The sequence below is a fragment of the Actinomadura madurae genome, from assembly GCF_047130825.1.
In the GTDB taxonomy this organism is placed as follows: Bacteria; Actinomycetota; Actinomycetes; order Streptosporangiales; family Streptosporangiaceae; genus Spirillospora; species Spirillospora madurae.
This window is the reverse complement of record NZ_CP083237.1, coordinates 4,081,523-4,136,068: the sequence shown is the minus strand read 5'-3', so window position 1 is coordinate 4,136,068 and position 54,546 is coordinate 4,081,523. Positions and strand designations below refer to the sequence as shown.

Here is a 54,546-nt window from a genome sequence, read left to right as displayed (position 1 = left end):
TCCTCCCCGCGGGTCGCGCTCCGGTCGTCGGGCACACGTCGGGCAGCGACACCTACCGGATCCAGATCAAGTCCGACATCGCCGATCATCGCAAGATCTCCGGCGTCGAGAACTGGGCCGCCGAGCTGAGCGCCGTGCTCGGCGACTACGGGATCACCCATGGCCGGATCGGGGTCGATCTGCTGCCGTTCCAGGTCCACGCGGGACTGCTGGAGCGCCACCCGTCGCTGGAGGTGGTCGATGCCACGTGGCTGTGGACGGAGCTGACCGCCATCAAACATCCCATCGAGATCGAGTACATCCGGGAGGCCCTGTCCCTGGTGGAGATCGGGCTCTACGCGAGCTTCGAGGCGATCCGTCCGGGGGTCGTGGAGCGTGATGTGGCCGTTGCCGCCGAGAGCGCCATGCGCGCGGCGGGGTCGGAGATGCAGCCGTTCATGACCGTCGTCGCCTCCGGCCCCAATGCCAGCATGTTCGAGCGCATCGCCACCGAGCGGCGTATCCGCACCGGCGAGATGGTGGTGGTCGACATGGGCGCCGTCTACCGGGGCTACACCGGCGATCTCGGCCGGACGGTGTGCGTCGGCCCGCCGGCCCCCCGGCAACGGGAGGTCTATCAGGTCGCCTACGAATCCATCCAGGCGGCGATATCAGCGGTCCGGCCCGGGGTCACCTGCGCCGACGTCGACAGGGCCGCACGGGAGGCCATCGCCGCGCGTGGCTATGCCGACTACGAGCACAAGTTCTCGACCGGGCACCAGCTCGGCTGGGGCCTGCACGGCGAGCCGCTGATCAACCGGGGCGTGGACCACGAGCTGCGGCCGGGCATGGTGATCTGCCTTGAGCCACGGGTCACGCTGTTCGACGAGCCCGAGATCGGCGGTGCCCATCTGGAGGAGGCCGTCCTCGTCACCGAGAACGGCCATGAGCTGCTCAGCCACTGCCGGTTCGAGGAGGCGCTGCTGAACTGACACCGCGTCGGCGGCGAAGGCGCCGGTCCCCCCCGGGGAGACCGGCGCCGACGCGACGAGGGCCCGGTCCGGGCGGCGCTCGGTCCAGGGCTCGGTCGAGGTGCGGTCTGCGGCCCCTAGCGCAGCGGCTCGCCGATCTCCCTCATGTGACCAAGGGCCTCCCGGTAGGACGCCACCAGCCCGGTCTCGGTGTAGGGGACGCCGACCGCGGCGCAGTGCTCGCGGACCATCGGCTGCATTTTGCGCAGGTTGCAGCGGGGGACGCCGGGGAACAGATGGTGCTCGATCTGGTAGTTCAGCCCGCCCATCACCCAGTCGGTCACCGGGCCACCGCGCACATTGCGGGAGGTCAGCACCTGCCGGCGCAGATGACCCCACCGCTGCCCCGGCTCGGGCATCGCCATCCCCTTGTGGTTGGGCGCGAACACCGCACCCAGATGCAGCCCGAACAGCGCATGCTGCACCACCATCAACGCCACCGCCTTCTCCACCGGCAGCAGCGACAACGCCAGCACCAGGTACCCGACGGCATGGGCGACCAGCAGACCACCCTCCACCACCCGGTCACGGCGTGAACGCCCCCGCAAGAACAGCACACTGCCGACCTTGAGGTTCACCCCCTCCAGCGTCAGCAACGGGAAGAACAACACCGCCTGGTGCCGCACCACCCACCGCAGCACACCCCGCTGCCGCCCCGCCTGCTCCGCCGTCCACGCCAGCACCCCCTCCCCCACATCAGGATCCTTCCCGACATGATTCGGGTTCGCGTGATGACGATTGTGCTTATCGCTCCACCACCCGTGCCCCATCCCCAGCAGCAGATTCCCCAGCACCAACCCCAGCCACCGATTCGCCCGCGCACTCCGCGCGATCTGCCGATGCCCCGCGTCATGACCCAGGAACCCCGTCCGCGCCGCCAACACCGCCAGCGGAACACCCAGCAGCACCGTCCACCAACTGTCCCCCGCCCACGCCACCGCCCCCCACACAGCGGCCGTCGCGGCCAGGTTCAGCCCAATCACCCGCACGTAATAACCGCGACGCCGATCGAGCAGCCCGCTGTCACGGACACGCCGCGCCAGCGGCGCGAAATCACTGGTGGACGGACGTGCGGCCCGGGCCGGCGAGGCGGGCGAGGGAGCGGACATGGGGTCTCCATTCATGAAGGGGACGGCTTGGACCGCGTGCGCAGGGTCTGGTGGCGGGGGACGTCCAGACCCTGCGCACGCGCACTCGCGTCGGGTCAGCCGGTCGCGAGGTCGGAGAAGATCTCCACCAGTTCGGGCCGGTCGAACGGCCCCACGTGGGGTGCGGCGACGCTGCGCACGTCGGTGGGGTTGTCCGGAGTGAGACGGTCGGCTTCGGCGATGAAGCGGTCCTGCAGCGCGAGCGGGATCAGCCGGTCGAGGGTGAAGCGCACGTAAGTGCGCGGAATCGTGCCCCAGGTCTCCGCCTCGCCCCGGGCCTCGGCGTGGGGGATCGCGGCGGTCTCGTCCGGTTCGAGCCAATGGAGCAGCCGGTGCACCCCCTCGTCGGTGAAATCGCCTGCCAGGCATTCCTTGATGCCGCGGATCACCGCCGGGTCGGCCGTGCGCCAGTTGATCCGCGTCACTCCGAGGACCGCTGGATCGGCGACCACCGCCTGGGTCACCTGGGGGAGCAGGCTGTCACCGTTCTCCGGCACGCCGAGATACGCGGTCAGGTTCGGCAGGTCCACGCAGCAGTACGCCGCGACGTAGACGACCCGGTCGAGCAGATCGGGGACGGCGTTGCCGACCTTGCTCACCGTCACGCCGCCCTGGCTGGCGCCGGCGAGGATCACGGGTCCGTGGCGGCGGGCGCGGCGCACCACGTCCACGACGCGCTCGACGTAGTCGTCGACGGTGACCTTGGCGAGCGGTGACGGCTCGGTCGCCAGCGCCTCCAGGTCCTGCGGAGCCTGGTAGGCGCGGGGAATGAAGGCTTCGTTGCCGTGTCCGGGAAGGTCCACGGTCACCCCCCGGTGTCCGCGCAGGGTGAGTTCGCTGATCAAACCGGACCACATGAACGACGGGGCGTTGGTCCCGTGGACGAACACGAGTGTCGGCGGTCGCCGGTCATCGTGGTCGCCGGCGGCTTCATGGTTCGTCGTCATCGGATGCTCTTTCCTTGTGCCTGTCGGATCGTCGGTTGGATCGGCGGCCGGCGGGGCGCCGGGAGCCGCGGAGGTCAAGCGCACGGTCGGCGCCACATCGGCCACAGGAACGGGCTGTCCGCCACGCGGACCGGTTCGCCCAGATCCTCGAACCCGTACCGCTGGTAGAGGGCACGGCTGCGGGGGGAACTCGCCTCCAGATAGGCGGCGATCCCGTCGGCGTCGGCTCGCTTCAGCCGGTGCCGCAGCAGCGCCGAGCCGAGTCCGCCGCCCCGCCTCCCACTGACCACCCCCATGCACGGGAGGTAGAGGTGCGGGACGCGATGGGGATGCCGTTCCGCCAGCGCCTGCCCCAGAGCCTGCAACCGCGCGGCGTTCGCACCGAAAATCGAGCCCTGTCCCGGCTCGGACGCGTCCGGATGCTCCTCGGGGGGCGCCTGGCCCGCGGTAAGCGCCAGCCACACCGCCGCGCCCTCCGCGCGGCCGGCCAGGTAGGCCTCCCCATCGGGATGGGCGATCAGGGGGCGGTAGAAGTGCGCTTGCATGCGGGCTCGTCCGCTCTCCTCGGGGAAGAGCCAGCAGACGAGAGGATCATGCGCGAAGGCGTCGGTGAGAACGTCCGACACCACCTGAAGATCCGCGGTCTCCGCCCGCCGCACGGTTGCGTACGACGTATCTGAAGTCATGCGTACACGGTATCGATGCCGTGGCATCTCAGACATTTATCAGCAATGTTGAAGGAAAAGTGTACTGGATATTGAATAAGTGGACTAGTACACTTCAGTTCAGTGACACCGCCGCCAACGGATCGGAGAGTTCTGTGTCGTCGTCATCGCAGCGGCCGGATCCGCCCTACCGGCGGATCGTCGCGGAGATCGCCGGTCAGATCCTGCGCGGGGAGTTGCGGCCCGGCGACCGCGTGCCGTCCGTCCGGCAGATCGCCCAGCGTTGGGGCGTCGCGATCGCGACCGCGACCCGGGTGATGGCGGCTCTTCGCGAGGAAGGACTGGTCGAGACGAAGGTCGGTTCCGGCTCGGTGGTCAGGGCACGACCGGAGCGGGAGCGGCCGGTCGACCCGACCGGAACGCGACCGGCCGGCGCCCCCAGACAGGCGCTCACCCGCGGACACGTTCTCCGCACCGCCATCACGATCGCCGACATCGAAGGGCTCGACGCCCTGACGATGCGACGGCTCGCGTCCGAACTCGGCGTCGGCCCGATGTCGCTGTACCGGCACGTGGCGAACAAGGACGATCTGGTGGCGCAGATGGCCGACGAGACCTTCCGCGAAGCGGAGTTGCCCGACCCCGGGCCGGAGGGATGGCGAGCCAAGCTCGAACTGATCTCACGCCGGGAATGGGAGCTGTTCCGGCGGCACCACTGGCTGCGCAGGGCCGTCTCGCTGACCCGCCCGCTGCTCGTGCCCAACATGATGACGCACACCGAGTGGATCCTGCGCGCGCTCGACGGCCTCGGGCTCCCCATGAAGGCGCGCTTTCATGAGGCGCTCACGCTCCACGCGCTGGTCGTCGCCCTTGCGCTGTCCGTGGCGGACGAGGCCGAAGCCGAGCAGGAGACAGGTGTACCGCTCGCTCTGTGGCGGGTGGAACAGCGGAAGAAGACCGACGAGATTCTCCACAGCGGGCGGTTTCCCCTGCTGGCGACCATCGACGAGGAGACGACCTCGGACCTGGACGCCCTCTTCGAGTACGGTCTCGCCCGCCACCTCGACGGCTTCGCCACCTACCTGGAGAGCCGAGCCCGAACGTGACCATGAGCCCTGGACGGCTCTCGACGTGCTGGTAGCGGGGAACCTGTCAGACCGTGGCGATCTCGAAGCGTTCCGCGTGCTCGGCCGCCCATTGTGCGAACGTGCGCGCGGGACGGCCCGTCACCCGCTCGACGGTGCCGTCGACGGTCTTCGAAGCGGCGTCGGAGGCGGCGTACCAGCCGATGACGTACTCGGCGTCCTCCCGGGAGACACCGGTGGCCATCAGCCTGTCGACTGCCTGTTCGTGGGTAAGCCGGGCGAAACCGATGTCGCGCCCAATCGCTCGGGACAGGATCGCGACCCGCTCGCGTGGGGTCAGTGCTTCGGGACCGGTGAGGTTGTAGGCACGCCCCGCATGGCCCTCGTCGAGCAGCGCGACCGCCGCCACCGCCCCGATATCGGCCTCATGGACGAGCGCACTGGGAAAGTCGTATGGCTCCCGGACGATGCCCTCTGCCCGGATCGACTCGACCCAGGTCAGCGTGTTGGACATGAACTCCTGCGGTTCGAGGCGCGTCCACTCCACACCCGAGTCCGCCACGGCCTGCTCCACCGGTCCCATGCCGCCGCCCCACACCACGGTGATCCGCCGCACTCCCGCATCGACCGCCCGCCGCACCAGTTCCGGCCCGGCCTCGGCTAGTCCCGCCGTCACGGTGATGTGCAACCGGCTGACACCGTCGAAAGCCGTGCCCAGTTCCGCGGGTGCCGTGTGCGTTCCGGCCACCAGTTCGGCCTCGGCCGGAATAGCCCCCGCGGCCTTGGCCGGATCCCGCGTCAGTGCCCGAACCCTCTCTCCTCGGCGGATCAGCTCCGCCACCACATGCCGACCGGTGTTCCCGGTGGCCCCTGTAACCAGCGTCGTCATGGTTGAGTCCTTTCGACGTCGACGACGCTAGGAACTCAACCGCGCTTGAGGTCAAGCAAGGCCCGACGGTTTCGTCCGTGGTCCCTGGGAGGCTGTCGTGTAAGACGCAGAAGACTGCGGTGTCGGCGCGGGGCTCGATGAGGAGGAAGGTCATGTCCTATCCAGACGCTCTCTACCTGGGTGACAAGGGCGAGATCAGCGGCATGCTCCGGACCGTGGACACCCCGCCGGAACTGTCGATCGGCGGGCGCACGAACGTCCACTACCTCGCGACCGGCGCGAGTACCGGTGGCCACTACGGCCTGTACCGGTGGGAGATGGGCGCTGAGCCGACAGGCGGCGGAGCGCACTTCCACAAGACGTTCTCAGAATCGTTCTTCGTCCTGAGCGGGACGGTCAGACTCTTCAACGGCGAGGACTGGCACATCGGCTCCCCGGGCGACTTCCTCCACGTCCCTCCGGGCGGTATCCACGCGTTCCGCAACGCGGACGGGCCGGCCACGATGCTGGTGCTGTTCGCTCCCGGTGCTCCACGTGAGGCCTACTTCGAAGAGCTCGCCGACATCGTGGGAAGCGGACGCCGGCTCACCGAGGAGGAATGGACCGACCTCTACCGCCGCCACGACCAGTACATGGTCTGACCCCCTGACGTGTCAGGACGCCCGGCCGCGTCCAGTACGCGTGGATGCCACCGCGGCTCTCCCCGCCGACGCCGGGCACGGCGTCCAGGACGGCGGCGAGGTACTTGATCGCCACCTGGCCGCCGCCGGACCCCGGTTCCGCCGGCTCGGCGAAGCCCGGTGACCGGTGCTCGGCCGAGGTCATTGGCCGGTGTTGGTCTGGATCTCGCTGACGACGAGCGGGGTGGGTTGGGAGGTCATGGTCTGGTCGCCGAGGTCGCCGCCGGGGGCGTCGCAGTCGGCGCCCTCGCACGTCCAGGTGACGTGCCAGGTGATCGTGGCGGTGATCTCGTATCTTCCGCCCGGCTGGCCGGCGGAGGCCCGCTTGTACGTGTAGTTGCAGGACTTGCCGTCCTTGCTGCCGGCGTTGTTGCAGACCAGCTTGTCTTCGCCCAGGTTCCAGGTGACCGATTTGGGCTGCGCGGTGGCCTGGACCGTCTGGTCGCCCGCGCTCACCGGCGCCGTCTGCACGACTTCGAAGTTGTCCACCCACAGGGCCGTCCGCATGCGCACGTACGTCTTCGCCCTCGGCGCCGTGTGGACCTTGGGGACGGGGAACGCCTTCTCGCTCAGAGCCTGCTGGACGAGCTCAAGGGTGTTCGGCGGAGCGGCCGCGAGCGGAGCGGCCCCGGGACCGTCCACCGCGTCGACCGCCTGGTTGTCGATCAGGCCTTCGGGGTCGGGCGGCGCGACGGGGCCGCCTCCGCCTCCGCCCCCACCGTTGCCGCCTCCGCCGCCCGGCACGGTCGTGCTGGTCTTCGGGTTGCAGGAGAGCTTGCCGGGGACGATGCAGGGGGCGGCCACCGCGGGAACGGCCGTGAGGACGGGTGCCGTGACGATCGTCGCGACGATCGCGGTGGAGGCCGCCCGGCGACGACGGGGGTGTGTGGGAGACATCGCGTGTCCTTCCCTGCGGGCCGTCAGCATGCCTTGTCCCGGGCTGTGGCGGCCGCCTTCCAGGTGCCGGAGTCGTACTGGAGTGTCGTCCGATACACGTATGCCCCGCCCCGCCCGCCGTCGAGGCGCTTGCCGGTCTTGGCGGAGTAGCGGTAGCCGGCGAGGGTGCGGACGCAGTCGATGACGTAGACCTTCGTGCTGTCCTTGGAGCGGGCGTAGACGCGGGGGTTGAACGTGTTGGTGAAGCGCCAGATCTCGCCCTTGGCCTTGGTGGCCTCGACGTCGTTCGTGACCTCGGTGAGGAGGGGGTCGGTGGCGACGTCGGTGAGGGCCGCCGGGTCGTTGGTCTCGTAGGCCTTCTTGTAGGCGGCCTGGTAGGCGCGGTAGCGGTCGAGGACCGTCTTGTAAAGCTGCGCCGTGGGGATGGCGGACGGCGCGACGGCGGTCTGCGCGGGGGCGGTGCCGCCGGTGTCGAACCGGCCGTTGGGGGCGAGTTCGCCGCTGGAGGACGAGCCGGACGAGCCGCAGCCCGCGGCGGCGCACGCGGCGAGGAGGACGGGCAGGCAGGCGGCGCGGCGGGACCCCAGCGGGGTGGAACGGACCAACCGGGTGCGCATCGCCATCCCTGAGCGGCTGCCGACAACGGGGCGGAATACGCGCGAAAGCTTACAGAGATGCGTGTGGGGAGAAAAGGGATTCGTTGCGGCCCGCTTGACCTCGACCAAGCTTGAGGTAGGAGGCTGTGGCGACTACCGCTGATGGAGGGGGTTCGGATGCGTGCCGTGTGGTTGCGGGAGTTCGGCGGGCCGGAGGTCCTGGTCCCGGGAGACGCCGAGGATCCGGTGCCGGGCGAGGGGCAGGCGCTCGTCGAGGTCGCGTTCGTCAACATCACGTTCGTGGAGACGCAGATGCGGGCGGGCACCGGGCCGGCGCCGGTGCGGCTGGAGCCGCCCGTCATCCCCGGTAACGGAGTGGGCGGCGTGGTGACGGCGGTCGGCCCGGGTGTTGACGAGGGGCTTGTAAGGCAGAGGGTTGTCACCAGCACGGGAGGCACCGGCGCCTACGCGGAGAAGGTCGCCGTGGACGCCGGGGGCCTGTTCGAGGTGCCGGACGGTCTCGCGCTCGACGACGCGGTCGCGCTGCTGGCCGACGGGCGGACGGCCACGATGATGGTCACCGCTGCGCGGCCGCGCAAAGGCGAGCGGGTGCTGGTGGAGGCGGCGGCGGGCGGTGTCGGGTCGCTCCTCGTCCAGCTCGCGAAGGCCACCGGGGCGACGGTCGTCGCGGCGGTCGGAGGTGCGCGCAAGACCGGGGTGGCGATGCGGCTCGGCGCGGACGAGGCGGTCGACTACGCCGAGCCCGGGTGGGCGCGCAAGGCCGGGAAGGTGGACGTCGTCTTCGACGGTGTGGGGGGCGAGGTGGCCCGCGAGGCGTTCGGCCTGCTTCGGGACGGCGGGCGGATGGTCAGCTTCGGCCTCGCCAGCGGCGAGTGGGCGAACATCCCCGAGGAGGAGGCGGGGGAGCGCGGCGTGACGAACGTCCGACCACAGGCGACGCCGGAGCAGCTGCGCGAGTTCACGGAGAGCGCGCTGGCGGAGGCCGCCGAGGGGCGGCTCAAGCCGCTGATCGGGCAGCGTTTCCCGCTCGACGCCGCCGCCGGGGCGCATGCCGCGATCCAGGAGCGCCGGACCGTCGGCAAGACCCTTCTGGAGGTCAGGCGACCTTCTTGAGGAAGGCGCCCAGCGCGCCTTCGTAGGCGGCCGGGTCGACGTTCCAGGCCTCGGTGTGGTCGCCCGGCGTGGTGATGTGCGTGACCATGCCGGGCGGCGCCTTCTCGGCGAACGTGAAGGCGGGGCGGTTGGCGACCATCTCGTCATCCTCGGTGGTGAAGAGGAGTATCGGCGTCCTGAGCCGGGACGCGTACCGGTGCTGGACGAAGTCGGCCAGGTCGATGCCGATCCGCCACTGCAGGATGCGCTTGGCCAGGTCGGTGACGAAGACGGGCAGGTGCCGGGCGTCGCCCTGCTTGTCGAGGGTGGCGCCCCAGTCCATGACGGGGGAGTCGAGGACGACGCCGCGGACGAACGACGGGTCCTTGCGCAGCGTCATCATCGACATCGCCCCGCCCATCGACCATCCGTACAGGACGACGCCCGTCGCGCCGTGCGCGCGCGCGTAGCCGATGGCGGAGACGATGTCGTGCCATTCGGTGTTGCCGAGATGGTTCTTGCCGTCCTTGGACGGTGGCGCGCCCACGTCGTTCCTGTACGCGATCGACATCATCGGCAGGCCGAGCGCGTGGACCGCTCGCATGACGCGGAACGTCTCGGCCTTGTCGGCGTTCCGCCCATGCACACCGATCACCCAGGTGCGCTTGTAGGACGTCCCAGGCAGCAGCCACGCCGGCATGGGCCCGACCTCGGACGGATACGTGACGTCCTGGAAAGGCAGTCCGAGGGCCGTTTTCGGGTCGCCGTCGTAGAGCCAGTGGTCGATGGCCGCCGGTGCGCCCTTCTCCAGGGTGCCTTCCACGACGGACGACACCTTCCGGACGACGTGGTCGTCGTCGCCGCCGACGATCGGCCCCAGCATCGCGCGCCCGCCCTCCCAGACCAGCGCCCATGTGCCGGAGCGCTCCGTCATCGGTTCGCGGGGCAGGGTGACCGTGCCGTTCTCCGCGTCCTCGATGGTGAGCGGGTATTCGGGGGCATGGTCGACCTCGATGGCGACCCCGGCGAAGTAGTAGCCGATCCCGCCGACGACCGCGCACAGCAGCACGGTGACCGCGACCGTCGCCGCCATCAGCCGGCGGGCACGGCGGCGCGGCCGGATCGGGTGGCCTGGGGCCTCCGGCGTGGATGACTCTGGAGCTGCGGTCGACACGACATCGAAGTTAGCCTCCCGCGAGCGTCGCCAACGGCCGGGCCACTCCGCAATAGATTGATCCGTGCGGTTAACCTGCCGGGCAGGTGCCATCGGGGGAGCCATCAGGACGGGGAGGACGGGGCCGTGACGGGGCGGAGCGACCGCATCGCGGAACTCGAGGGCCGGGCCGTGGCGTACGCGCGGCGGCTCGCCCCGCCGGGCTGGCGGCGGATCGACCTGCACTGCGTCGCGACGGTCGCCGTGAACGACGTTGCGCTGACGGTGCTCACCGGCGACGGCAAGATCGTGATGGCCGAGAGCGTCCCGGAGGAGCTGAGCGGGCTGCTGATGGACCTGCGGCGGGCGCACTACCTGTCCGAGCAGGGCACCTGGTTCTCGATGTCGGCGATCATCGAGCCGGGCTCGGCGCGCCACCTCTACAACCACGACTTCGACCCGCTGTGGGACCCGCCGATCCCGGTGGACTGCTGGCGGCGCGACCAGATCGTCATGCCGCGGGACGGCGCCAACATGCCGGACTGGCTGCGCGACCGGATGGAGGGCCGCGAGCCGGTCGGCCGGCCGGCGCCCGACCCGGGGCCGCTGGACCCGGTCGAGCAGATGGAGCTGCTGTCGAACCAGCTCCCGACCCTGATCGTCGACCACGCGCCGCCGCTGTGGGAGAGGATCTCCGGGCACTACCAGGCGGTCGGCGGGCATGTGGAGTTCCCGGCGATGACGTGCCTGCGCGCCGGCGGGTCCCGCATGGACTGGACGGCGCCCGCCGCGACCGCCGGGCTCCTCGACCGGCTCCGCGCCGGGACGCACGCCTTCCAGCGCTCCACGTGGAACCGGATCGACGTCGAGGTCGTGTACGAGGACGGGGCGGTGCGCTGCCGGGCGAACTTCGCCTACGACGACGAGCCGCCCTGGGAAGCGGAGCCGTCCGCCGACGACGTGCGGCGCGAGTTGGAACGGTTCCCGCGCGAGGACGTGCCCGGGTGGATGGCGCGGCGGCTCGGGCCGCGTCCGGTGCCGGTCACGATGGCCGACACCCCGCCGCCGATGCCGCGATCAGGCCTCCGCAGGGCGAGGATCTTCGACCATGCCGACCCGGACGGGGCCCGTCCCGCCGTGTCGCGCCCGCCCGTCCCGCCGGAGGAGGCCGGCCGCGTGACGGAGTATCTGCGGCAGGCCCCGACCGTCATGGCCGCCCGCTCGAACGCGCCCGACCGGCTCGACCCGTCGCGCGGCGCTTCGGTGCCGCTGACCTTCCACACGGACGGGACGTGGGTCTGGTCGGGCGCGGTGGCCTATTACCTCAGCGAGCACGGCCTCCCGCCAGAGCCCGATCTGGTCGCGCACATCAGGGCGAACGGGTTCCGCGTCCCCGTGGTCGACGACGACACGATGAACGCGGCCAACGCGGCCGTGACCGGACGCGCCGTACCCGAGCGCGTCCGCACCGACGCGGAACCCGACTGGGCGAGCAAGCTCCAGCACCGCCTGGACCAGCTCCGCGTCGATCGTGCCGCGTACCGCGTCAACGACACGGCGGAAGGCGTCTGGTGCCTCCTGTCTCAGGCAGACCGCTGGGCCGTCTTCCAGATGCGGGACGGCGAACGCGCTGACGAGGTCACGTTCGACGACGCCGAGCAGGCATCGGTGCATCTGCTCGGACGGCTTCTGATGGACCCGCGCCACACCGTCCAGGACGGGCCGTTCGAGCCGCTCAAGGGCGAACCCCCGCTCTCCCTATTGCGGGACCGCCACGTGATGGAACTGGCCGCAGGAGCGGAAGTGGACCGTTACGGCGGGTCGGACGGCAACGTGACCTACACGGCCCGCACGCCGTATCCGCAGCGGTCGCTGCCGCCCGAATGGCAGGACCGCCCCTACCACGTCTACCGGTTGCAGCGGCCTCTGGAGACGCTGACCGGAACGGCCATCCCGTGGTTCGGCCAGCCGGGCGGCGGGACGGCGCACGTGTTCCGGCGGTCCATCGCCGACCTGCTCGCCGACGGCAGCCTCATCGAGATCTGATCACGCCGCTCCTACGCGGTGCCGATCGCGGCGACGAGCCCGAGTCCCAGCAGCAGGTCGAGGTGGATGGCGGTCTCCAGCTTCGCGCCCGGCGGCACGTCCGGGTCGGCGGCGAGCCGGTCGAGGACGGCGAGCGCGGCGGGGCCGCCGAGGTCGTCGGCCAGCGCCGCCTCGGCCTCGGCGGCGTACTCCCGGTTCATGGGACGCCCCGGGGAGGTCGCCCAGCCGGCGACGCCGCGGCGCCACCCGTCCAGCCGCTCGCGGGCGGACGACACCCGCGCGGGCGACAGGTCCAGCGGCTCCCGGTAGGGCGTCTCCAGCATCGCCAGGCGCACGGCCGGCGCGTCCGGTGCCGCCCAGTCTCCGGTCTCGTCCGGGACGACGAGGCACAGCGCGTCCGTGTCGGCCGCACCGGAGACGTACACGTCGGGGTCCGGTAGCGAGGCGTCCTCGAACGGCTGGACGTTGTAGTCCGCCAGGTCGTCCGCGGCGGCAGGGGCGCAGCAGACCCGGACCCGGCGCCCGCCGCGCTCGGCGACCCGCCGGAGCAGATCCGCGACGATCGCCCGCCGATAACCGGTGGTGCCCGTCAGGACCTGGACGCGCAGGCCCCGCCCGCCGGGCAGCGCCTCCGCCCGTCCCGTCCGGTGGTCATGCAGACGCAGCATGACTCCACCCTAGGGCGGGGCCTACAGCGGGCGGTCGGAGGCCAGGGGCCCGAAGGTCGCGGGCGAGGGGCCGTCCGACCGGCGGACGGCGGCGAACCGCAGCCGCACGTAGTCGGCGACCCAGCCCGACTCGCGGCGCAGCGCGGGCGCGGCCAGGTCGTTCACCCGGTCCAGCAGCGGGTCGACCAGCTCCGGCGGGACGTCGGCGAGCGCGCGGGCGGCGTAGGCGCGGACCCAGTCGGCGGCGCCGTTCGGCCCCTCGGTCATCCGGGTCGGCCGCTCGGCGTGCTCCAGCAGCCGCAGCGTGAACCCGGCGTCCTCCAGCTTGGTCGCGTACTCGGCCGGGGACGGGAAGTACCAGGGCAGCTCCGGCTCGCCGAGACCGAACACCCGCCACGCCGTCTGCATGGCGACGATCAGCTCGGCGCAGTTCCCGGCGCCGCCCATCTCGCCCACGAACCGGCCGCCCGGCCGGAGCGCGGCGTGCACGCGCCCGATCACGGCGTCGGGGTCGCGGGTCATCCAGTGCAGGGCCGCGTTCGAGGCCACCGCGTCGAAGGAGTCGCCCACGGTGAAGTCGTGGGCGTCGCCGACGATGAACGACAGCCCCGGGTGCGTGGCGGTCGCCTGCGCGACCATGTCGGGGCTGCCGTCGATGCCCAGCACCTCGGCGCCCCGCTCGGCGATCTCCGCGCTGAACGAGCCGGTGCCGCACCCGAGGTCGATGACCTTCTCGCCGGGCTGCGGATCGAGCAGGTCCACGAGGGGCGCACCGTGCGCGGACACGTACCCGAAGGCGGAGTCGTACGTCGTCACGGCCCAGTTCACTGTCATAATTTATCGGACAATGCCCGCGTAGGAGGTGGCGTTGCAATGGCGGACGTCACGTCCGAGGTTCGCGTCATGGGGGCCGAGGGGCCGTCCGGGCTCACATTGCGGACGTCCGGCCTGTCCGCCAGGGGGCTGCCCGAATTGCGCGCAGCCGGGCTTCCGCCGTATCTGGGGCAGGGCTGGGCCCGCGTCCTGGCGGCCCTCGCGCAGCGCCTCGCCGCGACCGGTGAGGTCCCCGGTGGAGTCGGGGATGTTGAGATCCGTCTCACACTCGCGGCGGACGGGACGCTGGAGCCCGTCCCGCCGCCGGGGTGCGAGCCGGCGGAGTGGTTCCGGGACGTGGTGCTCCGGCTGTTCCCCGAGGCGAGCGCCTGACCTCCCGGAGCCTCGGGCCCGGACATCCCCGCATTTGGTAGACCGTTCTAGAATAAGATTCTGGCCAGTCTCGGGCGCGAGGAGGATCGCAGGGTGCCGTACAAGGAGATCGAGTACGAGGTCCGGGACGGGATCGCCACCGTCACGCTGAACCGTCCGGAGCGGCTCAACGCCTTCACGTTCGTGATGCGCGGCGAGATGATCGACGTCTTCGACCGGATCGACGCCGACGACGACGTCCGCGCCGTCGTGGTGACCGGCGCGGGACGCGCGTTCTGCGCGGGCGCCGACCTGAGCGGCGGCGGCGGCACCTTCGGCAGGGAGCGGTCGAGGGACATGTACGCCGGCGAGGACCACGTCCTGGAGGACGGCACCCCGCGCGACGGCGGCGGCACGGTCGCGCTCCGCATCGCCCGCTGCCTCAAGCCCGTCATCGGCGCGTTCAACGGGGCCGCGGTCGGCGTCGGCGTCACCATGACCCTGCCGATGGACGTCCGGCTCGCCAGCGAGAAGGCCAAATTCGGCTTCGTCTTCGCGCGCCGCGGCATCGTGACCGAGGCGGCGTCCGGCTGGTTCCTGCCCCGCATCGTCGGCATCGCCCAGGCCATGGAGTGGGTGGCGACCGGCCGCGTCTTCGATGCCCGGGAGGCCCTCGACGGCCGCCTCGTCTCCCGCGTCTACGCGCCGGACGACCTCCTCCCCGCCGCCTACGGTCTCGCGCGCGAGATCGCCGCGAACACCTCGGCGGTCTCGGTCGCCACGATCCGCCGGCTGATGTGGTCGGGGCTGTCCGCCTCGTCCCCGTGGGACGCGCACATCGCCGACTCCCGCCTGATGGCCGCCCTCGGCGGGGGCGCCGACGCCATCGAGGGCGTGTCGTCCTTCCTGGAGAAGCGCGACGCGGCCTTCCCGCTGCGCGTCGGCAAGGACCTTCCGCCCGAAGTGCCCGACTGGCCCGTCCGGTAGGTCGACCCCGCTGTCCGGCCGCGCACGGGGCGTCTGCATGATGGACGGACATCCCTCGCCGCGGTCAAGGACGATCTTGCGTTTCCGGACCTTCACGGCGTGTGTCGCTTGTGTAACGGAGGGTACACACCTCCTCGAGATAACACGCTCGGGGGTACGTGGTGCGGATCCGGATTTTCGCCGTCATCGGGGTCGGAGTCCTGCTCGCGGCGGGGTGCGGTCATCCGGAGCGGCATGTACGGCCGTCCGGGCAGCACGCCGCACCGGGATCCGGGGGACGGCCGGAGCGGTCACCGTCCGCGGCCGCGGCACCGCCCCGCACCCCGCCTCCGCCCCGGCGGATCGACTGCGACCGGGTCAAGTGCGCGGCGCTGACGTTCGACGACGGGCCCGGCCCCTACACGGCCCGCCTGCTCGACACGCTCGAGAGGACCCGGACGCGGGCGACGTTCTTCCTGCTCGGCCAGAACGTCCGCGACCATCGCCACCTGGTGCGGCGGATGGCCCTCGAAGGCCATGAGCTGGGCAACCACACCTGGTCCCACCCGGACCTGACCGACCGTTCGGCCGCCGAGGTGCGGTCGCAGATCCGGCGGACGCAGCGGGCCATCGAGGACGCCTCCGGCGTGCGGCCGACGTTGGTGCGGCCGCCGTACGGGTCGACGAACCACCGGGTCGGAGAGGCGGTCGGGATGCCGCTGATCCTGTGGAGCGTGGACACGCTCGACTGGCGCCACCGCGACCGCGCCCGCGACGTCAGGATCGGGGTCGCGAAGCCGAAGCGCGGCGGGATCGTCCTGTACCACGACACCCACCGGCCGAGCGTCGAGTCCATCCCCGCGGTGATCGCCGGGCTGCGCGAGCGCGGGTTCACCCTCGTCACCGTCACGGAGCTCTTCGGCGGCCGAGACCTCGAACCGGGCGAGTCCTACACCGAACGGACCGAACGCACCGAGCCGCCGGCCGAGGTCGTGGCGACCCACTCGCCCGCCGCCAAGCGCTAGCCCCGGGGCGCCGGCCGGCGGGGCGCTAGCCGTCGGCGCGCGGACGCCGGCGGGGCGGCGGCTGCGGCGGGACGACCTTCGCCGCGACCATGGTCTTCTCGGGCACCTCGACGAGCTCGCCGTCGCGGCGGCGCACCGCCAGCGTCCCGCCGGACCAGGATTCGAGCACGCCCACGACGTCGCTGTACTCTCCCGTTGGCAGGCGGCGGCGCAGCGAGATCCGCTGGCCCACGTCCGCACCACTGATGGACACCACCAGCCGCGCGGCAAAACGGCCGGGCATGTGAGGGACCCCCATGTCGAATCGATTGCGCCGTGGCGGCCATACTATTCACAGCGAGCTTGCGGCGACCCGTGACGTGCGGCGGGGCCGGATATCCGAGAGGAGTCACTGACGTGACCTACGTCATTGCGCAGCCCTGCGTGGACCTGCTCGACAAGGCATGCATCGAGGAGTGCCCGGTCGACTGCATCTACGAGGGCAAGCGCATGCTGTACATCCACCCGGACGAGTGCGTGGACTGCGGTGCGTGCGAGCCGGTGTGCCCGGTCGAGGCGATCTACTACGAGGACGACACGCCCGACCAGTGGAAGGACTTCTACAAGGCGAACGTGGAGTTCTTCGACGACCTCGGCTCGCCGGGCGGCGCCTCCAAGGTCGGCAAGATCGACAAGGACCACCCGCTCGTCGCCGCGCTGCCCCCGCAGAGCCACGACGACTGACCGGGGAGCGCGGCCGGGAGCGCTCCGTCAGGGGCGCGGCCCTGGGGGCGGCCTGCGTCGAAAAGGGCCGTGGTCGGGACACGACCACGGCCCGACGGGTTCGCTGAGGAGGATGGGGCCGTGTTCACGCTGCCGGACTTTCCGTGGGATCGGCTCGCGCCGTACAAGGAGCGGGCGCTGGCCCACCCGGACGGCATCGTCGACCTGTCGGTCGGCACGCCCGTGGACCCCACGCCCGAACCGGTCCGGGCGGCCCTCGCCGGCGCGTCCGACGCGCCCGGCTACCCCCAGACCCACGGGACGCCGCAGCTGCGCGAGGCGGTCGCGGGGTGGCTGCGCCGCCGCGCCGGCGTGTCCGGCGCCGACCCGGACGCGGTGCTGCCGGTCCTCGGCACCAAGGAGCTGGTGGCCTGGCTGCCGACGCTGCTCGGCGCCGGCCCCGGCGACCGGGTCGTCTTCCCCGAGCTGGCCTACCCGACGTACGACGTGGGCGCCCGGCTGGCCGGGGCGACGCCCGTCGCGGCGGACGGGCTGCTGTCGCTCGGCCCCGTCAATCCGGCCATCGTCTGGGTGAACTCGCCGTCCAACCCGACCGGCAAGGTGCTGCCCGCCGAGCACCTGCGCAAGGTCGTCGCGTGGGCGCGCGGGCGCGGCGCCCTCGTGGTCAGCGACGAGTGCTACCTGGAGTTCGGCTGGGACGAGGACCGGCCGCCGGTCTCGATCCTGCACCCGGAGGTGTGCGAGGGCTCGCACGAGGGGCTGCTCGCGGTCAACTCGCTGTCCAAGCGCTCGAACATGGCGGGCTACCGCGCCGGGTTCGTCACCGGCGACCTCGCGATCGTCAAGCGGCTGCTGGAGGTCCGCAAGCACGCCGGGATGATCGTCCCGGCGCCGGTGCAGGCCGCGATGACGGTCGCCTTCGGCGACGACGCGCACGTGGACGAGCAGCGGGCCCGGTACGCGCGCCGCCGCGCCGTCCTGCGCGCCGCGTTCGAGCGGCACGGGTTCCGCGTCGACCACTCCGAGGCGTCCATCTACCTGTGGGCCACCCGGGACGAGCCGTGCTGGGACACCGTCGCCCACCTGGCGTCCCTCGGCGTCCTCGTCGGCCCCGGCGAGTTCTACGGCCCGGCCGGGGCCCGGCACGTCCGGATCGCCTTCACCGCGACCGACGAGCGCGTCGCCGCCGCCGACGACCGGCTCTGAGGCGCGGAGAGCTCTGCGGAGCGGACGCCCCGCGCGCGCCGCGAAATCCGGCGTTTCCCCCTGAAACCGCTAGGCCGTTTGATACGTCTGAACGCGGTATGGGCATGTGAGGCCACAGTCGGTAGGATCCGCAGGTCTGTTGCCCGTGTGGTGGATGAAACGACGGAGGTGCCCGTGGACAAAGCGGCGATAGTGATCCTGCTCGCGCTGATCCTGGTCGCCCTGGTCGTGCTCATCGCCGTCCTGCTGCGGCGCCGCTCGGGCCCCGCGGCGCAGGCCCCCGCCCCCGCCGCCCCGCGCGACCCGTTCGCCGCGGAGGAGCAGGTCGCCGGCGACCCGCGCGCCCTCAAGGCCGGCGACATGGTCGAGTACCTCGGCACCCGCTACTTCGTCCGCGGCTCGCTGCGGCTGAAGGAGGGCGGCTTCACCTGGAGCGAGCACCTGCTGGACGCCGACACGATCGAGGGCACCAAGGTGTGGATCTCCGTCGAGGAGGACCCCGACCTGGAGGTCGTCTGGTGGACCGAGCACGACATCGGCGACCTGCGGCCCGGTGAGAAGACCCTCGTCGTGGACGGCGTCGAGTACCGCCGCGACGAGCACGGCACCGCCGACTACACCAGCGAGGGCACGACCGGCGTCGGCGTCCAGGGCCGGGTCGAGTACGTCGACTACGAGGGCCCGCGCGGAAAGTACCTGTCGTTCGAGCAGTACGGCGGCGGCCAGTGGGAGGCGGGACTCGGGGAGCGCGTCCCGACCGGGTCGATGACGATCTACCCGGGTGGCGGTAGCTGACCTTGCGCGCCACCCTCCAGACCCCCTACGCCGACGCGCGCGCCGACGGCCTCTCGTTCGCGCTCGGGCTGCCGCCGCTGGACGCCCTCGCCGTCCTGCCGGTGGAGCGCGCCGGGCTGACGGTGCAGTTCCGCCTGCTCGGCGCGTCCCACCAGGTGATCGCCGGGCCGCTGAGCGAGACGGTGGCGTGCCTGCCGGACGCCACCGAGCCGCTCCCCGGCCGCGCGAGCACGACCGTGCCCGGCTGGACCTACGACTTCGCCGCGACGACCGCGGCGCACAGCGACGCGACGGCGTTCGCCCGCGCCGTCGAGGCGGTGTGCGCGCGGCTCGCGGACCGCGGTGACGCGCTGACCGGGGCCTTCCCCGGCTCCCCGCACGCCGTCACCGCCCTGACCTTGGAAGAGACAGCGCGGGAAGAGGCCGGGCTCGGCTGGCGGACCTGGCACGCCTACCCCCAGACCCGGGAGATCGTCATGACGCGGAGCCGGTTGGTGAGACCATCGTGAGCAGCAGATACCAGGTGGCGGGCGCTATGGTCGCCGCCGCCGTGACCGTCGCGACGCTCGGGGGCTGCGGCACCTCGGAGAAGTCGTGGATCGCCGACAAGTACACCAAGACCGGGTCGGACACCTACCGGTCCGGGAAACCCCCGCAGACGGTCGCCTCGGAGATCGGCCGCAAGTTCAAGCCCATCGACCGGGTGGACGACATGGCCACCATGGGCGCGAACGGCGGCATCTTCATGCGCTACCCGAAGCTGGTCGTCGGCGTCCTGCCGAACGGGGCCGGGAGCCGGATCACGGTCGACAGCGCGCGCCGCGGTTACAGCCGCCACTACTCCCACGTGAGCGGACGCTGGAGCAGCCCCGGCAGCAACGGATGGACGAGCAGCGGCGCCGCATCCTTCCGCGGCGGCGGCCCAGGGTCGGGTAAATGAGGAGCGACAGATGAACGACATCCTGCAGGAGATCGGCGCGACGTTCGCCTACGGCGCGGTGGGCATCGCGCTGATGGCGCTCGGCTACCTGGTGGTGGAGGTGACGACGCCCGGCAAGCTCGGCAAGCAGATCTGGACCGAGGGCAACCGGGGCGCGGCGCTGCTGCTGGCGGTCAAGCTCTTCAGCGTCGGCATGATCGTCACCACCGCGATCATCACCAGCGACAACGACCTGAGCGACGGGCTGATCGACACGGCGGTGTTCGGCGGCATCGGCATCGTGCTGATGGTCGTGGCGTTCCTGCTGCTGGACGTGCTGACGCCCGGCAAGCTCGGCGCGACGCTCGTCGGCACCGACGGCGCGGGCACCGCGATCCACCCGGCGGGCTGGGTCGTCGCCGCCGCCGACCTGGGCGTCGCCGCGATCGTGGCCGGGGCGGTCTCCTGACGCCCCGCGACCTGGACCAGGCCGTCCGCCCGACCGCCCCGGACACGTCCCCGCCCGAGGGGGACGGCCCGGGGCGGCCGCGCGTCCCGGCGCGGGCGGCGCGGGCGCTGGTCCTCGCCGCCGTGTTCGCGTGCGCGGCGTGCGGGCTGGTGTACGAGCTGGCCCTGGTCGCGCTCGGCAGCTACCTCGTCGGCAACTCCGTCACCCAGGCGTCGATCGTCCTGTCGGTCATGGTGTTCGCCATGGGCATCGGCTCGCTGCTCGCCAAGCCGCTGCAGGGCCGCCCGGTGGTGGCGTTCGCGGTGGTGGAGGGCGCGCTCGCGCTGATCGGCGGGGTGTCGGTCCTGGTGTTGTACGCGGCGTTCGCGTGGCTCGACCTGTACGTCCCGGCGCTGGTGGTGGTGGCGTTCGCGGTCGGCGCGCTGATCGGCGCGGAGATCCCGCTGCTGATGACGCTGCTGCAGCGGATCCGCAAGCAGGACGCGGGGTCCGCGGTCGCCGACCTGTTCGCGGCCGACTACGTGGGCGCGCTGATCGGCGGCCTGGCGTTCCCGTTCCTGCTGCTGCCCGCGTTCGGGCACATCAAGGGCGCGCTGCTCGTCGGCGCCGTCAACGCGGTCGCCGGGATGGCGGTCGTGCTGTGGCTGTTCCGCGGGCAGGTCGGGCGCGTCGCGCGGATCGCGCTCGCGCTCGGCATGGTCGCGGTCCTCGCCGTCCTCGGCGGGACGTACGCGCTCGCGGACGGGTTCGAGGTGTCGGCGCGGCAGGCGCTGTACGCCGACCCGATCGCGCTGTCGAAGCGGACCCGGTACCAGGAGATCGTCATCACGCGGCAGGCCGGCCCGGGGCCGTCGGACCTGCGGCTGTTCCTGAACGGGGATCTCCAGTTCTCGTCGGTGGACGAGTACCGGTACCACGAGTCGCTCGTCCACCCGCTGATGTCGGGGCCGCACGGGCGGGTGCTGATCCTCGGCGGCGGGGACGGGCTCGCGCTGCGCGAGGTGCTGCGGTACGAGAACGTCCAGAGCGCGACGCTCGTCGAGCTGGACCCGGAGATGATCCACCTGGCCAGGACGTACGAGCCCCTGGTGTCGCTCAACCGGCACTCGTTCGAGGACCCGCGCGCCAAGGTCGTCACCGCCGACGCGTTCTCCTGGCTGCGCGATCTGGACCAGCAGTACGACGCGGTCATCGTGGACATGCCGGACCCCGACGACGTGTCCACCGCCAAGCTGTACTCCGTCGAGTTCTACGGCATGGTCAAGCGCGCCCTCGCCCCCGGCGGGCGCATGGTCGTCCAGTCCGGCTCGCCCTATTTCGCGCCCAAGTCGTTCTGGAGCATCCAGAAGTCGATAGCCGCGGCCGGTCTCGTGACCGTCCCGTACCACGTGGACGTGCCGAGCTTCGGTGATTGGGGCTACGTGCTGGCGTCCCCTGCCGAGAAGCCGGCGCTCGGTCTCGCGCCCGACGCCCCCGGCCTCCGCTTCCTCGACGCGGCGGTCCTCCAGGCGTCGGCGGTCTTCCCCAAGGACCGCCGCGGCCGGGACGTCGACGTCAACACCCTCGTCCACCCGCGCCTGGTGGAGTACGAGGGCGAGGAGTGGAAGAACTCCTAGTCGGGCACCGACTGCCGGATCGCCTTGTCGACCGCCCGCTGGAACGACGTGACGAGCGACTGGATCATCAGCGGCTTGAGCTTCCCGGCCATCTCCATGAGCCGTTCCCGCTCCTCGGGCGCGCGGCCGCCCTCCCGGTAGGGGCGGACGACGGTGTCCTGGAAGACCTGCTGGAGCTCGGCGGCCAGCGCGGTCGTGTACCGGTCGACGGTCTCGTGCGAGGCGACCAGCGTCTCCAGCGGCATCGGGAGCCGCGCCAGCTCGGCGCTGCTGCTGAGGAGGGCGGGGCTGAGGACCCGCACAGCGCCGTCCGGTAGCGGCTCGACGACCCCGAGGGCCTCCAGCCGCTTCAGCGTCTCGTCGTCGAGCGGGTGTCCGACCCGCCGGTCCAGCTCGTCCCGGTCGAGTTCCTCCGGCCGTTCGGGCGCCCACGGCGACAGCAGCGCCCGCTGCAGCGCCAGGTCCTCCGCGGGCGCGTCCAGCGGAATTTTTTTCAGATGCTTCTCGATCGAGGCGAGCGTCAGCCCGAGCGATTGCAGTTCCCGGACGAGTTCGAGCCGCGCGAGATGGGCGGGGCCGTAGAGGCCCGTCCGGCCGCGCAGCCTCGGAGGCGGGAGCAGGCCGCGCCCGGCGTAGAACCGGACGGTGCGGACGGTGACCCCGGCACGCGCCGCCAGTTCGTCGACGGTGAGCTCCATCCCGCCTCCCTCTATGTGACAGCATCAGTGTTACATTAATCGTGTATCAGCAGCCACTTACGCCGAGGGAGACCGCCGGATGGGACGGGACATCTACACCGAGGAGCACGAGGCCTTCCGCGACATGGTGCGCTCCTTCATCGCCAAGGAGGCCGCGCCCTTCCACGAGCAGTGGGAGAAGGACGGCATCGTCTCCCGCGAGGTGTGGCTGGCGGCGGGACGCGCGGGCCTGCTCGGCATCGACATGCCGGAGGAGTTCGGAGGCGGCGGCGACCCCGACTACCGCTACTACGTGATCCTCAACGAGGAACTGGCGAAGGCCGGCATCCACGGCCCCGGCTTCGCCGTCCACAACGACATCAACGGCGGGTACCTGCGGCAGTTGTGCAGCGCCGAGCAGAAGCAGCGCTGGTTCCCCGGCTACTGCTCCGGCGAGATCATCACCGCGATCGCGATGACCGAGCCCGCCGCCGGCTCCGACCTCCAGGGCATCAAGACCACCGCGGTCAAGGACGGCGACCACTACGTCCTCAACGGCTCGAAGACCTTCATCTCCAACGGCATCCTCGCCGACCTGGTCATCGTGGTCGCCAAGACCGACCCGTCCGCCGGTGCGAAGGGCGTCAGCCTCCTCGTCGTCGAGCGCGGCATGGACGGCTTCGAGCGCGGCCGCAACCTCGACAAGGTCGGCATGCACGCCCAGGACACCGCCGAGCTGTTCTTCGACAACGTCCGCGTCCCCGAGGAGAACCTCCTCGGCGAGGAGGGCATGGGCTTCATCTACCTGATGACGAACCTCGCCCGCGAGCGCCTGTCCATCGGCGCCACCGCGATGGCCGCCGCCGAGGACGCCTTCGAGCGGACCCTCGACTACTGCAAGACCCGCGAGGCGTTCGGCCGTCCCATCGGCAAGTTCCAGCACAACCGCTTCACGCTCGCCGAGATGAAGACGGAGCTGACCATCGCCCGCTCCTTCACCGACGAGTGCATCCTCAAGGAGAGCGAGGGCGAGCTGACCGCGGACGAGGCCGCGATGCTCAAGTGGTGGAACACCGAGCTGCTCAAGCGCGTCGTCGACCGCTGCGTCCAACTCCACGGCGGCTACGGCTACATGACCGAATACCCCATCGCCAAGGCCTACCAGGACGTCCGCATCCAAACCATCTTCGGCGGCACCACGGAAATCATGAAGGAGATCATCGGCCGCTCCCTCGGCGTCTGACGTATAAGGCGGGGGTTAGCGTTCGTGCTCACCGCCGTGAAACCTCGTGGGCGCCACGTTGGGGGGCGTGGATGCGCATGAGGAAGTGGTCGTGCGGCTTGGTGCCGTGCGGAAGGATTACGGGAGCGTCGCCGCGCTGGACGGGGTGACGCTGGAGGTCCGGCGCGGCGAGGCCGTCGCGGTGATGGGCCCCTCGGGCAGCGGGAAGTCGACGCTGCTGAACATGGTCGCGGGGCTGGACCGGCCGACGTCCGGGCTGGTGGCGGTGGACGGCCGGGAGCTCACCGGCATGGGCGAGGCGGCGCTGGCCCGGTTCCGCCGGCGGCGGGTCGGGATGGTGTTCCAGTTCTTCCACCTGCTCGATGACCTGCCCGCGCTGGAGAACGTCGCGCTGGCCGGGCGCCTGGCCGGCCTTCCGGCGCGCAAGGCGCGGGCGAGGGCGCTGGAGCTGCTGGACGAGCTCGGCATCGCGGCGCGGCGGGACGCCTACCCGGCGGTGCTGAGCGGCGGCGAGCGGCAGCGGGTCGGGGTGGCGCGGGCGCTGATGAACCGTCCGGCGCTGCTGCTCGCGGACGAGCCGACCGGGGCCCTCGACAGCGCCACCGGCGAGCAGGTGATCGACCTGCTGCTCGACCTCAACGGGAGGGGCCAGACGGTCCTGCTGGTCACCCATGACCAGGCGCTGGCCGCCCGGTGCGCCACCCGGATCGTCGATTTCGTGGACGGGCGGATCGTCCGGGAGACGGCGCAGGAGCGCGTCCGATGAGCGCGGTGTGGGCGGCGTCGCGGGCCGGGGTGCGGCGGCGCGGGGTGCAGACGGTCAGCGTCGCCGTGGTCGTGGCGCTGTCCACGGCGACGCTGGTCTTCGGGCTGGGCCTGCTGTCCGCGTCGACCTCGCTGTTCGACGACGCCTTCGAGAAGGCCCGTGGGGCGCACGCGTCGGTGAGCTTCGACGCGTCCAAGGTGTCGGCGGCGCAGGCGGCGGCGACCGCGAAGGCGTCCGGCGTCACCGCCGCGGCGGGGCCCTTCCAGACGGCCACCCTGGCGCGGACGCGCGGGCCGATCGAGGGGGACGGCGGCCTGCTCGTCGCCGGGCGGGCCAGCCCCGGCGGGCCGGTCGACCGGCTGACGATCACGTCCGGGCGGTGGGCCGAGAAGGCCGGGGAGATCGTGCTCCGGGGCAAACCCATGGGCCCGCTGAGGCTGGGAAGCAGCGTCTCGGCGGACCTCACCGTCGTCGGGTTCGCCACTTCGGCGACCGACTCCGGGCCCGGCGGCTGGGTGACGCCGGAGCAGATCGGCTCCCTGCGGCCGGACGGGCTGATGATGGAGTACCGGTTCGCGCGTGCCGGCGACGCGTCCCAGGTTCGTGAGAGCGTGTCCGCGGCGACCGGCGGGCTGCCGACGCGGGGGTTCGAGTCCTACCTCACCTTCCGGCAGGAGTTCGAGAAGGAGTTCAGGCAGCTGATCCCGTTCGTCACGGTGTTCGGCGCCCTCGCGATGGCCGTGTCGGTGTTCCTGATCGCGAACGTGGTCGGCGGCGCGGTGATCTCCGGCTACCGGCGCATCGGTGTGATGAAGGCGATCGGCTTCACCCCGGCCCAGGTGACCGCCGTCTTCGTCATGGCGGTCCTGGCTCCGGCGGTGCTCGGCTGCGCGGTGGGCCTGGTGGCGGGGCACCTGCTCGCCGGGAAGATGGCGGCGGACCTGGCGTCCGGGTTCGACCTGCCGTCCACCGGAGGCGCCGACTCTGTGCTGGCCGTGGCGGCGGGTGCGGGCGTCCTCGCGCTGGTGGTGCTGGTGTCGGTCCTTCCGGCGCTGCGGGCCGGACGGCTCCCGGCCGTCCAGGCGATCAGCGCCGGGACCGTGTCGCGGCGGGGACGCGGCCGGCGCGCGCAGCGGTGGCTGGCGCGGACCCGGCTGCCCGCCTCGCTCGGGCTGGGGCTGAGCCTGCCGGTCGCGCGTCCCGCCAGGGCGGCGCTCACGCTCGCGGGGCTCTGCCTCGGCGTGGCCGCGGTGACGATGGGGACGGGGCTCCAGCAGACCGTCCTCGGCATCCTGACGGCGGACACCGAGGGGCACACGTCCGTCCAGGTGGGGCCGGACCCGCGCAGCGGGCCGTCCGGCGTGTCCGAGCAGGAGATCTTCGCCGCGGTGCGCGCGCAGCCCGGGACCGCGCACATGATGTCGTCCGGCAACACGGTGGTGACGGTGCCGGGATCGCCCTCCAAGCTCCACGCCGAGACCTACCGCGGTGACTACCGGGCGTTCCTCGGTGACAACCTCGTCCGCGGGCGCTGGTTCAGCCGGCCCGGCGAGATCGTTCCGAGCGAGGCGTTCATGCGGCTCAATCATCTGGACGTCGGCGACGACCTGACCCTGCGGGTGGACGAGAAGCAGGTCACGGTGCGCATCGTGGGCGCGTTCTCCCACGATGACGCCAAGAGGCTGATGCTGGACGCGGCGAGCCTTCCCGCCACCGGGGACGAGGTCCGGCCGGTCTCGGTGATCGTGAAGCCGGGGACGGACCCGGCGGCCTACGCCGCGCGGATCAACGCGGGCGGCGGGCTGTACGCCGAGGTCAGCGAGTCCGACCTCGGCGGTAGTGCGATCTTCAGCGGCCTCTTCCTGCTGTTCTCACTGATCATCTGCACGACCGCGGCGCTCGGGGTGCTGAACAGCGTGGTGCTCAGCGCCCGGGAGCGCGCCCGCGACCTCGGCGTGCTCAAGGCGATCGGGATGTCGCCGCGGCAGGTGGTGCTGATGATGGTGACGTCCATGGCCGCGCTCGGGGCCGCCGCCGGCGCCGCCGGGGTTCCGCTCGGCGTGCTCGCCCACCACGGCGTCGTGGAGCTGACCGGCGAGCTGCTCGGCAGCGGGATGGCCGCGTCGTGGATCCACGTCTACTCGTGGTCACTGCTGGCTTCGCTCGCCTGCGCCGGGCCGGTCGTCGCCGTCCTCGGCGCCTGGCCGCCCGCCGGACGGGCCGCCGCGACCCGCACCGCCGCGGTGCTGCGCAGCGAATGAGGGCGCCGTGAAGGCCACGGCCACCGTCAGCCCGCCGCGGGGGTTGGCCGTGGCCTCCACGGCGAAGCCGTGCGCGGCGGCGATGGCGGCGACGATCGACAGGCCGAGACCCGCCCCCTCGGCCGATCCCGTCCGGTCGGCGTGCAGCCTCCGGAACGGCTCGAACAGCCCGTCCACCTGGTCGGCGGTGATCTCCGGGCCGGTGTTGCGGACGACCAGCCCGCCGCTCGACAGCTCGACCCGGACGTCCCCGCCGGGATGGTTGTGCAGGACCGCGTTCCGCACCAGGTTGGCGGCCATCCGGGTGAGAAGGACCTCGTCGCCGGAGACCGTGACCTGCTGGAGGGCGGTGCTGACGGTGACACCGCCGGTCTTCGCGAGCGCCGCGCCGTCCTCGACGACCTGCCCGACGACGGCTTCGAGGTCCACCGGGACGCGGGTGTCGAGCCCGCGCTCGCCCTGGGCGAGGACGAGCAGCCCCTCGATGAGCCGCTCGGACCGCCGGGTGTTGCGCAGCATCTCGGCCCGGATCTCGTCGAGCCTCTCCGGGGAGGGGCCGGCCAGCCCGACCTCGATGGCGGTCCGCTGGATGGCGAGGGGGGTGCGCAGCTCGTGGGACGCGTTGGCGATGAAGCGGCGCTGGCTGTCGACCGCCTCCTCCAGCCGGTCGAGCATGGCGTCGAAGGTGTCGGCCAGCTCCTTCACCTCGTCCTGCGGACCGTCCAGCGCGATGCGCTCGTGCAGGGTGGACAGCGACAGGCGGCGGGCGGTGGCGGTGACGCGGTGCAGCGGCCGCAGCAGCCGCCCGGTCAGCCACCAGCACACCGCGAACGCCAGCACGGCGATCACCACGATGGCGCCGAGGACGACGACCTTCTGCGAGTCGACGAGGCCGTCCTGGAACTCCTCCCGCCCGACGACCCGCCTCGCCTCCGGCGGGGGAGAGGGGCAGGAACCCTCGGCGGCGCCGGGACGGCACTCGACGGCCTGTGCCACGAAGGGGACGTCCTGCACCCTGTCGTCCACGATCCTCTGCTGGATCCACAGCACGGTGCCGAGCACGCCCAGCGTGATCACGGTGAAGAGCCCGCCGTAGAGCAGCGTCATCCGCGCCCGGATCGTCATCGGCCTCACAGCCGGTACCCGCTTCCGGGCACGGTGACGATGACGGGCGGGTCCCCGAGCTTGGCCCGCAGCTTGCTCATGGTCACCTTCACGACGGTGGTGAACGGGTCGGTGTTCTCGTCCCACGCCCGTTCCAGCAGGTTCTCGGTGCTGACGACCGTGCCGCGCGCCTGCATGAGAACCTCCAGCACCGCGTACTCCTTGCGGGAGAGCGGCAGGTAGCGCCCATCGCGGAACGCCTGCCGCCGCGCCGTGTCGAGGGTGAGGCCGCCGTGCTCCAGGACGGGCGGCAGCGGCGGCGCGTTCCGGCGGGCCAGCGCGTTGACCCGCGCCACCAGCTCGTCGAACGCGAACGGCTTGGCCAGGTAGTCGTCCGCCCCCAGGTTCAGGCCGTCGACCCGCTCGTGCACGGCCCCGGACGCGGTGAGCATCAGGATGCGCACCGGCTCCCCGCTCCGCGCCAGCTCGCGGCAGATGTCGTCCCCGTGCACCCCGGGCAGGTCCCGGTCCAGCACGAGGACGTCGTAGTCGTTGACCGCGAGCCGCACCAGCGCGCCGTCCCCGTCGTAGGCGACGTCGACCGCCATCGCCCGCTCGCGCAGCCCTTCCGCCACCAGATCGGCGAGGAACCGCTCGTCCTCGACCACCAGAACCCGCATCCCCTCATTGCCGCAGAACGCCCATAAGCCGGCGGTTAACGCCGCTCCCGCACACGATCGGCGAATAAGATCATCCCGGCGGAGGGAGCCGCGTGAACGGAGCCAACGAGTGGGCGCGCCCATTAATGATCAAGCATGTGGAGCGCATGACCGCCGACCTCACGGAGGAGCTGACCGGGCGCGACACCTGGCGGGAGCTCGGGGGGCCGGCCGTCCTCGACTACGTCGTGAACGCCGACCTGACCCCGCCGCCCGGCCGGCAGATCGCGCACCGGAACCAGGCGTTCGGCAGCCTGTTCCTCGTGGTGAGCTTCTTCCCGACCGTCAAGTTCCGGAAGATCCGCAAGGAGCTGCTTCCGAACGGCTACCTGGCCCTGCTCGACCCGATCATGCACTCCTCGGGCTACTCGTCCGGCGCGGTCGACCTGGCCCACTGGATGCTGCTCAGGGACCCGGGGAACATGTCGGTCACCCTGACCTACCTGCCCGCGGGACAGGCGACGATCCCGCTGCTGCCCTGGGACCTGCTGTCCTCAGAGGAACGCCGCAAGGTCGACCAGCACATCTTCTGACCGCCTCCGCGGCCCCTCCGGCGGCCAAAGGGCTCCCCTGACTTGTCCACGACGACGCCATCCCGGGCGCCGGCCCGGCCTCGCGGTGGGACGATTGGTCCCGCCGGACACCCTTGCCGAAAGGACCGCCGTGGACTTCAAGCTGGAACTCGTCAACGTCCCCGTCTCGGACGTCGACCGCGCCAAGGCCTTCTACGTCGACAAGGCCGGGTTCGACCTCGACCACGACCACAAGGTGAACGAGGAGATCCGGTTCGTCCAGCTGACGCCGCCCGGGTCGGCCTGCTCGATCTCCATCGGCACCGGCCTCGGCACCGAGACGGCCCCCGGTTCCGTCCAGGGCCTGCAACTGGTCGTCGAGGACGCCGACGCCGCCCGCGCCGAGCTGGCCGCCCGGGGCGTCGACGTCAGCGAGGTCCAGGAGTTCCCCTGGGGCCGCTTCGTCTTCTTCCAGGACCCGGACGGGAACGGCTGGAACGTCCAGCAGCCGACCCGCCCGAGCTGACGGCGGGGGTCAGGTGAGGGCGGCGACGCCCTCGGTGAGGGCGATCTTCATCGGGCACCCTCCGCGAACGCGGCGAGTTGGGCGGCGACCGTGCCCCAGCCGTCGGCGAAGCCGAGCTTGTCGTGGTGGTCGCGGGATTCCGGGTCGCCGTGCCGGACGACGATCCGGTAGTCGGTGCCGTCCGGGTGGTCGTCCAGCGTGATCGTGGCGGTCATCGGCACCGGGGCCGGGTGCGCCGGGCGCCACGTGCTGTCGATCGCGTTGGTGAACACGAGCCGTTCGAGCTCGTCGACGGCGAGGAAGCACGCGTTCATGTGCGGGACGAACTCGGCGCCGTCGTCGCTCATCCGGGTCACGAACGCACCGCCGGGCCGCAGCTCCAGGCGGTCCACCCGGCAGCGGGCCGGGGCCGGGACCCACCACCGCTCCAGCCGGGACGGGTCGGTCCAGGCCCGCCACACGGTGGCGCGCGGTGCGCGGATGATCCGCTCCAGGCCGAGGTCGAGGTCGGGATTCATCGTGGGTTCTCCTCATCGGGGTCGGTGACGAACCGTTCGAGACGGTCGGTGCGCTCCTCCCAGATCCGGCGCTGCTCGGCGAGCCAGTCGTCGACGAGGGCGAGCCGCTCGCGGTCGAGCACGCAGGTGCGCACCCGGCCGGACTTGACCGTGCGGATCAGCCCGTTCGCTTCGAGCGTCCGCACGTGCTTCATGAACGAGGGGAGGGTGATCGGGAACTCGCGGGCGAGGTCCCCGACGCTCGCCGGTCCGCGGCCGAGCCGCCGGACGACGGCGCGCCGGGTCGGGTCGGCCAGGGCGACGAAGACGCCGTCCAGTTGCGCCGAATACTGTGCCATGTGGCTAAGTATTGCGCGCGCCCAATACTTAGTGCAAGGGCTAAGTGTTCGCGAGTCTAGGCGCTGGTGAGGATCCGCATCAGGGCGGCGGCGAACTCGGCCGGCTTCTCGATGTGGGGGCTGTGGCCGGTCTCGGGGATGACGATCTCCTCGTATCCGCCGCCCGCCGCGGCGTAGGCGTCCAGGACGGCCCGGGTCTGGGCCAGCATGGGCTGCGCCGGACAAGACTCCGCGCCCGGCCAGCCGGGAACGGCGCCGAGCGACCCCAGATGGGCGAGGTCGAACATCGACGTGTCGGACACGATCTGGTCGGAGTCGCCGCGGATCCACCCGATCGGCGGCTTCGGGGAGATCGTGTGCAGGTCGTCCAGGCGGAAGTTGCCGGGCGCGATCGTGTTCAGGACGCCGCGCCGCCCCGCCGCGACCCCCGGCCAGCCGTCGGCCTTCACCGTGTCGCCGGGGTAGTGGTCGTCGCCGATCCGGGTGCTGAGCATCGACTCGACGAGCATGTCCTCGTCGGCCGGGGCGAACGGCGGCTTCACGTAGAACGAACGCAGGACCCGGCGCGGTGACAGCGGGGAGCCGTCGGTGCGGTCGCCCTCCCGCAGCAGCCGCACGAAGTCGGGGTTCGCGGTGCCGCCGCCCGATCCGGTGCCGAGGTCGTCGTACGGCGTGCCGGACGCCCCTCGCGTGCCGCCGAAGCCGTACGGGGACACGGGGTTCACCAGCGTCACAGTCCGGACCGAGCCGGGACGGTCGCGCAGGAGTTGCAGGACCACCCCGCCGCCCAGGCTCCAGCCGGCCAGGTGCACCGGGCCGAGGCCGAGCGCGTCGATCGTCGCGGCGACATCGTCGGAGTAGTCGCGCACGCCTCGCGTGGCATCGACCGGGAGGGGGTCGGTGTCACCGAAACCGCGCAGGTCGACCGCCACCGGGCGGTACCCGGCGGGCAGGTCGAGCATCGTCCGCTGCCAGAACAGGCTGGACGAGACGTTCCCGTGGACGAGGACCACCGGCTCGCCCGCCTCCCGTCCGGCGACCTCCAGGACGTTCACCCGTAGCCGGCCGGTGGGGACGGTGCGCGCGGTGATCCCGCCGAGCAGCGATGTCATGGCGCTCTCCTTGTCACGACAGGGCCGCGGCGACGGCCTTCGCGCCGGCGTCGGCGAACAGGATCGAGTAGTGGTTCGTCCCGGCGACCGTGGTGACGTCGAGCTTCGCCAGGGCGGACGGGTCGGGGTAGAGCGGCGGCGTCTCGTCCAGCAGGCCGCGCTCGGCGCGCAGGAACGGCGTGCCGGGCGGCAGCGCCTCGTACGCCTCCCGCGGCGCCGCGCCCGAGTGCAGGTCGACGAAGTCGGCGGCCATGGCCTCCTCGGACGCCCTGCTGCGGAATCCGCCGTCCGCGCCGGTCAGGTCGTAGTCGACGTAGGCCTCGGCGGCGGGCGTCCAGCCGGCGAACGCCGGATGCGCCCGCCAGTGGTCGCGGTACGCCTCCCGGCTCGGGAACCGCATCCGCAGCCGCCGCGCGGCCGGGCCGAGCACCGTCTCCGGGCCGCCGGGCGGTGCGGGCAGCGGTGCGCCGCCGTCCACGAGCACCAGCCGCGCCACGCGCTCGGGACGTCGGTGGGCGAGGACGGCCGCGACGAACCCGCCCATCGAATGCCCGGCGACGCGGGCCCGATCGATCCCGAGCGCGTCCAGCACGGTGATGCAGTCCCGGGCGTGCGAGGCCATCCCGTACGGGCCGCTCAGGGTGCCGCTGCCGCCACGTCCGCGCAGGTCCGGGGCCACCACCGGGCCAGGAAGCCGCGTGGCGGTCTCGATCCACGCCATGCTCGACGCCGTGATGCCGTGGACGGCGAGCACGGGTGCGCCGTCCGAAAGGTCGCCCCACACGGCGACGGTCAGCTCACCTCCGTCCACCGGGACGGAGGTGTAGGAGGGGACGCGCAGGCCGGACACCCTCACACCGTCGCCCAATGGCCCCGGCACGGCAAGGTGACCAGCGCCTATGCGGCCGCCCCGCCCCATGTGGACGGGCCACACGCGCAGGTCACGCGTTTCGCTGTCTCATGTCCTGGACGGCGCGGTAGGCGAAGGCCATCGCCGATCCGATCGGGATGCCCGGCCCCGGATAGACGGGCCCGGTGAACGAGGCGCTGGTGTTGCCTGCGGCGTAGAGCCCGGGGATGGGACGGTCCGCGCCGTCCAGGACGCGGCCGTCGGGGTCGGTGCGCAGCCCGCCCTTGGTCCCGAGGTCGCTCAGGACGAGCTCCGCCGCGACGTACGGCGGCTCGTCGACGGCGACGAGGCAGGGCTTGCCGCCGGTGAAGAACAGGTCGTAGGGGTCCTCGCCGCGATGGAAGTCCTCGTCCACGCCCTTCTGGGCGAACCCGTTGAACCGCTCGACCGTCCTGGTGAGCGCGTCCGCCGGGAGCCCGGTCTTCGCGGCCAGCTCGTCCAGCGTGCCCGCCTCGACCCAGGCGCCGGACGCCCGTTGCTCGTCCGCCGCCAGCGGCGGGACGGAGAGCGCCGGGAGCCCTCGCGTCCGCGAGTCGAAGATCAGGTGGAAGGGGCCCTCGGACGCGGCCATCCGCCGTCCCATCCGGTCGTACGGGAGGGACTCGTTGGCGAACCGGTGTCCCGACCCGTCCACGATCAGCCCGCCCCGGAAGCCGAGCGTGAACGCGGGCCGCCCGTCCGGGGTCAGGAGGCCGGGGCAGAACCACGCCTGGTCCAGCAGGCCGGTGGACGCGCCGACCCGGACGGCGGCCTCGATCGCGTCGCCCGTGTTCGCGCCGTCCGGGGCCATCGTCCACCGCGCGTCGCCCGGGACGCCGCGCCCGGCCCGCAGCGCGGCCGAGGACTCGAAGCCGCCGGCCGCCAGGAGCACGCCGCGCGCCGCGCGCAGCCTGAGCCCGCCGGCCTCCACGCCGGCGACCCGCCCGCCCTCCATGATCAGCCCGGTCAGCGGGGTCCGGGTGCGGACGACGCCGTTCCCGGTCGCGGTGAGCGCCAGCAGCAGCCGCCCGATCAGCGCGCGCCCCTGCGCCATCGGCCTGGACGAGTGCCCGCGTCCCGTCCTGTCGCGGTCGACCGGCGGGCGGACCAGCCCCGCCCGCTCCCCGAGCCGCTCCACGGGCAGGTCCAGCGGGACGAACGAGCGCCCCATGTCCAGCCGCCCCGGCGCGTCGAAGTAGTCGGGGAAGGGCCGGAACTCGAACTCGATCGCCGGGTCCGCCTCCAGGAAGTCCACCAGCTCGGGCGCCGTCTCCAGGAACGCCTCCCGGTGCGCGGCGGCGCCGTCGCCGAGGAGGGCCCGCAGGTAGGCGCGCGCCGCCTCGGCCGAGTCGCCGATCCCCGCCCGCTCCTGCACCCGCGTCCCGGGCAGCCAGATCGCCGAGCCCGAGTACGCGGACGTCCCGCCGAGCAGCCCCGTCTTCTCCAGGACGGCGGTCCGGAGCCCGGCCGAGGCCGCGGTCAGCGCCCCCGCCATCGCGCCGGCGCCCGACCCGGCGACCACCACGTCGTACTCGTCGTCCCACCCGGGTGCTCCCACGTGACGTCCCCTCCGGCCTCGGGATCTCGGCGCGGCCACACCGTAAGCGCGCCCGCCGGGACCCGGGCCGAACCGTCCCACTGACCGGTATCGAGCATCGCGGGTACGGCCGCGACTCTGGATATTGTTCCTGGTGGCGGGGCCGCCACCAGGACCGGAGGGAGGACCGTGGCGAGGATCGCAGCGGCCAGGCTGTCCGCCGAGCCCAGCTCACCCGAGCAGCACGACCGGCGGCAGCGCATCCTCCGCGCCGCGACCCGCATCGGCGCCGAGAAGTCCCTCGAACGCGTGCAGATGCACGAGGTGGCGAAGGCGGCCGGGGTCGCGATCGGCACCCTGTACCGGTACTTCCCGTCCAAGATCCACCTGTTCACCGGGGTGATGGCCGCGCAGGTCGACCGGCTCCGCGCGCAGGTCACCGAGCCCGCGCCCGGCACCGCCCCCGAGGACGCCGTCGCCGACCTGCTCGTCGAGGCCAGTCGGCACCTGCTGGCCCAGCCCGTCCTGTCGGCGTCGATGCTGCACGCGTCGAACACCGCCCACGCCGCGACCGTCGCCGAGACCGTCCACATCGACGCCACGTTCCGCGAGATCCTGCTGCGGGCCGTGGGCATCGAGGTGCCGACCGCGCAGGACGTCACCCTCGTCCGGCTGGTGATGCAGTGCTGGTACGGGGTGCTCCAGTCGAGCCTGAACGGCCGCGCGTCCATGGCGGACATCGAGGGCGACATCCGGCTGGCCTGCCGCCTCCTCCTCGCGCCCCGCTCGAACGCCTGACCGGGAGGCGTCAGCGCTTGCCGGTGCCCGTGTCGTCGAGCGCGGCGACGCCGTAGGCGGCGTAGGTCCGGCGCGCGTCCCGCCGCTCGAAGTACGGCGTGATCTGCTCGCCGAACTCCTCGACGGAGAAGACGCCGTCCGCCGCGGTGAACTTCCGCTCCACCTCCGGCGCGGCCATCAGCGCGACCATGTCGCCGTAGACGACGAACACCTGCCCGCTGATCTTCTCGGACGCGGGGGACGCGAGGTAGCCGACGAACGTCCCGACCCGCTCGGGCGCGAGGACGTCCAGGCCGCCGGGGGAGGTGCCCTCGGCGAACGTCGCCTCGGTCATCGCGGTCCGGGCGCGGGGGCAGATCGCGTTGGCGCGCACCCCGTACCGGCCGAGGCCCGCCGCGGTCGACAGCGTGAGCGCGACGATGCCCGCCTTCGCCGCCGCGTAGTTCGGCTGCCCCGCGGGCCCGAACAGGAACGCCTCCGACGCGGTGTTGACCACCCGTCCGTAGACCGGCCCGCCCGCGGCCTTGCTCGCCGCGCGCCAGTGCACCGCCGCCGCGCGGGACACCGCGGCATGCCCCTTCAGATGGACGTGGACGACGTCGTCCCAGTCCGGTTCGGACAGGTTGAACAGCATCTTGTCGCGCAGCACGCCCGCGTTGTTCACGAGGACGTCCAGGGAGCCGAAGGTGTCGACGGCGGCGGACACCAGCGCGTCGCCCATCGACCAGTCGCCGACGTCCCCGGTGACCGCGACCGCCTCGCCGCCCGCCTTCTTGATCTCGGCGGCGACCTCGTCGGCGGCCGGCCCCATGTCGTTGACGACGACGTTGGCGCCGAGCGCCGCCAGGGCGAGGGCCTCCGCGCGGCCCAGCCCGGCGCCCGCGCCGGTGACGACGGCGGTGCGGCCCGCCAGGGAGAGGTCAGCGCTCATCGAGGCCTCCGTGTCGATGTCAGATGGCACGCCGGACGCTAGTACCGGCCTCCAGGCCGCTTCCGCTCACGTCCCGCTGAGCGGGCACGGCCCAGCAATGTAGGCTGGATCTATGTAGATGTGATCTACGTAGAGTGGAGTCACGGTGTTCATCGGCAGGAAGACGGAGCTGGCGCTCCTGGCCAAGCGCCTTCAGCGCGTCACCACCACGGGCACGGGAACGGCGGTCGCGCTGCGGGGCCGCCGCCAGGTGGGCAAGTCCCGGCTCGTCCAGGAGTTCTGCGACCGCGCGGCCGTGCCCTACGTCTTCTCCACGGCCACCAAGGGCGCCTCGCCCATCGAGGCGGTGGCCGCCTTCCTGCGCGACCTGAAGGAGTCGGCGCTGCCGGACGACCCGGAGCTCGTCCCGCTCCTGGAGAACGGCAGCTGGCCGGACGCCTTCCGCGTCCTGGCCACGGCGCTCCCGGACACGCCGTCCATCGTCGTCCTGGACGAGCTGCCCTGGCTGGCCGAGCAGGACCCCGTCTTCGACGGCGCGCTCCAGACCGGATGGGACCGGCTCCTGTCGTCCAAGCCCGTCCTCCTCCTGCTCCTGGGCAGCGACCTCCACATGATGGAGCGGCTGACCGCCTACGACCGGCCCTTCTACGGGCGCGCCGACACCCTCGTCCTCGGCCCGCTGAACCCGGCCGACACGGGCGAGGCCCTCGGGCTGGACGCCGCCGACGCCGTCGACGCGCACCTGGTGTCCGGCGGCCTGCCCGGCATCGTCCGGACGTGGCCCCACGGCACGCCCGCGCTCGACTTCCTGAGAGCCGAGTGCGCCGACCCGGCCGCCGCGCTGTTCAGCGTCCCGGAGGCGTCCCTGCTGGCCGAGTTCCCGAACCCCGACATCTCCCGCCGGGTCCTGGAGGCGATCGGGTCCGGCGACCGCACCCACGCCAACATCGCGGCGACCGCCGGCAACCGCGACGCCGCCCTCCCCTCGGGCACCCTCTCGCCCCTCCTCCGCCGCCTCACCACCGAGAAGAACGTCCTCGCGGTGGACGAGCCGCTGTCCACCAGACCGGGCAAACCCGCCCTCTACCGGATCACCGACAGCAACCTGCGCCTCTACCTGGCGGCCCTCCGCGCGGCCCACGAGCAGGCCCGCCGGGGCCGCCCCGAAGCCGGTTTCCGCCTCATCGAGCGCCGCTGGACGTCCTGGCGCGGCCGGGCCGTCGAGCCCCTCGTCCGCCAGGCCATGGAGCGGGCGGACCTGCCCTGGCCGGACGCCGAGGCGGTGGGCGGCTGGTGGAACCGCCGGTTCGACCCGGAGATCGACCTGATCGGCGCGGACCGCGCCCCCGTGGCGAACCGCATCCTGTTCGCCGGCTCGATCAAATGGCTCGGCACGCCGTTCGACTCCCACGACCTGGCCGCCCTCCGCCGCGCCGCCGTCCACGTCCCCGGCCTGGACCCGGCGACGACCGCCCTCGCCGCCGTCTCCCTCTCCGGCGGGAACACCGACGGCCTCGACCTCCTCTGGACCCCAGAGGACGTCATCGCCGCCTGGAAGGGATGATCATGCACACCCCCCTCACGCCCGCGCCCGCGATCAGCGTCACCGACGCCGAACTGGACGACCTTCGCTCACGACTGCTCCGCACACGGTGGCCGGCGGCATGGCCCACACCAGGATGGGACGCAGGCACCGACGCAGGCGAACTGCGACGCCTGACGGACTACTGGGCCAACGGCTACGACTGGCGCGTCCATGAAGCCGCCATCAACGCGCTCCCGTCCCGGTACGCGGACATCGACGGCACACCGGTCCACTATCTCCGCTTCGACGGAGAGAGGGCCGGCGCCCTGCCGATCGTCCTGACACACGGATGGCCCAGCTCCATCCTCGAACTGGTCGGCCTGGCCCGCCGACTGGCCGCACCCTCGCGGTACGGAGGCGACGCGGCCGACGCGTTCACCGTCATAGTCCCGTCGCTGCCCGGTTTCGCGTTCTCGCCGCAGCGGCCCTCCTTCGGTGAGGCGCAGCAGACGCACCACCTGTGGCACCGGCTGATGCACGACGAACTCGGCTTCGAACGCTACGCCGCTCATGGCGGCGACCTGGGCGCCGGAATCAGCTCCCGCCTCGGCGAGGCCCACCCCGAAGCCCTGGTCGGCATCCACGTGCTGGCGGTGGCCGACCCACCGGCGTACGACGCCGGCGGCCTCACGCCGGAGGAGCAGGCGTACCTCGCCTCCCGCGCGGCGTGGAGCGCCGAAGAGGGCGGCTACCAGCACGAACAGAGCACGCGGCCCGTCACCCTGAGCTACGGGCTGGACGACTCACCGACCGGTCTGCTCGCCTGGATCGTGGAGAAGTACCGCGCGTGGAGCGACTGCGGAGGCGACCTGTCGTCCCGGTTCAGCGACGACTTCGTCCTCACACAGGCGTCCCTCTACTGGTTCACCCGCACCATCGGGACGTCCTTCCGCCCCTACTACGAGTACAACCGGGGCTTGACGCGCCGCGTGGAGAAGGTGACCGCGCCCACGGCTCTTGCCCTGTTCCCGGCCGACCTCGCCCAGCCGCCCCGCAGTTGGGCCGAACGCACCTACAACATCACCTGGTACACGGTCATGCCCCGTGGCGGCCACTTCGCCGCCCACGAGGAACCCGACCTCCTCGCCCACGACCTAGCAGCCTTCTTCCGCCCGCTCCGCTGACCACCGCACTGTCAGAACGCCACTTTCGCCCAGACCCACTTTCCGCAGGGGTCGGTCCTGGTGACTCCGCAATCCGCGGAGAGCGCCTGGACGATCGGTAGGCCACGTCCGCGCATCCCGGCGTCGTGACCGGGTTCGAGCGCCCGCGCGTCCGGGACGAGGTCGTCCAGGACCAGTTCGACGATCGGCTGCGCCACCGGCATGGCGTCGGACGCGTCCCACACCGCGATCGTCACGGCTCGTGCCTCCCGGGTGAACCTGACCCGGATCTCCCTGCCCGGCGTGCTCTCCGCCGCGTTGGCGACCAATTCGCCGGCCACCTGCCGAACGTCCCCGGCGATATGAGTGAGCCCCCATTCGCAAAGCCGGAACTCCACCAGCGTCCGCACCAGTCCAGCCGTCGACCGCGCCGCCACACACGACATATCCAGTTCGCCCGAATTCAAGGGCGTTCGCGGCGCTGGTGGCTCACGTGAAGTGCGGCGGCATGGCCTTCTGAGTCACTGGGCGCCACGTGCTCCGGGCGCTTCGTCGCGTCTGAGGGAGGGCGGGGTATGGAGCGAGCGGGGCGCCGGTTGTTCTTGGGGTCTGCGGGGTTGGGAGCCTTGCCCGCCTGGCTGGAGGCGCTGCCCGCCATGCCCCGGCGGGCGGTGTTGATTCCCACGGCGGCTAATCCGCTGCCGTCCGCTCCGTTCGTTGATGCCCTCGCCGACCTGCTCAGGGCCGAGGGGCTGGGGGTCGAATACCTCGATCTCGAACGGGCCGTGGCTGAAGACGTCCAGCGGGCCCTGGGGAGGGCTCAGGCGGTGCTCGTCGCCGGCGGGTATCCCATGTTCTTGTTGCAACATGTTCGCGGCAGCGGATTCGACCGCATCGCCGTGGACGCGGTTGGCGGTGGGGCTCTGGCTTACGTCGGCATTTCGGCTGGGGCGGCTCTGGTCGGGCCGGATCTGCGGATGCTGCGCGACGTAGATGATCCTGGGGTCGTCGCCTCCACTGCTGGGCTCGGTCTTGTTCCTTTCGTCGTGCTGCCTCATCGCAATCGAGGGCGTGCAGAACGTCATGACCGGTTGGCCGAGCAGGGTGGGTGGCCGGTGGTGTCGATCAATGATGATCAGGCCGTCACGGTCGGCGGGGGGCGTTTTGAGGTGGTGGGGTCCCGGTGAGGGTGGTCGCTTCGTAGAACGAGGCCCAGGCGTCGCCGACCGGGCCCAGGTGGCCGAGCTTGTCGGGGTTGGTCACCGTGCGGATGGTCTGGATCTGACCGTCGAGGACGTCGAAGGCCCAGGTGCTCAGCACCCTGCCGTCCCGGTCGCGGAAGATGGCGCCGGGCTGGCCGTTGACCTGGTGCGGCTCCACCCGTGCCTCGATCCGAGCGAACAGCGGGGCGAGCGCGGCGAGCACCCGGGTCACGTTCTCGGTGCCGGCGAAGCCGTCGGCCCACTGCGGGGCCTTGCCGCCGTTGTCGCCGACCATCTGGACGTCGGCGGCGAGGAGCGCGGCGAGCCCGTCGACGTCCCCGTCGCGGAAGGCGTCGAGGAAACGGCCGGCGAGCTCGTCGCGTTCGGCGCGGTCGGCCTCGAACCGGGACCGGCCCGCGTCCATGTGGCGGCGCGCCCGGACCGCGAGCTGGCGGCACGCGGCCTCCGAGCGGCCCACGGCGGAGGCGACCTCGGGGAAGCCGAAGCCGAACACCTCCCGCAGCACGAACACCGCCCGTTCGAGCGGGGTGAGGCGTTCGAGCAGCAGGAGGGCCGCCATCGACAGCGAGTCGGCGAGTTCCGCCGAGCGCTGCGGGTCCTGGTAGGGGTCGGACAGCAGCGGCTCGGGGAACCACGGCCCGACGTACCGCTCCCGCCGCACGCGGGCGGAGCGCAGCACGTCGATCGAGATCCGGCTCACGGTGGCCGACAGGTACGCCTTGACCGAGGCGGGACGGGTCGAGGACGTCTCGTAGCGCAGCCAGGTCTCCTGGACCGCGTCCTCGGCCTCGCTGACGCTGCCGAGGATGCGGTAGGCGATCGAGAACAGCAGCGGCCGCAGCTCCTGGAACTCCTCGACCCGCCTCACGCCAGCTCTTCCTGGAAGCCCTGCCGCCAGGACGCGTAGCGCGGCTCCCAGCCGAGCTCCGCCCTGGCCTTGGCGTTGGAGAAGCCGCGGCCCTCGGTCATCATCGTGACGGCCACGTCACCGGCCAGGGGGCGGGCCAGCCAGGCGGGGACCCGCATCGGCTTCTTCGCGCCCGCGCACTCGGCGAGATGGGGCAGCCACTCGTTCACCGGGGCGGGCTCGTCGTCGACGATGTTGAAGACCCCGCTCACCTGCTTCTCCACGGCGAGGACGGTCGCGAGCGCCGCGTCGTCCAGGTGGATGAACGAGCAGTGGCCGGCGCCGCCCCCGACGATCGGGAACTGCCGCTTGCGGACGGGCTCGACCAGGTCGCCGGTGGCGCCCGGCCCGTAGAACCAGCCGTACCGCAGGACGGTGCCGCCCGCCCGGGTGACCGCGTCCTCGACGTGGGCGAGCGCCGCCATCCCGGGCTCCGCCGGCGTCCCCGCCATCAGGTCCAGCGGGTCCTCCTCGGTCTTCACCCAGCCGCCCTCGCGGATGCCGTTCCAGGACGCGTAGGCCTGCGCGACGAAGCGCGTCACGCCGGTCGCGTCCGCCGCGGCCAGCAGGTGGTCCGTTCCCTCGGTGCGGAGCCGGTTGGTACCGGCGAACCACCGGTCCATGTGCTTCATGTCGGCCTTGCCCGCGTGGGCGACCGAGATCGCGGTCATCTGGTGGACGATGACGTCCGGCCGCGCCTTGGCGACGGCCTCGCCGACCGACGCCGCGTCCAGCCCGTCCATCACGACGCCCTCGGCGCCGAGCCGCGCCGCCACGTCCAGCTTGGACGCGCTCGTCGTGGTCGCGGTCACCTCGTGGCCGCGCTCCACCAGCAGCGGCACCAACCGCCGCCCGAGAACGCCGGTTCCACCCGCTACGAACACCCGCATGACCATCCTCCTCGCGGTCGGAAAGTGTTGTCAGACCTGAGACGAGACAGCCCGGCCCACCTGTGACATCCAGGTGGCCGGGCGCGCCCTCACCAGGGGAGCGGGCCCTCCTCGCTGAAGTACCCGGCGGTCGGGCCGTCCGCACCCAGCGTGGCCAGCCGCACCAGGACCGCCGCGCCCTGCGCGACCGTGAGGTACCCGGTGTGGTCATTGCCGTCGGTGGCGACGAAGCCGGGGGCGGCCGCGTTGACGAGGACGCCGTCCTTGCGCAGCTCGTTGGCGTATTGGACGGTCAGCGCGTTGAGCGCGCTCTTGGACGGCGAGTACGCCGCCGACGGCAGCAGCACCGACATGGGGCCTTCCGGGTCGCTGAGGAGGGTCATCGACGCGGCGTGGCTGCTGACGTTCACGACGCGCGGCGCCGGTGACCGCCGCAGCAGCGGCAGCATGGCGTTGGTCACCGCGATCACCCCGAAGACGTTGGTCTCGAACACCGCCCGGACCATGTCCAGGTCGACGGTGCTCGGCACCTGGTCGTGGGCGTCCTCGGGCGAGACCTGCCCGGAGCCGGTGATGCCGGCGTTGTTGATCAGGACGTCGAGGCGGCCGAAGCGCTCCTCGATCCACCGCGCGGCCTCCTGGACGGTCGCCCGGTCGGTGACGTCCAGGACGATCGCGTGCACGTCGCCGCCCGCCGCGCGCAGCGCCGCGGCGGCCTCCTCGCCGCGCCGCGTGTCCCTGGCGCCGACCAGGACCGTCATGCCCAGCTCGGCGAGCTGCTCGGCGGCCCCGCGGCCGATCCCCTTGTTCGCTCCGGTGACCAGCGCGACCTTCCGGTGCGTCGCCTGCTCGTTCATGGTCGCTCCTTGCTTTCGGAGAGCGTGGGTCCCGCTCGAAACCCGTTGTCGCGACCCGAGACGAGTCAGCCCGGCCACCAGTGACATCCGGAGGTGCGTGACGACGACCACATCCCTCGTTCAGGCCGGCATGTCACTTCCCGAGCCGCACTGCCGTCCTTGGGGCAGAACCGCGATGAGGAGGAAACATGACGGCAACGATCCTGGTCACCGGTGGCACGGGCACGCTCGGGAGCCACGTCGTCCCGCTGCTGCGGGCCGCCGGGGGGGACCTGCGGGTGCTCAGCAGGCGCACGCGGGAACCCGCCGGCGGCATCGAGTACGTGACCGGCGACCTGGTGAACGACGAGGGGATCGCGGCCGCGGTGAACGGGGTCGAGACCGTCGTCCACCTGGCGGGCGGCAACAAGGGCGACGACGTGGCCGCCCAGAACCTGATGCGGGCAGTGGCGCAGGCGGACGTGAAGCACCTGGTGCTCATCTCGGTCATCGGCGCCGACCGGGTGCCGCTGGCCTGGCTCAGGACGCAACTGGAGGTGGAGCAGGCTGTGATCGGCTCTGGGGTGCCCTACACGATCCTGCGCGCGGCCCAGTTCCACGACCTGGTGCTGAAAATGGTGCGGAGTATGGCGAAGCTGCCGGTCGTGCCGAAGCCGGGCGGGCTGCGCTTCCAGCCCGTCGACGCCCGCGACGTCGCGGAGCGGCTCGTGGAACTGGCGCTCGGCGCACCGGCCGGACGCGTCCCCGACCTGGCCGGGCCGCGGGTCCACGGCCTGGACGACCTCGTCCGCGGATACCTGGAGGCGCGCGGCGGGCGGCGGCGTCCGATGCTGCCCGTCCGCATCCCGGGCAAGGCGGGCCGCGCCTACCGCGCCGGTGACAACCTGGCGCTGGACGGCGCCGACCACGGCGCCCGCACCTGGGAGGACTTCCTGTCCGAACGGCTGGGGCGCGAGGCCGGCGAGCCGGCCGCGGCGTCCGCCGGTCGGTAGGGGCGCGTCGGCGTCAGGCCTGCCAGCCCGCGGGGTTCGAGCAGGACTCGCGGGAGATGCCCGAACCGGTGTCGGGGAACGTCCCGAAGCGTTCGTTGTGCAGGTGGGCGAAGAAGTAGCACATCGCCTCGCAGTCGCCGTCGAGCACGGCCATGCGGGGGTCGGCGGTCACCGCGGTGTAGAAGTCGCGGCCCATCGCGACGATGAAGCCGCGCGCGTAGAGGAAACCGTCGTCGGAACCGTCCGTCACCGCCTGGACGTCGGCCCGGTCGATGTCGTAGAGCAGGCGCTCGCACACCCGGTCGAGGTCGGTCAGCTCGTCGGCGGGCAGGTCGCGGGCGGCTGCGCGGAGGTTGCCGAGGAACGCGTCCAGGGCCTTCGTGACCACGGAGATCTCGGGCATCGCCCACACGTCGGTGTCAGGGTCGCGGGTCGCCAGTGCCCGCCGCGCCGCGCCGACCTCGGCGCCGAGCGGCGCCCACGCCGCCTCGATCACGTCCCAGAAGCGTTCTCGGTCCATGGCGGAAGCCAACCAGAGACCGCCGACAATCCGTCAGGAGATCCAGGCCTCGACCCGGGCGCGCAGGACCTTGCCGGTGGCGTTGCGGGGGAGCGGGTCGCCGGTGATGTGCCAGCGGCTCGGGACCTTGAAGTAGGCGAGCCGCTCCCGGGCGAAGGCCGCGAGGTCCTCGGCGGCGGGCGCCGGGCCGGCGAAGACCGCGACGGCCGCGACCTCCTGGCCGAGGTCGGGGTGCGGGACGCCGATGACGACGCACTCGCGCACGCCCGGGTACTCGGCGAGGACGTTCTCGACCTCGGCCGGGTAGACGTTCTCCCCGCCGCGGATGATCAGGTCGGAGCGGCGGGCGGTGAGCCGCAGCCGGCCGTTCTCGACCAGGCCGATGTCGCCGGTGCGCAGCCAGCGGTCCGCGTCGAGCGCGCGGGCGGTCGCCTCGGGGTCGCGCCAGTAGCCGACCATGGTGTAGGCGCTCCGGGCGCAGACCTCGCCCTCGACCCCTTCCGGGACCGGCGCGCCGCCGGCGTCGCGGATCTCCACCTGGACGCCGATGATCGGGCGGCCGAGCGTCCCGGGATCCTCCGCCAGGTCGGCGGGGGTGGCGGTGGAGATGGCGGTGCACGACTCGGTGAGCCCGTAGCTGTCGACCATGCCGCCCTTCGCGGGCGGGAAGGCGGCCTGGAGCCGCGCCTTGAACGCGGGCGAGGACGGGGCCGTGGCCAGTGCGAACGCGGTGAGGGACGACAGGTCGTACTTCCCGGTGCCGCCGTGCTCGACGATCCGCCTAGCCATGGTCGGGACGGCGCCCCAGTTCGTCACGCGCTCCTTCTCGATGAGGCCGAGGACGGAGTCCACGTCGAAGCCGCCCTCGTGCATGACCACGGCGGTGCCGGTGGCGAGCCGCGGGACGGCCAGGTTGTGCAGGCACGCGATGTGGAACAGCGGCAGCGCCAGCAGGTAGCGCCGCGCGGCCGGGTCGTCGCCGTACTCGCGGAGCACGGCGTCGTTGAACCGGTGGTACTCGATCACCGAGGTGAGGTTCCGGTGCGAGTGGACGGCCCCCTTCGGGCGCCCTGACGTGCCGCTGGTGTAGAGGATGACGGCCGGGTCGTCCTCGGCGGCGTCCGGGACGTCCAGGACGGCGCCGGGGTAGCGCCCCGTCAGCGACGGGACGTCCCTCTCGATGGTCAGCACGTCCTCGGAGATGAGGGCGGCCCGCTTCTCGTCGGCGATGACGACCTTCGGGTCGGTGTGCCCGAGGGCGTACTCGATCTCGCGCGGCGCCCACCAGGCGTTGTAGCCGACCGCGACGGCCCCGGCGGCGATCGCCGCCCAGAACGCCACGATCCACTCGGGGCTGTTCGCCGCGTCGATCGCGATGCGGTCGCCGGGGCGGACGCCGAGGTCGTCCCGCAGCGCCCTGGCCATGGACGCGACGGCCGCGGCGTGCTCGGCGAAGCTCAGCCGGCGGGACGCGGTGACGACGTAGTCCCGGTCGCCGAACCGGGCCGACCGGGCGAGCACCTCGCCGAGGCTGCGGGCGCGGTTGGCGAACACCGGAATCCGCGCGCCGAGCACGTCCTCCTCCCGCAGCTCGAACGCGCCCCCGGGACCGGTCAGCTTCCGGACGATCTCCATCGGAACCCTCCTCCTCGCCGCCGGGCTCATTCTCAGCCGCCGCACCACGGCGTCACCTGGGAATTCCGCTCACCGGGACGGCCCGAGGTGCCCGCACGGCCCGCTGGTTAACGTCGGGACCGCGGAGGGAGCGGGAGTGCGAGACGAGACGATCGCGGCGATGCTGCTGGCGAGGCTGGGAGACGACCGCCCCGGCCTGCGGAGCCGCGACCGGTCCTGGACATGGGACGAGGTCGTCAGGGAGAGCGCCGCGCGCGCGTCACTGGCCCGCGAGCTGCGCCGGGACGGACCGTTCCACATCGGCGTGCTGCTGGAGAACGTCCCGGAGTACGTCCTGTGGCTGGGGGCGGCGGCGCTGGGCGGCGCGACGGTCGTCGGCATCAACCCGACCCGCACCGGCGCGTACCTGGAGCAGGAGGTCCGGCACACCGACCCGCGGCTCGTCGTCACCGACCGGGCCGGGCTGAAGAAGCTGGACGGCCTGGACATCGGCGCCCCGCGCGACCGGTTCCTCCTGATCGACGAGGACGGCTACGAGGCGAGGGTCGCGTCCCATGCCCGCGAGCCGGAGCCCGACCCGTCGGTCACTCCGCTGACGCAGATCCTGCTGCTGTTCACGTCCGGGACGACCGGGGCGTCGAAGGCGGCGCGCTGCTCGCAGGGGCGGCTCGCCGAGCTGGGCCGCGACAACAGCGCCAAGTACGACATCGAGCGCGGCGACGTCTGCTACTGCCCGATGCCGCTGTTCCATGGCAACGCGCTCATGGCGCTGTGGGCACCGTCCCTCGCCGTAGGTGCGACCGTCGCCCTGGCGGAGAGGTTCTCCGCCACCAGGTTCCTGTCGGACGTCCGCTTCTACGGCGCGACGTTCTTCACCTACGTCGGCAAGGCGATCGGTTACATCCTCGCCACGCCGGAGCGCCCGGACGACGGCGACAACACGCTCACGCACGGGTTCGGCACGGAGGCGTCCCCCGAGGACAAGGCCGCGTTCCGGCGCCGCTTCGGCGCGACGCTGATGGAGGGCTACGGCTCCAGCGAGAGCGCGGGCATGATCCAGCGGGTGGCGGATACGCCGCCGGCCGCGCTCGGACGTCCCGCGCACGACGGCGTCCGCGTCGTGAACCCGGAGACCCGCGAGACGTGCGCCCCCGCGATCCTGGACGGGCACGGCCGCGTCACCAACGCCGAAGCGGCCGTCGGCGAGATCGTCGACGTGCACGGCGCCGCGAAGTTCGAGGGCTACTACAAGAACCCCGAGGCGGACGCCGAGCGCGTCAGGCACGGCTGGTACTGGACGGGTGACCTCGGCTACGTCGACGCGGACGGGTTCCTCTACTTCGGCGGGCGCTCCGGCGACTGGATCCGCGTCGACTCGGAGAACATCTCGGCGCTGCACATCCAGAACGTCGTCCGGCGCCACCCGAAGATCGTGGACGCGGTCGCGTTCGGCGTCCCCGACCCGCGCTCCGGCGACCAGGTGATGGCCGCGATCGAGATCCCGCCCGGCGTCCGGTTCGAGGACCTGGACTTCGCCGCGTTCCTCGCCGCCCAGGACGACCTCGGCACCAAGGGCGCACCGCGCTTCGTGCGCGTCTCGCACGCGCTGCCGACGACCGGCTCGGGGAAGCTCAAGAGAAGGGAACTGCAGCTCGACGGCTGGCGCACCCGCGACCCCGTGTTCTGGTGGGCGGGGCGGGGGGCGCCCGAGTACGTCCGGATGACCGAGGCGGACAGGGAGGCGCTCCGCGCGGAGTTCGCCGCCGCCGGCCGCCGCCGCTTCCTCCCGTGAACGCCTCCCGTGACAGGAAAGGGCAAGAATGGATCTGCGTGAGTCCGCGGCGCACCGCGAGCTGCGCGCGGAGCTGAGGGCGTACTTCGCGGGCCTGCTGCCCGCGGACGTCCGGCGCCGCGCCGGCGAGCAGGGCGTCGGCGGCGACCGGTTCCGCGAGATCGTCAAGATGCTCGGCAACGACGGCTGGCTCGGCTACGGCTGGCCCGAGGAGTACGGCGGGCAGGGCAGGTCGGTCGCCGAGCAGTACGTGTTCTTCGACGAGGTGCAGCGGGCCGGGCTGCCGTTCCCGTTCGTCACGGTCAACACGGTCGGCCCCACCCTGATGCGGTTCGGGACGGACGAGCAGAAGAAGCGGTTCCTGCCCGGCATCCTCTCCGGGGACATCGTCTTCGCGATCGGCTACACCGAGCCCGACGCCGGCACCGACCTCGCCTCGCTGCGCACGAAGGCCGTCCGGGACGGCGACGCGTTCGTCGTCGACGGCGGCAAGGTCTTCACCAGCGGCGCCAACACCGCCGACCACATCTGGCTCGCCGCCCGGACGAACCCTGACGCCCCCAAGCACAAGGGCATCTCGATCCTCATCGTCCCGACCGACGCCGACGGGTTCTCCTGGAGCCCGATCCGGACGGTCGGCGGGATGATCGTCACCTCGACGTACTACCACGGCGTCCGGGTGCCGGCGTCCTCGGTCGTCGGCGACGTCGACGGCGGCTGGCGCCTGATCACCACCCAGCTCAACCACGAGCGCATCGGGCTCGCCGCGCTCGGCGGCCGGATGATCCGGCTGTGGGAGGACGTCCGCGACTGGGCCCGCGAGAACGGCGTGATCGACCTGCCCTGGGTGCGCGCCGACCTCGCCCGCACGTACGCGCGGCTGGAGGCGATGCGGCTGATGAACTGGAAGATGACGATGGCCGTCGAGGCGGGGACGCTGACGGGCGCGCAGGCCGGGGCCGCCAAGTCCTACGGGACCGAGACGCACATCGCCGTCCAGCGGACGCTGACCGGCGTGCTCGGCGCGGCCGGGCGGATCCGCCCCGAGTCGCCGGGCGCGGTGCTGTACGGGCAGATCGAGCAGCTGTCCCGGCAGGGCATCGTCAACACGTTCGGCGGCGGTGTCAACGAGGTGCTGCGCGACATGGTCGCCGTCCAGGGGCTGGGCCTGCCGAGGTCGAGGCGGTCATGAGCGGCTACGAGGAACGGCTCCAGGCCTGGGTCGGGCGCTCCCTGGGCGTCCGGCGGACCGCGCCGGACCCGGTGAACGTCCCGATGATCCGGCACTGGGTCGAGGCGATGGACGACGCCAACCCCGTCTACCTGGACGACGCCGCCGCGCGGGCCACCGGCCGCGACGGCATCGTCGCGCCGGCGTCGATGATGCAGGCGTGGACGATGCGCGGCTACGCGGCGTCCGTCCGCGAGGACCCGGCGGGGCCGGACGAGCTGACCGACCTGCTCGCCGAAGGCGGGTACACCTCCGTCGTCGCCACCGACTCGGAGTTCGAGTTCCACCGCGAGCTGGTGCCGGGCGACCGCGTCAGCGTCGAGGAGACCGTCGAGTCGATCTCCCCGGAGAAGAAGACGGCGCTGGGCGCGGGACGCTTCGTCAGCACGATCAAGACGTACCGGGACGCGTCCGGCGAGGTCGTCGCGACGCAGCGGTGGCGCCTCCTGCGGTTCCGCCCGGCGGACAAGCCGGCCCCGAAGCCGCTGCGCCCGCGCCCGGCGATCAACCCCGACAACGCGTTCTGGTTCGAGGCGGCCCGCGAGCACCGGCTCGTGATCCAGCGCTGCGCCGACTGCAAGTCGCTGCGGCACCCGCCCGGGCCGTGCTGCCCGCAGTGCGGCTCGTTCGCGTGGGACACCGTGGAGGCGTCGGGCGAGGGCCACGTCCACAGCTACGTGGTCAACCACCACCCGCGCCACCCGGCGTTCGACTACCCGCTGGTCGTCGCGGTGATCGAGCTGGCCGAGGGCACCCGCCTGATCACGAACATGACGGGGGTCGCGCCGGAGGACGTCGAGGTCGGCATGCCCGTCGTCCTCGACTGGATCGACCCGGACCCCGACCTGTCCCTGCCGGCGTTCCGCCCGGCCGGCACCAAGGAGCGCTGATGGACTTCACGCTGGGCGAGGAGCTGGAGGCGGTCAGGGATCTGGCCCGCCAGGTCTTCACCGACCGGGCCACCCAGGAGCGGATCAAGGCCGCCGAGGAGACCGTGAACGGGTTCGACGAGGACCTGTGGAAGGAGCTCGGCGAGACCGGCCTGCTGGGCGTCGCGCTCCCGGAGCCGCTCGGCGGGGCCGGAATCGGGGCGGCGGGCCTGGCCGTCCTGCTGGAGGAGCAGGGCCGCACCGTCGCGCCCGTCCCGATCTGGCCCGCCGTCGTGGCCGCGCTGACGATCGCCACGCACGGAACGGCCGCGCAGCGGGAGATGCTGCCGGACGTTCTGGACGGGACGGCCCGGCCGACCGTCGCGCTGGAGGAGTTCGGCGCCGCGGACCCCGCCTCGCCGGGGTGCGCCGCCGTCCGCGACGGCGACGGCTGGCGGCTGACCGGCACGAAGGCCGCCGTCCCGACACCGTTCGGCGCCCGGCACGTCCTCGTGTCGGCCTCGTCCCCGGGCGGCCCCGGCCTCTTCCTGGCCGAGGCCTCCGCCGCCGGGACGTCCTGGGAGCGCGCCGAGACCACCGGCCGCGACGCCGCGGGCCACCTGACGCTCGACGGGACGCCCGCGCAGGCCCTCAGTCCCGGCGCACTGGACACCGCCCTTCAGCTCGCCCGCGTCTCGCTCGCCGCCCTCCAGGTCGGCGTGGCCGACGGCGCGCTGCGCACGGCCGCCGAGTACCTCACCGGCCGCGAGCAGTTCGGCCGCCCGCTCGCCGCGTTCCAGGCCGTGCAGCACCAGCTCGCCGACTGCTACATCGAGATCGACGCGCTGCGCGTATGCCTCATGCACGCGCTCTCGCTGATCGCCGCCGGGGAGGACGCCGGGACGGCCGTCCTGGTCGCCAAGTGGTGGTCGGACGAGGGCGGGCTGAACGTCGTCCACCGCGTCCAGCACCTGCACGGCGGCATCGGCGTGGACGTCGACTACCCGGTGCACCGCCACTTCCTGTGGGGCAAGCAGATCTCCGGGACGCTCGGCGGCGCGTCGTTCGACCTCGACCTGCTGGGAGCCGCCCTGTGAGCACGAGCACCGTGAAGCTCTTCGAGGACGTGGCGGTCGGCGAGGAGCTCCCCGAGCTGAGCGTCCCGCTGACCCGCACGATGATCGTCGCGACCGCGCTGGCGAGCCGCGACTACCAGGACGTCCACCACGACCCGGCGCTCGCGGTCGAGCGCGGGTCCAAGGACGTCTTCATGAACATCCTGACCACGAACGGGCTCGTCGACCGGTTCGTCACCGGCTGGGCCGGGCCGGCCGCCGTGGTGAAGGCCATCAGGATCAGGCTGGGCGCGCCGAACTACCCGGGCGACACGATGGTCCTGACCGGCACCGTCTCGGCCAAGGACGCCGAGGACCGCCGCGTCGAGATCGCGGTGCGCGGCGTCAACGCGCTCGGCCCGCACGTCACCGGCACGGTCGTGGTCGAGCTGCCCGCCGTCGCGACGCGGGGGAGCGGGGCATGAGCGTGCTGCCAGGGGCGGCGGCGATCGCCGGGATCGGCGCCACCGAGTTCTCCAAGGAGTCCGGCCGCAGCGAGCTGCGGCTGGCCTGCGAGGCGGTGCTCGCCGCCATCACCGACGCGGGGCTCCAGCCGTCCGACGTGGACGGCATGGTGACCTTCACCGCCGACACCAGCTCCGAGATCCACATCGCCCGGAACCTCGGCATCGGCGAGCTGACGTTCTTCTCCCGGATCGGGCACGGCGGCGGCGCCGCCTGCGGCACCGTCCAGCAGGCCGCGATGGCCGTCGCGACCGGCGTCGCCGACGTCGTCGTCTGCTACCGGGCGTTCAACGAGCGCTCCGGCACCCGCTACGGCCTCGGCCAGGCGGACCGGCCGATGGACGTCAGCGCCGACAGCGCCGCGTACGCGTGGATGAACCCGTTCGGGCTCTCGACCCCCGCCCAGTGGGTCGCGATGTTCGCCCGCCGCTACATGTACGAGTACGGCGCGACCAGCGAGGACTTCGGCCGCATCGCCGTCGTCGACCGCAGGCGCGCGGCGACCAACCCGGCCGCGTGGTTCCACGGCCGCCCGATCACGCTGGAGGACCACCAGGCGTCCCGCTGGATCGCCGAGCCCCTGCGCCTCCTGGACTGCTGCCAGGAGAGCGACGGCGGCCAGGCCCTCGTCGTCGTGTCGGCCGAACGCGCCCGCGACCTCCCGCAGCGCCCGGCCGTGATCTGGGGCGCGGCCCAGGGGTCCGGCAACGACCAGCACATGATGACCAGCTACTACCGCTCCGAGATCACCGGCATCCCGGAGATGGGCCTGGTCGGGCGGCAGCTCTACGCCCAGTCGCGGCTCACCCCGGCCGACGTCCAGGCCGCGATCCTCTACGACCACTTCACGCCGCTGGTGCTGCCGCAGCTCGAAGAGCTGGGCTTCTGCGCCAAGGGCGAGGGCAAGGACTTCGTCGCGGACGGCAACCTCGAACTCGGCGGGCGGCTCCCTTTCAACACCCACGGCGGCCAGCTCGGGGAGGCGTACATCCACGGCATGAACGGCATCGCGGAGGGCGTCCGGCTGGTGCGCGGCACGTCGGTGAACCAGCCGGGCGACGTCCACAACGTCCTGGTCACCGCCGGAACCGGCGTCCCGACCAGTGGCCTGATCTTGGGAGCCGACCAATGACCGAAAGCGAATGGCGCGGCCGGGAACTCGGCACGAGAACGGTCGCCTACGACGACACCCGGCCCATGCTCTACGCCCTCGCGGTCGGGGCACGCGCCACCGACCTCGACCTGGTCTTCGAGGAGCGGCTCCGCGTCCTCCCGACGTTCGCGCTGACGCTCGGCCAGTGGGCCCCGGACGCCCTGGGGACGGCCGGCGCGTTCGACGTCCGGACGACGATCCACGGGACGCAGCGCCTCCGCGTCCTGAAGCCCCTCCCGCGTTCGGGGGCCGTCGAGACGACCGCCCGCGTCGCCGACGTCTGGGACAAGGGCTCCGCGGCCGTTTTCGACCTCACCGTGGAGAGCGAGTACTTCGAGGCCACCTGGTCGCTGTTCGCCCCCGGTCGCGGCGGCTTCGGCGGCGAGCGCGGGCCGTCGGCGCGCCGCCGTCCCGAGAAGGATCCGGACGGTGCCGCGACCGTGCGGACGTCCCCGAACCAGGCGGCCCTCTACCGGCTGCTAGGCGACCGCCACCACCTGCACATCGACCCGGAGGCGGCGAAGACCGCCGGGATGCCGCGCCCCGTCATGCACGGCCTGTGCACGCTGGGGGCGGTCACCCTGCCGCTGGCGGAGTCCCTCGGCGTCCACCCGGCCGAGCTGCGGGAACTGGAGGGCCGCTTCGCCGCCCCGGTCTTCCCCGGCGACGAACTCCACGTGGAGACCTGGCAGGACGGCGGAGGGGTCCTCTTCGAGGCGGCCGTGGACGGCACGACGGTCCTGTCCGCCGGCCGCGCCCGCTTCGCCTGACCCGCCGCCCGGGCCTCAGAGGTCGTTGCCGGCGTAGGAGAGGTTGAAGCTCTTGTTGGCCAGCGGGAAGTCGGGGACGATCGTGTCCCGGAGCGCGACGGGCAGCGCCGGCCAGTTGAAGAACGACGGATCCACGACCTTGACCCGCGTCAGCCGGCGGTCGGCGGTGACCTCCACCCGGTGGACGATCCGGCCGCGCCAGCCCTCCACGATGCCGGCGCCGCTCGCCGGTCCGGTGAGCGGGCGGCGGGGCGGCCAGCCGGTGGCGGCGCCGGGGTACCAGCCGGGGGCGAGCCCGTCCACGAGGGCGGCGATGACGTCGATGGACGTCTCGATCTCCCGGGCGCGGACGAGGAACCGCGCCATCACGTCACCACCGGTCTCGGTGTGGACGGCCAGGGTGCCGCCGAGATCCGCGTACGCGTCGGTGAAGGGATGGTCTCTGCGGGCGTCGGCGTCGATGCCGCTCGCGCGGGCGACGTAGCCGAGCGTGCCGAGGCCGGCCGCCTCCCGGCGGTCCAGCACGGCCGTCCCGGTGAACCGGTCGCGGACGATGGTACGCGACAGGGCGAGGCCGGCCAGGTCGCGGACCTCGCCGCCGAGGTCGCGGAGCCGCCCGGGGGCGGGCAGGGCGCGCAGCGCCGCGCCGCCGAGCACGATCCCGCCGCGCAGCAGCCGGTGCCCGGTCAGCTCCTCGTTGAGCCGGAGGAGCATCTCGCGGAGGCGCAGCGCGTGGGCGTGCAGCACGGAGTGGCCGACGTCGTTGCAGAGCGCCCCGAGGTCGGCGACGTGGTTGTGCAGCCGTTCCAGTTCCAGCAGGACCGCCCGGATCCGCTGCGCCTCCGGCGGCACGAGGCAGCCCGTCGCGTCCTCGACGGCCAGGCAGTACGCCAGGGCGTGACCGACGGCGGTGTCGCCGCTGATCCGCTCGGCCAGCGTGAGCTTGTCGGCGGGGTGGGCGCCCTGGAACAGCCTCTCGGTGCCCTTGTGGGTGAACCACAGCCGCGCCTTGAGCTTCAGGATGGTCTCGCCCACGACCGAGAACCGGAAGTGGCCGGGCTCGATCACCCCCGCGTGGATCGGCCCGACCGGGATCTCGTAGACGCCCGGCCCCTCGACCGTGAGGAACGGGTACGGCTCGGGGTCGCCGAACGGCGGGGGCGGGTCGGCGGCGTCGGCGCGCATCGGGTACCAGCCGCGCGGCCAGTGCGGGTGCCGGACGAGGCGGCGCGGCAGCGGGTGGCCGGCCGGGGTGATCCCGAACAGGTCGTGCATCTCGCGCTCGAACCGGCCCGCCGGGAAGCTCAGCGCGGCGAGGGACGGCACGGCGGGCGGGTCCCCGTCCGGCCGGACGACGAGTTCGACCCGCGCGTCGGACCCCGCCTCGACCAGCAGGTAGACGACGCGGAGCGTCCCGTCCGGGTCGTGGTGGGCGGCGGCGGAGGCGAGCCCGTACCCGGCGTCGCGCAGCGCCGCGAAACGTCCGGGCAGGTCGGCGGTGGCGGTGTCGGCGCTGAGCCGCTTCCAGCCCGCGGGACGTGCGGAGCCGAGCAGGTCGTCGATCATGTCAGGGTGCTCCCACGGCTGCGGCGGCGGCGGTCAGCAGGGCGTTCAGCGGCCCGAGCGCCAGGCCCAGCGCGGCGCACGCGACGAGCCCGGTCACGAGCGGGGCGAGCACGGCGGGACGGGCCCTGATGGCGGATGGGG

Annotated in this window: 60 protein-coding genes (2 of these 60 only partly in view); 33 read left to right on the top strand and 27 right to left on the bottom strand. The window is 72.4% G+C overall.

What is annotated here, in order from left to right; all coding sequences use genetic code 11:
• On the top strand, positions 1-971 hold the 3' portion of the coding sequence (locus tag K8Z49_RS18735; RefSeq protein ID WP_075020928.1) for a M24 family metallopeptidase. It extends 205 nt beyond the left edge of the window; 971 of the gene's 1,176 nt are visible here — the last part of the coding sequence; the start codon falls outside the window, past its left edge; its stop codon occupies positions 969-971.
• A 116-nt stretch (positions 972-1,087) separates the two neighbouring features.
• Here K8Z49_RS18735 and K8Z49_RS18730 read toward each other — a convergent pair whose 3' ends face one another.
• From K8Z49_RS18730 to K8Z49_RS18720, 3 genes are all read right to left on the bottom strand, one after another.
• A complete protein-coding gene (locus tag K8Z49_RS18730) occupies positions 1,088-2,119 on the bottom strand; it encodes a fatty acid desaturase family protein (protein ID WP_412520030.1) in 1,032 nt (343 codons plus the stop codon).
• 95 nt (positions 2,120-2,214) lie between these two features.
• Positions 2,215-3,105: an alpha/beta fold hydrolase gene (locus K8Z49_RS18725; RefSeq protein WP_075025070.1), complete on the bottom strand. Its 891-nt coding sequence runs from the start codon at positions 3,103-3,105 to the stop codon at positions 2,215-2,217.
• A 74-nt stretch (positions 3,106-3,179) separates the two neighbouring features.
• Positions 3,180-3,791: a GNAT family N-acetyltransferase gene (locus tag K8Z49_RS18720; RefSeq protein ID WP_412520027.1), complete on the bottom strand. Its 612-nt coding sequence runs from the start codon at positions 3,789-3,791 to the stop codon at positions 3,180-3,182.
• 134 nt (positions 3,792-3,925) lie between these two features.
• Here K8Z49_RS18720 and K8Z49_RS18715 point away from each other — a divergent pair, with 134 nt between their 5' ends.
• Positions 3,926-4,876: a TetR/AcrR family transcriptional regulator C-terminal domain-containing protein gene (locus K8Z49_RS18715; RefSeq protein ID WP_021592411.1), complete on the top strand. Its 951-nt coding sequence runs from the start codon at positions 3,926-3,928 to the stop codon at positions 4,874-4,876.
• Between the two features lie 46 nt (positions 4,877-4,922).
• Here the strand turns inward: K8Z49_RS18715 and K8Z49_RS18710 are convergent, their stop codons facing one another.
• Positions 4,923-5,744 (bottom strand): NmrA family NAD(P)-binding protein, encoded by an 822-nt coding sequence (locus K8Z49_RS18710; protein WP_412520025.1) that lies wholly within the window; start codon positions 5,742-5,744, stop codon positions 4,923-4,925.
• A gap of 152 nt (positions 5,745-5,896) precedes the next feature.
• Here K8Z49_RS18710 and K8Z49_RS18705 point away from each other — a divergent pair, with 152 nt between their 5' ends.
• Both K8Z49_RS18705 and K8Z49_RS18700 read left to right on the top strand, forming a co-directional pair.
• The gene (locus tag K8Z49_RS18705; protein ID WP_111830089.1) at positions 5,897-6,385 is read left to right on the top strand and encodes a cupin domain-containing protein; all 489 of its coding nucleotides are present in this window, start codon (positions 5,897-5,899) and stop codon (positions 6,383-6,385) included.
• A 40-nt stretch (positions 6,386-6,425) separates the two neighbouring features.
• Positions 6,426-6,548 carry a hypothetical protein gene (locus K8Z49_RS18700; RefSeq protein ID WP_412520023.1) on the top strand — a complete coding sequence of 41 codons (123 nt, stop codon included), beginning with the start codon at positions 6,426-6,428 and terminating at the stop codon, positions 6,546-6,548.
• A 17-nt stretch (positions 6,549-6,565) separates the two neighbouring features.
• On the opposite strand, the gene K8Z49_RS18695 is transcribed toward K8Z49_RS18700, so the two are convergent.
• A complete protein-coding gene (locus K8Z49_RS18695) occupies positions 6,566-7,321 on the bottom strand; it encodes a hypothetical protein (protein ID WP_075025065.1) in 756 nt (251 codons plus the stop codon).
• A 23-nt stretch (positions 7,322-7,344) separates the two neighbouring features.
• Complete coding sequence (locus K8Z49_RS18690) at positions 7,345-7,938, bottom strand: hypothetical protein (RefSeq protein ID WP_021592407.1); 594 nt, start codon at positions 7,936-7,938, stop codon at positions 7,345-7,347.
• 156 nt (positions 7,939-8,094) lie between these two features.
• Here K8Z49_RS18690 and K8Z49_RS18685 point away from each other — a divergent pair, with 156 nt between their 5' ends.
• On the top strand, positions 8,095-9,051 hold the full coding sequence (locus K8Z49_RS18685) for a zinc-binding dehydrogenase (RefSeq protein ID WP_412520020.1): 957 nt from the start codon (positions 8,095-8,097) through the stop codon (positions 9,049-9,051).
• On the opposite strand, the gene K8Z49_RS18680 is transcribed toward K8Z49_RS18685, so the two are convergent.
• Positions 9,035-10,204 (bottom strand): alpha/beta hydrolase family protein, encoded by a 1,170-nt coding sequence (locus K8Z49_RS18680; RefSeq protein WP_412520018.1) that lies wholly within the window; start codon positions 10,202-10,204, stop codon positions 9,035-9,037. The two genes, K8Z49_RS18685 and K8Z49_RS18680, sit on opposite strands and share 17 nt — an antisense overlap.
• 126 nt (positions 10,205-10,330) lie before the next feature.
• On the opposite strand from K8Z49_RS18680, the gene K8Z49_RS18675 reads away from it, so the two are divergent.
• Positions 10,331-12,229 carry a TNT domain-containing protein gene (locus tag K8Z49_RS18675; RefSeq protein WP_256255895.1) on the top strand — a complete coding sequence of 633 codons (1,899 nt, stop codon included), beginning with the start codon at positions 10,331-10,333 and terminating at the stop codon, positions 12,227-12,229.
• A gap of 11 nt (positions 12,230-12,240) precedes the next feature.
• Here K8Z49_RS18675 and K8Z49_RS18670 read toward each other — a convergent pair whose 3' ends face one another.
• Together K8Z49_RS18670 and K8Z49_RS18665 are read right to left on the bottom strand one after the other, a co-directional pair.
• Positions 12,241-12,897 carry a hypothetical protein gene (locus K8Z49_RS18670; RefSeq protein ID WP_412520016.1) on the bottom strand — a complete coding sequence of 219 codons (657 nt, stop codon included), beginning with the start codon at positions 12,895-12,897 and terminating at the stop codon, positions 12,241-12,243.
• 21 nt (positions 12,898-12,918) lie between these two features.
• Positions 12,919-13,731, bottom strand: a complete 813-nt coding sequence (locus tag K8Z49_RS18665) for a class I SAM-dependent methyltransferase (RefSeq protein ID WP_052357221.1) — start codon at positions 13,729-13,731, stop codon at positions 12,919-12,921.
• A 39-nt stretch (positions 13,732-13,770) separates the two neighbouring features.
• Here K8Z49_RS18665 and K8Z49_RS18660 point away from each other — a divergent pair, with 39 nt between their 5' ends.
• From K8Z49_RS18660 to K8Z49_RS18650, 3 genes are all read left to right on the top strand, one after another.
• Entirely contained in the window at positions 13,771-14,103 is a 333-nt protein-coding gene (locus K8Z49_RS18660) for a hypothetical protein (protein ID WP_021592401.1), read from the top strand.
• A 93-nt stretch (positions 14,104-14,196) separates the two neighbouring features.
• Positions 14,197-15,069: a crotonase/enoyl-CoA hydratase family protein gene (locus K8Z49_RS18655; protein ID WP_412520014.1), complete on the top strand. Its 873-nt coding sequence runs from the start codon at positions 14,197-14,199 to the stop codon at positions 15,067-15,069.
• Between the two features lie 161 nt (positions 15,070-15,230).
• Positions 15,231-16,073, top strand: coding sequence for a polysaccharide deacetylase family protein (locus tag K8Z49_RS18650; RefSeq protein WP_235206268.1), 843 nt, complete (start codon positions 15,231-15,233; stop codon positions 16,071-16,073).
• 25 nt (positions 16,074-16,098) lie between these two features.
• Here the strand turns inward: K8Z49_RS18650 and K8Z49_RS18645 are convergent, their stop codons facing one another.
• Entirely contained in the window at positions 16,099-16,356 is a 258-nt protein-coding gene (locus K8Z49_RS18645; RefSeq protein ID WP_024934104.1) for a hypothetical protein, read from the bottom strand.
• 113 nt (positions 16,357-16,469) lie between these two features.
• Here K8Z49_RS18645 and fdxA point away from each other — a divergent pair, with 113 nt between their 5' ends.
• The 7 genes from fdxA (at position 16,470) to K8Z49_RS18610 (ending at position 21,801) form a co-directional block, all read left to right on the top strand.
• Complete coding sequence (gene fdxA / locus K8Z49_RS18640; protein WP_021592397.1) at positions 16,470-16,796, top strand: ferredoxin; 327 nt, start codon at positions 16,470-16,472, stop codon at positions 16,794-16,796.
• Between the two features lie 120 nt (positions 16,797-16,916).
• The gene (gene dapC, locus K8Z49_RS18635; RefSeq protein WP_021592396.1) at positions 16,917-18,002 is read left to right on the top strand and encodes a succinyldiaminopimelate transaminase; all 1,086 of its coding nucleotides are present in this window, start codon (positions 16,917-16,919) and stop codon (positions 18,000-18,002) included.
• A gap of 174 nt (positions 18,003-18,176) precedes the next feature.
• Complete coding sequence (locus tag K8Z49_RS18630; RefSeq protein ID WP_033329916.1) at positions 18,177-18,797, top strand: DUF4178 domain-containing protein; 621 nt, start codon at positions 18,177-18,179, stop codon at positions 18,795-18,797.
• Positions 18,798-18,799: 2 nt separating this feature from the next.
• Complete coding sequence (locus K8Z49_RS18625) at positions 18,800-19,306, top strand: DUF2617 family protein (RefSeq protein WP_021592394.1); 507 nt, start codon at positions 18,800-18,802, stop codon at positions 19,304-19,306.
• On the top strand, positions 19,303-19,737 hold the full coding sequence (locus K8Z49_RS18620) for a DUF4247 domain-containing protein (RefSeq protein ID WP_412520010.1): 435 nt from the start codon (positions 19,303-19,305) through the stop codon (positions 19,735-19,737). Before K8Z49_RS18625 ends, K8Z49_RS18620 begins: the two co-directional genes overlap by 4 nt.
• Before the next feature lie 10 nt (positions 19,738-19,747).
• Positions 19,748-20,185 carry a DUF350 domain-containing protein gene (locus K8Z49_RS18615; RefSeq protein ID WP_021592392.1) on the top strand — a complete coding sequence of 146 codons (438 nt, stop codon included), beginning with the start codon at positions 19,748-19,750 and terminating at the stop codon, positions 20,183-20,185.
• 122 nt (positions 20,186-20,307) lie between these two features.
• Positions 20,308-21,801 carry a polyamine aminopropyltransferase gene (locus K8Z49_RS18610; RefSeq protein ID WP_021592391.1) on the top strand — a complete coding sequence of 498 codons (1,494 nt, stop codon included), beginning with the start codon at positions 20,308-20,310 and terminating at the stop codon, positions 21,799-21,801.
• Here the strand turns inward: K8Z49_RS18610 and K8Z49_RS18605 are convergent.
• A complete protein-coding gene (locus K8Z49_RS18605) occupies positions 21,798-22,499 on the bottom strand; it encodes a MerR family transcriptional regulator (protein ID WP_021592390.1) in 702 nt (233 codons plus the stop codon). The genes K8Z49_RS18610 and K8Z49_RS18605 overlap by 4 nt on opposite strands.
• Before the next feature lie 79 nt (positions 22,500-22,578).
• Here K8Z49_RS18605 and K8Z49_RS18600 point away from each other — a divergent pair, with 79 nt between their 5' ends.
• The 3 genes from K8Z49_RS18600 to K8Z49_RS18590 all read left to right on the top strand — a co-directional run bounded on the left by K8Z49_RS18600 (position 22,579) and on the right by K8Z49_RS18590 (position 26,748).
• On the top strand, positions 22,579-23,721 hold the full coding sequence (locus tag K8Z49_RS18600; protein WP_075022976.1) for an acyl-CoA dehydrogenase family protein: 1,143 nt from the start codon (positions 22,579-22,581) through the stop codon (positions 23,719-23,721).
• A 91-nt stretch (positions 23,722-23,812) separates the two neighbouring features.
• Positions 23,813-24,487 (top strand): ABC transporter ATP-binding protein, encoded by a 675-nt coding sequence (locus K8Z49_RS18595; RefSeq protein ID WP_083598159.1) that lies wholly within the window; start codon positions 23,813-23,815, stop codon positions 24,485-24,487.
• Positions 24,484-26,748, top strand: coding sequence for an FtsX-like permease family protein (locus tag K8Z49_RS18590; protein WP_412520006.1), 2,265 nt, complete (start codon positions 24,484-24,486; stop codon positions 26,746-26,748). The genes K8Z49_RS18595 and K8Z49_RS18590 overlap by 4 nt, the downstream gene beginning before the upstream one ends.
• Here K8Z49_RS18590 and K8Z49_RS18585 read toward each other — a convergent pair.
• Together K8Z49_RS18585 and K8Z49_RS18580 are read right to left on the bottom strand one after the other, a co-directional pair.
• Positions 26,635-27,873 (bottom strand): sensor histidine kinase, encoded by a 1,239-nt coding sequence (locus K8Z49_RS18585; RefSeq protein ID WP_412520004.1) that lies wholly within the window; start codon positions 27,871-27,873, stop codon positions 26,635-26,637. The genes K8Z49_RS18590 and K8Z49_RS18585 overlap by 114 nt on opposite strands.
• Positions 27,874-27,878: 5 nt before the next feature.
• On the bottom strand, positions 27,879-28,532 hold the full coding sequence (locus K8Z49_RS18580; protein ID WP_111830082.1) for a response regulator transcription factor: 654 nt from the start codon (positions 28,530-28,532) through the stop codon (positions 27,879-27,881).
• A gap of 146 nt (positions 28,533-28,678) precedes the next feature.
• On the opposite strand from K8Z49_RS18580, the gene K8Z49_RS18575 reads away from it, so the two are divergent.
• Positions 28,679-29,104, top strand: coding sequence for a hypothetical protein (locus K8Z49_RS18575; RefSeq protein WP_143118654.1), 426 nt, complete (start codon positions 28,679-28,681; stop codon positions 29,102-29,104).
• A 130-nt stretch (positions 29,105-29,234) separates the two neighbouring features.
• Entirely contained in the window at positions 29,235-29,609 is a 375-nt protein-coding gene (locus tag K8Z49_RS18570; RefSeq protein ID WP_021592383.1) for a glyoxalase superfamily protein, read from the top strand.
• Positions 29,610-29,656: 47 nt separating this feature from the next.
• On the opposite strand, the gene K8Z49_RS18565 is transcribed toward K8Z49_RS18570, so the two are convergent.
• From K8Z49_RS18565 to K8Z49_RS18545, 5 genes are all read right to left on the bottom strand, one after another.
• Positions 29,657-30,127, bottom strand: coding sequence for an SRPBCC domain-containing protein (locus K8Z49_RS18565; RefSeq protein WP_021592382.1), 471 nt, complete (start codon positions 30,125-30,127; stop codon positions 29,657-29,659).
• Positions 30,124-30,465, bottom strand: coding sequence for an ArsR/SmtB family transcription factor (locus tag K8Z49_RS18560; RefSeq protein WP_412520000.1), 342 nt, complete (start codon positions 30,463-30,465; stop codon positions 30,124-30,126). Before K8Z49_RS18560 ends, K8Z49_RS18565 begins: the two co-directional genes overlap by 4 nt.
• Before the next feature lie 56 nt (positions 30,466-30,521).
• Entirely contained in the window at positions 30,522-31,577 is a 1,056-nt protein-coding gene (locus K8Z49_RS18555) for an alpha/beta hydrolase (RefSeq protein ID WP_412519998.1), read from the bottom strand.
• 13 nt (positions 31,578-31,590) lie between these two features.
• Positions 31,591-32,427 (bottom strand): alpha/beta fold hydrolase, encoded by an 837-nt coding sequence (locus K8Z49_RS18550; RefSeq protein ID WP_218163793.1) that lies wholly within the window; start codon positions 32,425-32,427, stop codon positions 31,591-31,593.
• A 91-nt stretch (positions 32,428-32,518) separates the two neighbouring features.
• Complete coding sequence (locus K8Z49_RS18545) at positions 32,519-34,024, bottom strand: FAD-dependent oxidoreductase (protein ID WP_412519996.1); 1,506 nt, start codon at positions 34,022-34,024, stop codon at positions 32,519-32,521.
• 168 nt (positions 34,025-34,192) lie between these two features.
• Here K8Z49_RS18545 and K8Z49_RS18540 point away from each other — a divergent pair, with 168 nt between their 5' ends.
• On the top strand, positions 34,193-34,801 hold the full coding sequence (locus tag K8Z49_RS18540) for a TetR family transcriptional regulator (RefSeq protein WP_021595399.1): 609 nt from the start codon (positions 34,193-34,195) through the stop codon (positions 34,799-34,801).
• 10 nt (positions 34,802-34,811) lie between these two features.
• Here K8Z49_RS18540 and K8Z49_RS18535 read toward each other — a convergent pair whose 3' ends face one another.
• Positions 34,812-35,732: a 3-oxoacyl-ACP reductase gene (locus K8Z49_RS18535; RefSeq protein WP_075022984.1), complete on the bottom strand. Its 921-nt coding sequence runs from the start codon at positions 35,730-35,732 to the stop codon at positions 34,812-34,814.
• A gap of 145 nt (positions 35,733-35,877) precedes the next feature.
• On the opposite strand from K8Z49_RS18535, the gene K8Z49_RS18530 reads away from it, so the two are divergent.
• Both K8Z49_RS18530 and K8Z49_RS18525 read left to right on the top strand, forming a co-directional pair.
• A complete protein-coding gene (locus K8Z49_RS18530) occupies positions 35,878-37,296 on the top strand; it encodes an AAA family ATPase (protein WP_412519993.1) in 1,419 nt (472 codons plus the stop codon).
• 2 nt (positions 37,297-37,298) lie between these two features.
• Entirely contained in the window at positions 37,299-38,441 is a 1,143-nt protein-coding gene (locus tag K8Z49_RS18525; protein ID WP_412519991.1) for an epoxide hydrolase family protein, read from the top strand.
• Positions 38,442-38,452: 11 nt separating this feature from the next.
• Here the strand turns inward: K8Z49_RS18525 and K8Z49_RS18520 are convergent, their stop codons facing one another.
• Positions 38,453-38,866 (bottom strand): ATP-binding protein, encoded by a 414-nt coding sequence (locus tag K8Z49_RS18520; RefSeq protein WP_276330237.1) that lies wholly within the window; start codon positions 38,864-38,866, stop codon positions 38,453-38,455.
• A 180-nt stretch (positions 38,867-39,046) separates the two neighbouring features.
• Between K8Z49_RS18520 and K8Z49_RS18515 the strand changes: the two genes are divergently transcribed.
• Positions 39,047-39,607, top strand: coding sequence for a Type 1 glutamine amidotransferase-like domain-containing protein (locus tag K8Z49_RS18515; RefSeq protein WP_181663114.1), 561 nt, complete (start codon positions 39,047-39,049; stop codon positions 39,605-39,607).
• On the opposite strand, the gene K8Z49_RS18510 is transcribed toward K8Z49_RS18515, so the two are convergent.
• The 3 genes from K8Z49_RS18510 to K8Z49_RS18500 all read right to left on the bottom strand — a co-directional run bounded on the left by K8Z49_RS18510 (position 39,564) and on the right by K8Z49_RS18500 (position 42,297).
• On the bottom strand, positions 39,564-40,511 hold the full coding sequence (locus K8Z49_RS18510; protein WP_021595391.1) for an RNA polymerase sigma-70 factor: 948 nt from the start codon (positions 40,509-40,511) through the stop codon (positions 39,564-39,566). The two genes, K8Z49_RS18515 and K8Z49_RS18510, sit on opposite strands and share 44 nt — an antisense overlap.
• Positions 40,508-41,440: an NAD-dependent epimerase/dehydratase family protein gene (locus K8Z49_RS18505; RefSeq protein ID WP_075023152.1), complete on the bottom strand. Its 933-nt coding sequence runs from the start codon at positions 41,438-41,440 to the stop codon at positions 40,508-40,510. Before K8Z49_RS18505 ends, K8Z49_RS18510 begins: the two co-directional genes overlap by 4 nt.
• Positions 41,441-41,529: 89 nt before the next feature.
• Positions 41,530-42,297 (bottom strand): SDR family oxidoreductase, encoded by a 768-nt coding sequence (locus K8Z49_RS18500; RefSeq protein ID WP_412519987.1) that lies wholly within the window; start codon positions 42,295-42,297, stop codon positions 41,530-41,532.
• 188 nt (positions 42,298-42,485) lie between these two features.
• Between K8Z49_RS18500 and K8Z49_RS18495 the strand changes: the two genes are divergently transcribed.
• Complete coding sequence (locus K8Z49_RS18495) at positions 42,486-43,289, top strand: SDR family oxidoreductase (protein WP_412519985.1); 804 nt, start codon at positions 42,486-42,488, stop codon at positions 43,287-43,289.
• Between the two features lie 13 nt (positions 43,290-43,302).
• Here K8Z49_RS18495 and K8Z49_RS18490 read toward each other — a convergent pair whose 3' ends face one another.
• Both K8Z49_RS18490 and K8Z49_RS18485 read right to left on the bottom strand, forming a co-directional pair.
• On the bottom strand, positions 43,303-43,809 hold the full coding sequence (locus K8Z49_RS18490; RefSeq protein WP_412519983.1) for a DUF4240 domain-containing protein: 507 nt from the start codon (positions 43,807-43,809) through the stop codon (positions 43,303-43,305).
• A 33-nt stretch (positions 43,810-43,842) separates the two neighbouring features.
• Positions 43,843-45,444 (bottom strand): class I adenylate-forming enzyme family protein, encoded by a 1,602-nt coding sequence (locus K8Z49_RS18485; RefSeq protein ID WP_218163795.1) that lies wholly within the window; start codon positions 45,442-45,444, stop codon positions 43,843-43,845.
• 136 nt (positions 45,445-45,580) lie between these two features.
• Here K8Z49_RS18485 and K8Z49_RS18480 point away from each other — a divergent pair, with 136 nt between their 5' ends.
• Genes K8Z49_RS18480 through K8Z49_RS18450 form a run of 7 tightly spaced genes read left to right on the top strand, consistent with a single transcriptional unit; the run spans position 45,581 to position 52,839 of the window.
• Positions 45,581-47,236 carry an AMP-binding protein gene (locus K8Z49_RS18480; RefSeq protein WP_412519981.1) on the top strand — a complete coding sequence of 552 codons (1,656 nt, stop codon included), beginning with the start codon at positions 45,581-45,583 and terminating at the stop codon, positions 47,234-47,236.
• 28 nt (positions 47,237-47,264) lie between these two features.
• Complete coding sequence (locus K8Z49_RS18475) at positions 47,265-48,428, top strand: acyl-CoA dehydrogenase family protein (protein WP_021595384.1); 1,164 nt, start codon at positions 47,265-47,267, stop codon at positions 48,426-48,428.
• Positions 48,425-49,357 (top strand): bifunctional MaoC family dehydratase N-terminal/OB-fold nucleic acid binding domain-containing protein, encoded by a 933-nt coding sequence (locus K8Z49_RS18470; RefSeq protein WP_021595383.1) that lies wholly within the window; start codon positions 48,425-48,427, stop codon positions 49,355-49,357. Before K8Z49_RS18475 ends, K8Z49_RS18470 begins: the two co-directional genes overlap by 4 nt.
• Positions 49,357-50,433, top strand: coding sequence for an acyl-CoA dehydrogenase family protein (locus tag K8Z49_RS18465; protein ID WP_412519978.1), 1,077 nt, complete (start codon positions 49,357-49,359; stop codon positions 50,431-50,433). Before K8Z49_RS18470 ends, K8Z49_RS18465 begins: the two co-directional genes overlap by 1 nt.
• Positions 50,430-50,876: a MaoC family dehydratase gene (locus K8Z49_RS18460; RefSeq protein WP_021595381.1), complete on the top strand. Its 447-nt coding sequence runs from the start codon at positions 50,430-50,432 to the stop codon at positions 50,874-50,876. Before K8Z49_RS18465 ends, K8Z49_RS18460 begins: the two co-directional genes overlap by 4 nt.
• Positions 50,873-52,048 carry a lipid-transfer protein gene (locus K8Z49_RS18455; protein ID WP_021595380.1) on the top strand — a complete coding sequence of 392 codons (1,176 nt, stop codon included), beginning with the start codon at positions 50,873-50,875 and terminating at the stop codon, positions 52,046-52,048. Before K8Z49_RS18460 ends, K8Z49_RS18455 begins: the two co-directional genes overlap by 4 nt.
• The gene (locus K8Z49_RS18450; protein ID WP_075022998.1) at positions 52,045-52,839 is read left to right on the top strand and encodes a MaoC/PaaZ C-terminal domain-containing protein; all 795 of its coding nucleotides are present in this window, start codon (positions 52,045-52,047) and stop codon (positions 52,837-52,839) included. The genes K8Z49_RS18455 and K8Z49_RS18450 overlap by 4 nt, the downstream gene beginning before the upstream one ends.
• Positions 52,840-52,854: 15 nt before the next feature.
• Here the strand turns inward: K8Z49_RS18450 and K8Z49_RS18445 are convergent, their stop codons facing one another.
• Positions 52,855-54,405: an NADH-quinone oxidoreductase subunit C gene (locus K8Z49_RS18445; protein ID WP_412519975.1), complete on the bottom strand. Its 1,551-nt coding sequence runs from the start codon at positions 54,403-54,405 to the stop codon at positions 52,855-52,857.
• 1 nt (position 54,406) lies between these two features.
• Positions 54,407-54,546, bottom strand: partial view of a proton-conducting transporter membrane subunit gene (locus K8Z49_RS18440; protein ID WP_412519973.1) — the final stretch only. It continues 1,351 nt past the right edge of the window; the window shows 140 of its 1,491 coding nt (coding positions 1,352-1,491); the start codon falls outside the window, past its right edge — the gene reads right to left on this strand; it ends in the stop codon at positions 54,407-54,409.

Coding starts and splice junctions, on each gene's coding strand:
- K8Z49_RS18730 (WP_412520030.1), bottom strand. CDS start 2,119: ATGTCCGCTCCCTCGCCCGCCTCGCCGGCCCGGGCCGCACGTCCGTCC.
- K8Z49_RS18725 (WP_075025070.1), bottom strand. CDS start 3,105: ATGACGACGAACCATGAAGCCGCCGGCGACCACGATGACCGGCGACCG.
- K8Z49_RS18720 (WP_412520027.1), bottom strand. CDS start 3,791: ATGACTTCAGATACGTCGTACGCAACCGTGCGGCGGGCGGAGACCGCG.
- K8Z49_RS18710 (WP_412520025.1), bottom strand. CDS start 5,744: ATGACGACGCTGGTTACAGGGGCCACCGGGAACACCGGTCGGCATGTG.
- K8Z49_RS18705 (WP_111830089.1), top strand. CDS start 5,897: ATGTCCTATCCAGACGCTCTCTACCTGGGTGACAAGGGCGAGATCAGC.
- K8Z49_RS18695 (WP_075025065.1), bottom strand. CDS start 7,321: ATGTCTCCCACACACCCCCGTCGTCGCCGGGCGGCCTCCACCGCGATC.
- K8Z49_RS18690 (WP_021592407.1), bottom strand. CDS start 7,938: ATGCGCACCCGGTTGGTCCGTTCCACCCCGCTGGGGTCCCGCCGCGCC.
- K8Z49_RS18685 (WP_412520020.1), top strand. CDS start 8,095: ATGCGTGCCGTGTGGTTGCGGGAGTTCGGCGGGCCGGAGGTCCTGGTC.
- K8Z49_RS18670 (WP_412520016.1), bottom strand. CDS start 12,897: ATGCTGCGTCTGCATGACCACCGGACGGGACGGGCGGAGGCGCTGCCC.
- K8Z49_RS18665 (WP_052357221.1), bottom strand. CDS start 13,731: ATGACAGTGAACTGGGCCGTGACGACGTACGACTCCGCCTTCGGGTAC.
- K8Z49_RS18660 (WP_021592401.1), top strand. CDS start 13,771: ATGGCGGACGTCACGTCCGAGGTTCGCGTCATGGGGGCCGAGGGGCCG.
- K8Z49_RS18645 (WP_024934104.1), bottom strand. CDS start 16,356: ATGCCCGGCCGTTTTGCCGCGCGGCTGGTGGTGTCCATCAGTGGTGCG.
- K8Z49_RS18615 (WP_021592392.1), top strand. CDS start 19,748: ATGAACGACATCCTGCAGGAGATCGGCGCGACGTTCGCCTACGGCGCG.
- K8Z49_RS18605 (WP_021592390.1), bottom strand. CDS start 22,499: ATGGAGCTCACCGTCGACGAACTGGCGGCGCGTGCCGGGGTCACCGTC.
- K8Z49_RS18600 (WP_075022976.1), top strand. CDS start 22,579: ATGGGACGGGACATCTACACCGAGGAGCACGAGGCCTTCCGCGACATG.
- K8Z49_RS18590 (WP_412520006.1), top strand. CDS start 24,484: ATGAGCGCGGTGTGGGCGGCGTCGCGGGCCGGGGTGCGGCGGCGCGGG.
- K8Z49_RS18585 (WP_412520004.1), bottom strand. CDS start 27,873: ATGACGATCCGGGCGCGGATGACGCTGCTCTACGGCGGGCTCTTCACC.
- K8Z49_RS18580 (WP_111830082.1), bottom strand. CDS start 28,532: ATGCGGGTTCTGGTGGTCGAGGACGAGCGGTTCCTCGCCGATCTGGTG.
- K8Z49_RS18575 (WP_143118654.1), top strand. CDS start 28,679: ATGACCGCCGACCTCACGGAGGAGCTGACCGGGCGCGACACCTGGCGG.
- K8Z49_RS18565 (WP_021592382.1), bottom strand. CDS start 30,127: ATGAATCCCGACCTCGACCTCGGCCTGGAGCGGATCATCCGCGCACCG.
- K8Z49_RS18560 (WP_412520000.1), bottom strand. CDS start 30,465: ATGGCACAGTATTCGGCGCAACTGGACGGCGTCTTCGTCGCCCTGGCC.
- K8Z49_RS18555 (WP_412519998.1), bottom strand. CDS start 31,577: ATGACATCGCTGCTCGGCGGGATCACCGCGCGCACCGTCCCCACCGGC.
- K8Z49_RS18535 (WP_075022984.1), bottom strand. CDS start 35,732: ATGAGCGCTGACCTCTCCCTGGCGGGCCGCACCGCCGTCGTCACCGGC.
- K8Z49_RS18525 (WP_412519991.1), top strand. CDS start 37,299: ATGCACACCCCCCTCACGCCCGCGCCCGCGATCAGCGTCACCGACGCC.
- K8Z49_RS18520 (WP_276330237.1), bottom strand. CDS start 38,866: ATGTCGTGTGTGGCGGCGCGGTCGACGGCTGGACTGGTGCGGACGCTG.
- K8Z49_RS18505 (WP_075023152.1), bottom strand. CDS start 41,440: ATGCGGGTGTTCGTAGCGGGTGGAACCGGCGTTCTCGGGCGGCGGTTG.
- K8Z49_RS18500 (WP_412519987.1), bottom strand. CDS start 42,297: ATGAACGAGCAGGCGACGCACCGGAAGGTCGCGCTGGTCACCGGAGCG.
- K8Z49_RS18495 (WP_412519985.1), top strand. CDS start 42,486: ATGACGGCAACGATCCTGGTCACCGGTGGCACGGGCACGCTCGGGAGC.
- K8Z49_RS18490 (WP_412519983.1), bottom strand. CDS start 43,809: ATGGACCGAGAACGCTTCTGGGACGTGATCGAGGCGGCGTGGGCGCCG.
- K8Z49_RS18485 (WP_218163795.1), bottom strand. CDS start 45,444: ATGGAGATCGTCCGGAAGCTGACCGGTCCCGGGGGCGCGTTCGAGCTG.
- K8Z49_RS18475 (WP_021595384.1), top strand. CDS start 47,265: ATGGATCTGCGTGAGTCCGCGGCGCACCGCGAGCTGCGCGCGGAGCTG.
- K8Z49_RS18470 (WP_021595383.1), top strand. CDS start 48,425: ATGAGCGGCTACGAGGAACGGCTCCAGGCCTGGGTCGGGCGCTCCCTG.
- K8Z49_RS18465 (WP_412519978.1), top strand. CDS start 49,357: ATGGACTTCACGCTGGGCGAGGAGCTGGAGGCGGTCAGGGATCTGGCC.
- K8Z49_RS18455 (WP_021595380.1), top strand. CDS start 50,873: ATGAGCGTGCTGCCAGGGGCGGCGGCGATCGCCGGGATCGGCGCCACC.
- K8Z49_RS18450 (WP_075022998.1), top strand. CDS start 52,045: ATGACCGAAAGCGAATGGCGCGGCCGGGAACTCGGCACGAGAACGGTC.
- K8Z49_RS18445 (WP_412519975.1), bottom strand. CDS start 54,405: ATGATCGACGACCTGCTCGGCTCCGCACGTCCCGCGGGCTGGAAGCGG.